The organism is Actinoplanes flavus (assembly GCF_017592555.1).
Classification (GTDB): Bacteria; Actinomycetota; Actinomycetes; order Mycobacteriales; family Micromonosporaceae; genus Actinoplanes; species Actinoplanes flavus.
Genome location: NZ_JAGFNS010000013.1, coordinates 166,989 through 224,659, shown reverse-complemented (window position 1 = coordinate 224,659; position 57,671 = coordinate 166,989). Strand labels below are relative to the sequence as shown.

Genomic DNA, 57,671 nt, shown 5'->3' with positions numbered 1-57,671 from the left:
GAACGACTCGGCGTCGGTCTGCTCCTCGGTCGCGTCGGTACGACCCGGGGTGAACGGCACCTCGATGTCGAAACCGCCGTCCTTGGCGGCCTTCTCCACGGCCGCGGAACCGGCCAGCACGATCAGGTCGGCCAGCGAGATCCTGGTGGCGCCACCGGCCGCGTTGAACTCGTCCCGGATGCCCTCGAGCACGCCCAGCACCTTGCTCAGCTGCGCCGGGTCGTTGGCCTCCCACTGGTTCTGCGGGGCCAGCCGGATCCGGGCGCCGTTCGCGCCACCGCGCTTGTCGGTGCCACGGAACGTCGACGCCGACGCCCACGCGGTCGCGACCAGTTCGGAGACCGACAGGCCGGAGGCGAGCACGGTGGCCTTCAGCGAGGCGATCTCCGCCGCGCCGACCAGCTCGTGGTCCACGGCCGGCAGCGGGTCCTGCCAGATCAGCGGCTCGGACGGGACCTCCGGGCCGAGGTAGCGGGAGATCGGGCCCATGTCACGGTGGGTCAGCTTGAACCATGCCTTGGCGAAGGCCTTGCCGAACTCCTCCGGGTTGTCGTGGAACCGCTTCGAGATCGGCCCGTAGATCGGGTCGAACCGCAGCGCCAGGTCGGAGGTCAGCATCCGCGGCTCCTGCCGCTTCGCCGGGTCGAACGCGTGCGGCACCAGGTCGGAGCCGGCGCCGTTCTTCGGGCGCCACTGGTGCGCGCCGGCCGGCGACTGGGTGAGCTCCCACTCGTACGCGAAGAGGATGTGGAAGAACTCGTTGTCCCAGCGGGTCGGGTGGTAGGTCCAGGTGACCTCCAGACCGCTGGTGATCGCGTCGGCGCCCACACCGGTGCCGAAGGTGCTCTTCCAGCCCGTGCCCTGTGCCTCGATCGGGGCGGCCTCGGGCTCCGGGCCGACGTGCTCGGCCGGGCCGGCGCCGTGGGTCTTGCCGAAGGTGTGACCGCCGGCGATGAGCGCCACGGTCTCCTCGTCGTTCATGCCCATCCGGCCGAACGTGTCGCGGATGTCGCGGGCCGAGGCCAGCGGGTCCGGGTTGCCGTTCGGGCCCTCCGGGTTGACGTAGATCAGGCCCATCTGGACGGCGCCGAGCGGCTTGGCCAGCTCACGGTCGCCGCTGTACCGGTTGTCGCCGAGCCAGGTGTCCTCGGAACCCCAGTTGACGTCCTCCGGCTCCCAGACGTCCGCGCGGCCGCCGCCGAAGCCGTAGGTCTCGAAGCCCATGCTCTCCAGGGCCACGTTGCCGGCCAGGATCATCAGGTCGGCCCACGAGATGTTCTTGCCGTACTTCTTCTTGACCGGCCAGAGCAGCAGCCGGGCCTTGTCCAGGTTGCCGTTGTCCGGCCAGCTGTTGAGCGGGGCGAAGCGCTGCTCGCCGCCGCCCGCGCCGCCGCGGCCGTCGAACGTCCGGTAGGTGCCGGCGCTGTGCCAGGCCATCCGGATCATGAGCGGGCCGTAGTGACCGAAGTCGGCCGGCCACCAGTCCTGCGACTCGGTCATGATCGCGGCGATGTCCGCCTTCACGGCCGCCAGGTCGAGGCTCTTGAACGCCGCGGCGTAGTCGAAGTCACCACCCAGCGGGTTGTGCGCCGGCGGGTTGTGATGCAGGACGCTCAGGTCGAGCTGGTTGGGCCACCAGTCGCGGTTCGTCCGGCCGCCGTGGGAGCCGGAGCCGCCGTGCGCGACCGGGCAGCCTCCCTGGGCGGCCTTGTTCTCGAGTCGTTCCTGGGCGGCGAGTTCGTCTGCCACGAAATCCTCCGGGTAGCGAGCGGTGAGTCGCGACGAGTCTGCCCTGCTTTTCTGGAACGAGTCAAGAAAAGGACGCCGCGTTCCATCTCTCGCGGTGAAGTTCTCAGGTCACGCTCAGTCATCGAACGATGACGGAAAGTCCCGATTCGCATGCCGGCTTTGCCGACGCGTGACAGTGGATCTACGTTTCGATGACCGTACAAAAGCGAACAATGAACGCCTCGCAAATCCTTGTCCAGGTCCACGTTGTCATGCCCTACCGTTACCTTCCTGAGAATCTTTCGTCACCAGCGGTACCTACGCTGCGGGCGATCAACTTCCTTCGGAGGGTCAACCTCGATGCGTTCCTACATACGCAGCGTGGGTGACGCCGGATGGTCTCTCCCAGCGCCGAAGACCCCTGCGGGGTTCCGTGCGCTGGGTGCCGCCGTCCTGGCGACCACGCTCGGTCTCAGCCTTACCGGCCCGGTCTCCGCCGCGACGGACACGCCGTTCATCAGTGAGATCCACTACGACAACGCGAGCACCGACAGCGGTGAAGCCGTCGAGATCGAGGCCCCGGTCGGATTCGACCTGAGTGGCTGGAAGCTCTACCTCTACAACGGCAACGACGGCACCACCTACAACCCGACCGTCACCCTCAGCGGTGTCGTCCCGGCGTCCGGCGTGGTCGTGCAGACCTACGCCGTCAACGGCCTGCAGAACGGCGCGCCCGACGGTCTCGCGCTGGTCGAGCCGGACGGCACGGTCGCCGAGTTCCTCAGCTACGAGGGCGTTCTCACCGCGACCAACGGCCCGGCCGCCGGTCAGACGAGCATCGACATCGGAGTGTCCGAACCGGGCACCGATCCCGCCGGGCAGTCGCTGCAGAAGGTCGACGGCGTCTGGAAGGCGCCGGCCGCCGGCACCTTCGGCACCCGCAACACGGCCGCCCCCGAGGAGCCGGAAGAGCCGGAGGAGCCCGGGACCGGCTGTGCCGTCCCGGTCACCCACACGATCGCCGAGGTGCAGGGCACCGGCGCCGCCACCGGCCTGGCCGGCTCGACCGTCACCGTCGAGGGCGTCGTCACGGCCGACCACCGGACCGGCGGCTACAACGGTGTCTACGTGCAGACGGCCGGCAGCGGCGGGGACCGTCCGGTCGCCGCGGGCACCGCGTCCGACGGCATCTTCGTCTACCTGACCTCGAACGCCGCGAACCACCCGTCGGTGGCCGTCGGCGACCGGGTCCGGGTCACCGGCGCGGTGAGCGAGTACAACGGGCTCACCCAGATCAGCATCGCCGCGAAGACCGACGTGCAGCTCTGCGCCACCGGCGCGACCCTGCCCACCCCGGTCCCGCTGGCCCTGCCGCTGGACGACGCGGCCCGCGAGTCCGCCGAGGGCATGCTGGTCGCCCCGGTCGGCGCCTACACGGTCTCGGACGTCTACAACACCAACCGGTACGGCGAGATCGTCCTCGCCGCCGGTGACGCCCCGGCCCGGATCCCGACCGACGTGGCCCGGCCCGGCAGCGACGCCGCGGCCCGGCAGAAGGCCGCCAACAAGGCCGGCCGTGTGCTGCTCGACGACGGCCGCACCACCAACCTGTCCACGGCCGGCCTGGCCCCGCCGTACTTCTCGGCCACCGAGCCGCTGCGGGTCGGCGACACCGTGGAGAAGTTCGGCGCGAGCGTGCTGAGCTACGGCTTCAGCGAGTGGCGTTTCCAGCCCGCCACCCCGGTCGACGCGAGCACCCCGGCCACCGCCCGGACCACGTTCAAGGCCACCAACCCGCGGACCGCCGCCCCGGCGAACGTCGGCGGTGACATCCGGGTCGCCAGCTTCAACGTGCTGAACTACTTCGTCCACTTCGGTGGCGAGGCGCGTGGCGCGACCGACGAGGCGGCGTTCGCCAAGCAGGAGGCGAAGATCGTCAAGGCGATCACCGCCCTGGACGCCGACGTGGTCGCCCTCATGGAGATCGAGAACTCGGTCCGCTTCGAGGCGACCGAGACCCAGCTGGCGCTGAAGACGCTGGTCGCCGCCCTGAACGAGGCCGACGGCGCGGGCACCTGGGACTACGTCCGGTCGCCGGCCGAGCTGCCGGCCGCGGCCCAGCAGGACTACATCACCAGCGCGATCATCTTCAAGCCCGGTTCGGTGACGCCGAAGGGCGCCTCCAAGTCGGTCAACGACGAGACGGTGTGGGGCAACGCCCGCGAGCCGATCGCGCAGACCTTCACCGCGGGCGCCATCGACTTCACCGTGGTCGCGAACCACTTCAAGTCGAAGAGCGCCTCGGTCACCCCGACCGGTGACAACGTCGACACCGGTGACGGGCAGGGCGCCTACAACGGCGACCGGAAGCGGCAGGCGCAGGCGCTGGCGACCTTCGTCGAGGGTCTCGGCACCGACAAGGTGATCCTGCTGGGCGACTTCAACTCGTACGGCCAGGAGGACCCCCTCCAGGTCCTGTACGACAAGGGCTTCACCGACGCGCACCCCGCGGACAAGTTCTCCTACGTCTTCGGCGGCGAGTCCGGCTCGCTCGACCACGCCCTGGTCACCGACGCGCTGAAGAGCCGCGTCACCGGCGTCGACATCTGGAACATCAACTCCGTCGAGTCGTTCGCCTTCGAGTACGACGGCTACGCGCCGTTCTACGCGGAGAACCCGTACCGGTCCAGCGACCACGACCCGGTGGTCGTCGGCGTGGAGACCGGCGTGACCGGTCCGGTCGACCTGCAGCTGCTGAGCATCAACGACTTCCACGGCCGGCTCGAGTCTCCGTCTACCGTCAACGGCCAGGCCGTCGGTGGCGCCGCTCAGCTCGTCGGGCTGGTCGACCAGTTGCGGGCCGCGAACCCGAACACCGCGTGGATCTCCAACGGTGACAACATCGGCGCGTCGACCTTCATCTCCGCGATCGACAACGACAACCCGACCATCGACGTCCTGAACGCCGGTGGCCTGGCCGTCTCCGCGGTCGGCAACCACGAGTTCGACAAGGGCCTCGGCGACCTCGTCGGCCGGGTCCAGGACCGGGCCGACTTCCCGCTGCTGGGCGCGAACGTCTACAAGGACGGCAAGCGGGTCCTGCCCGCCTACGACGTGCAGAACCTGGGCGGCGTGAAGGTCGGCTACATCGGCGTCGTCACCGAGCAGACCGCCTCGCTGGTCAGCCCGGCCGGCATCGCCGGCGTCGAGTTCCGCGACCCGGTCGCCGAGGCGAACGCCCTCGCCGCGGAGCTCTCCGACGGCGACGAGGCCAACGGCGAGGCCGACGTGCTCGTCCTGCTGGCCCACGAGGGCGCGCCGACCGAGCACATCGGCTCGGCCGAGGCCCTGGCGGCGGACCCGGTGTTCGGCCCGTTCACCCGGGTGAGCGCCGAGATCGACGCCATCTTCAGCGGCCACACCCATCAGGCGTACGCCTTCCAGATCCCGGTTCCGGGCGTGCCCGGCAAGACCCGCCCGGTCGTCCAGGCCGAGGACTACGGCGAAAAGCTGGGTAAGGTCGTGCTGACCTACGACCCGGCCACCGGTGAGGTCACCGCCTCCACCTCCGAGCTGGTCACGGTGGCCGGCTACCCGTCGAACACCGCGATCGCGGGCCTCGTCGCCGCGGCCAAGACGAACGCCACCGAGCTGGGCAAGAAGCCGCTCGGCAAGATCTCCGGCGACATCAAGCGGGCCTACACGGCCGCGGGCGCCGAGGACCGAGGCGCCGAGTCGGTGCTCGGCAACCTGATCGCCGACGTCCAGCTGGACCAGACCAGGGACGCCGGACGTGGCGGCGCGCAGATCGCCTTCATGAACCCGGGTGGCCTGCGGGCCGACCTGCTGTACGGCGCCGACGGCACGATCACCTACTCGCAGGCGTTCGCGGTTCAGCCGTTCGCCAACGACGTGGTGACCCAGACGCTCACCGGCGCCCAGATCAAGCAGGTGCTGGAGGAGCAGTGGCAGCCCGCCGGGGCCTCCCGTCCGGTGCTGCACCTCGGCTCGTCGAAGGGGCTCACCTACTCCTACGACGTCGACCAGCCGCGCGGCTCGAAGATCATCGCGTCGACCCTCCGGCTGAACGGGGTCGCCCTCGACCCGAACGGCTCCTACCGGGTCACGTCGAACTCGTTCCTCGCCTCCGGCGGTGACAACTTCACCACCCTGGGCAAGGGCGCCGACAAGGTGACGACCGGCGACAACGACCTCACCATGCTGGTCAACTACTTCGCCGCGCACACGCCGATCACCGCGGACACCACGCCGCGCAGCACGGCCGGCGTGCTGGACGCCACCGCCCCGACGGGCACCTACGCCCTGAACACGGCGGCGCTCTGGCCGGGTCAGACGGTGACGCTGACCGAGACCGCGCTGGACGACGACGTCAGCGACAACGCGACGATCACCCGGGTGGTGAACTGGGGCGACGGCAGCGCGGCCGAGACCCTGGCCGCCGGCACGACCACGGCGACCCACCGGTACGCCGCGGCGGGCAGCCACCAGGTGACCGTGACCCTCACCGACGAGGCCGGCAACAGCGGCCCGGCGACCTTCACCGGCGGGTCCACCGTCACCGTGGCGGCGCAGGCCGGCGGGTACACGCTGAACCCGAAGGCGATCTGGGCGTCGCAGTCGGCCACCCTGGCCCTCAGCGGCGTCACCGGCGCCACCGAGATCTCGGTCGACTGGGGCGACGGCACCACCACCCGCTCCCCGGCGAACAACGCGACCGTGTCGCACGCGTACGCCAAGGCCGGTCTGTTCACGGTCACGGCCACGCCGGCCAACCCGGCGGGCAACGGCACCACGGTGACCGTCGGCAGGATCCTGGTCGTCCAGGACTTCCTCGCCCCGGAGATCCGCCTGAACGAGCCGCGCAACGAGGAGCGGATCTCGTCCTGGCAGACCCTCACCGGTTCGGCGTACGACCTGGGCACCGGTGTCGCGACCGCGAACGCCAAGCTGGTCCAGGAGCGGTCCGGCAAGTGGTACTACTACGCCGCCGGCACGTGGACCCGGGCGTCCTCGGAGCGGGACGCCCAGGCCAAGGCCGCGGTGGTCAGCGCCGTCCCGGACGCCAAGGGCGGCTGGAGCATCGCGCTCACCGGCGTCGACAGGGGCAAGCTGGTGATCAGCTACTGGGCTGAGGACCGGGTCGGCAACGACTCGAAGGTCCGTGTCCACACCGCCCGCATCACCAGGTAGCACCACCCGAGGAAAGGCCCCCGCCGTACGGCGGGGGCCTTTTCGCATCTATTCCAATCAATACGAACCGGTGGCGTTCGTTGACGCGGCCGTCCGGGACTCGCGAGGCTTTATTCTAGATCTCCGATAGAGCTGAGGGGTTTAGCGATGTTCGTCAACAGAGCCGGTGCGGTGCTGCTCAGCGCCGTCACCGTGACCGCCATCGGCACTGCCGCGCCCGCGGCCGCCGCACCCGCCACCGACTCGGTGCTGACCTGGTATGACGCCACCACGGCGGCGATCACCGCCGGTGGCGCCACCACGCAGGTGACCAACGGGCGCACCTGGGCGATCGGCTGGCTCGCCGCGGCCCGGGCACAGAACGGTTCCCACCCGAAGGCCTACCAGCGCGCGGCCCTGGCCGGAGCGGTCCACCAGACCCTGATCACGCTGACCCCGACCCAGGCCGCCGCGGCCGACGCCGTGCTCGCCGCCGACCTCGCCACCATCCCGGACGGGCCGGCCAGGGACCGCGGCCTCGCCGCCGGCCGGGACGAGGCCGCCGACCTGATCGCCGAACGGGCCGGGGACGGGCTCGACCCGGCCTCGGTGAACACGGCGTACCCGGTGCCGGCCGCCGCGCCCGGGATCTGGCAGCCCACCCCGCCGGCCTACGCCCCGGCCACCCAGTACGGCAACCGGGTGGCCCGCCCGTTCGCCCTGCGCGGCGCCGGCCAGTACCGTCCGGCCCCGCCCCCGGCGCTCGACTCGGCCCGGTACCGGCGGGACATCGCCGAGGTGAAGGCGTACGGCGCGGCGAACAGCACGGTCCGCACCCCGGCGCAGACCGACACCGCCACCTTCTGGCTCGGCTCGTCGTACGTGCTCTACACCCCGATCCTGCGGGCCGCCGTCGAGCAGTCCCGGGGCGGGGTCGCCGAGCGCACCCGGCTCGTCGCCCTGTTCCACGTCGCCTCGGTCGACACCCAGATCGCCACGTCCGACGCCAAGTACGCCTACCAGTTGTGGCGCCCGGTCAGCGCGATCCGGGCCGGCGGCGACGCGGAGTGGCTGCCGCTGCACGCCACCCCGGCGCACCCGGACTACCCGAGTGGGCACAACACGTACTCCGGCTCGGCCGAGCAGATCCTGACCGTGCTGGTCGGCCCGAAGGCGCGCCGCCCGTACACCGTCCCGAGCCCGTCGGCGCCCGGTGTGACCCGCACCTACACCGACTGGAGGGTGCCGAGTCTGGAGAACGTGGACGCCCGCGTCTGGTCCGGCATCCACACCCGCTCGGCCGACGAGGCCGGCATCGAACTCGGCAAGGACGTGGCCGCGCACACCATCCGCAACGCGCGGGCGCTCCTGGCCGGATAACTCTTCCGCTACGGATACGGCCGGCGCCCGGGCGCCGGCCGTATCACGTCAGGTAGCCGGTATTTTGATCACCGGCGAAATGGGAGGGCCGGATGAGCGTCCGAGCGAGTCGATACTCGTGGATCGTTCTTGCTGTAGGGCTGGTGATTCTGGCTCTCGGCGTCGTCCTTCTGATGAACGGCACGGCCGGGTGCGGTCCGGCCGAAACGCGTGTCGGCAACCAATGTGTCACCGTGGGTGACGAGACCGGTCTGGCCCGCCCGCTGGAGCACTCGGTCGGCCGGCTCGCCGGGATGCTCACCATCGGCCTCGGCGTCCTGGTCGGTGCGGCCGGGGTCTACCTCACCTTCTTCGCCGACCGGTCGGTCAGCCCGGCCACCGGCGTGGGCGACCGGATCGAGCTGGCCCGCCGCGAGGGCTGGCGCTTCCTCGACGTCGACCCCGACCTGCTGGCGGACTGGAGCGACACCCCCGACTTCGGCGAGGACCAGCCGGCGTACGCGGTCCTGCGCGGAGTTCACGACGACCTCGAGTTCGTGGTCTTCGACTACCGCAAGCCGGACACCGGCGAACTGGCCACCGCGTGGATCGTCTACCTGCCGGAGCCGTCGCGGTCCTTCGTCAAGTGGGCGACCAGTCAGGAGCCGCTCTACCGGCGCCCGCTCAACATGGTGGGGGTCCGGGCGGACGCGATCGTCGACATCGGCCGCCAGGTGCACCGGTCCACCGAACCGGAGAGTGTCCTGCGTCAGGTCCGGGCGCTGGCCGAGATCATCCGTCGGTTCGAGGGGCAGGCCGCTGCCAGCTCCTGACCTCCCGTCGCCGGCGCAGCCGGTGAGCCGCGGAGCCCGTGGTGACGGCCGCCCAGGCGGTCGTGATGGACGCCGCGATCCACCAGCCCACCACGGCCAGCACGACGGCGACGGCGGTGATGAGCGCGGACAGGATGAACAGTGGAAGCGGAGGGACACCGGTCGGTGACACGCTGAAGTTTCCGCCGCCCATGCGGGCACAGAAGTCGGGATCGTCGCGTCGGAGCTGGCGTTCCAGCTGTGCCAGCCGCCGACTGTCCTCTTTGCTGAGCATGTCCGCTACCTTCCGGTCCGCCGAGCCGGTGAAGCATGGATCGAGATGGGGCGATCCCGATCAGAGCCCATTGTTACCTCTGAGTTGCCTCTGTGATACGGCTGCGTGTGCCGAATTTTGGTCCCGATCCGTTCCGGACAGTGGGACCTACCGGACTCTTGCCGCATCGGGTACAACGCCCCGCCGCCCCGGGGATGACGGCCGGTCCAGGTGAGACCGGTGGACGGCCCACGGCCCAGCGGGACCGGGAGCCGCCATGACGGGAAGCCGCAGGGCCGCGAATGGCCGTCGGGCGACCCTGTGATTAGCTATCGTGAGCTTGCTGGGCCGGGTTATCAGGTGGAGGGCGGCATGGGTGGCGCCGGCCAGGACGATCCGGGCGCGTCTCGGTTGATCGACGTCACCGATCTGCCGGTGGACCGTCTCATCGCGGACGGCGATTCCGCGCTCGCCAACGCCATCCGGCGCTTGTTGATCGAATTCGACGGTGCTCAGGAAGTTCTTTCCGCCTTCGACAACTACGCCGGCGATCCACCGGACGCCCCGGGCGCAGGATCCGTTCCATAGCCCTGTTCTCGGCCTTCGCCCGGCGCCAGGGTCCGGCGGTGGCCGCCAGGCACGCGATCGCCTGGAGAGTCGATTCCCCGCTGAGCCCTCCGGTGAGGATCAGAATCAGGATCGTCACCACGACGGCCACGAAGGCCAGCTCGTTCGTGACCCGGTCGATGCCGGGCCGTTTATGATCACGCATTCGGCGCCCCTCCGCGGCGAACTCTTTCCATGGATCAATCGTCGATCCCCCGGAATGCGCGAGAACGGATCCTGGCATTCATCGCCATAAGTTGACGGTTGGCGTACGCCCGATGCTCGTGAAATCCTGTCTGACACAACTTGACGATTCTTGTCAGCGTCAGGAGCGTGACTCGTGGCGGTACAGATGCCCGGACCAGATCAATTGCCACCGGGCCCACTGAGGGATCTGGTCCTCGCCCTGCACGAGCTCTATCGCAGTGCCGGAAAACCGGGCGTCCGAATGATCAGCAACGATGTCAGAATCCGTGGCGATCTCGCGGACACCGTCAGTCACGAAACGGTGAGCGCCATGCTGCGCGGCGACGGCCTGCCCAAATGGGTGAAGCTGGACTGCGTGGTCCGTGTGCTGGCCGTCCGCTCGGTGGACCGCCGGGACCCGCACGAGGTGGTCCGGCAGTTCCTGCAACTCTGGCTGGCGGCCTCGGACGACTCGACCCGGCCGGCCGTGGCGCCGCCGAGTGAGGACTTCATCGTGCCCGAGCCGGTCGAGAAGACGGCCGGGGAACCGGGCGGCGATCCGGCGACCGTCACCGTCCGGCCGCGTGACCTGCCGGAACGCAACAGCGCCTTCACCGGCCGGGATCTGATCCTCGACGAGGTCCGGCGGCGGCTGCGCGCGGGCCGGTCGCTGCCGGTCATCCTGCACGGGCTGGGCGGGGCCGGGAAGACACAGGTGGCGGTGGAGTACCTGTACCGCTGGGCGGTTCCGGAGAACGGCCTGGTCTGGTGGGTGCCCGCGCACGACCCGATGCCGGCCCGCCGGGCCCTCGCGGACCTGGGGGAGCGGTTGAACCTGCCGGCGAACCGGGACCTCCAGCAGACCGTACGGTCGGTGATCAGCGAGTTGGAGCGGGGCCGGGTCGCCTGGCATCTGGTCTTCGACAACGCCGAGCTCTCCGACGACCTGCTGGCGCTGCTGCCCTCCTCGGCGCGCGGCCAGGTGCTGGTCACCTCCCGCGACCCGAACTGGGCGAACGTCGGCACGGCCATCGAGGTGCCGCCGTTCGACCGGGCCGAGAGCATCCAGTTCCTGCGCCGGCGGGGCCGGGAGATCAGCGGCGCCGACGCGGACCGCCTCGCCGACCGGCTCGGCGACCTGCCGCTCGCCCTGGAACAGGTGGCCGCCGTGCAGGCCGCGACCCTGATGCCGGTCGGCGAGCTGATGCAGCTCTTCAACGAGCACATGCAGGAACTGCTGGCCACCGGACGACCACAGCACTACACCGACACGGTCGTCGCGTTCGTCCGGATCGCGGTCGACGGCCTGCGTCACGAGGCGCCGAGCGCCGCCCAGCTGCTCGAGGTCTTCGCCTACCTCGGCACCGAGCCGGTCTCGGTCACCCTGCTGCGCAGCGGGCAGGACGCCCCGGTCACCGCACCGCTGGCGCGGGCGCTCAGCGATCCGATCCAGATGGCCCGAACGATACGGACCCTGCGCCGGTACGGGCTGGCGACCGTCGAGCAGCAGACCCGGCGGATCACCGTGCACCGGCTGGTCCAGGTGGCGCTCCGGGAGGCGCTCGACCAGCCCGCCCGGAAGCGCGGCCGGACCAACGCCGAACTGCTGCTGGCCGCCGCGAACCCGGGCGCCCCGGAGGACATGCGGGCCTGGGACCTGTACGCGGAGATCGCCCCGCACGTGATCCCGGCCGGGCTGATCGGCTCCGCCCACCTGCCCGCCCGCCGGCTGGTCGTCGACCAGATCCGCTACCAGAACCGGGCCGGCGACTACGCGGGCAGTCTGCGCCTGGCCGACCTGGCCATCGCCGCGTGGACCCCGGCCGACGCGGACGACGCCACCGAGCCGGTCGAGGAACTGGCCATGCGGGCCACCTTCGAGCGCGCCGAGACGTTGCGGGCGCTGGGCCGCTATGACGAGTCCCGGGAGCTGAGCATCGTCTCCTGGAACCGGCTGCGGGAGAGCACGGGATACGGCGACCGGCACCGGTTCACGCTGCGGGCCGCGCGGACGGTGGCGGCACACCACCGGATCAACGGGGCCTATCCGCAGGCGCTGGAGGTCGACGAGGAGACGCTCGCGCACTGCCGGGCCGCCGACCCGGCGGACGAGGAACGCATCCTGCATCAGATGAACAACGTCGGGGTCAACCGGCGCCTGCTGGGGGACTACCGGAGCGCCTTCGCGATCGACGAGGAGGTGCTGCGCCGGCGGCGGGACCTGTTCGGCGACCGGGACGCCCGAACCCTGCTGTCGATCGGCAACCTGGCCCGCGACCATCTCGGGCTGGGGGACTACCAGCAGGCGTACGACCTGCAGCAGGAGGTGCTGCCGGCGTTGCGGGCCCGGATGGGGCCCCGGCACCAGCAGGTGTTGATGAGCGTCCGTACGGTCGTCGTGGCGCTGCGCAAACTCGGCCGGTACGCCGACGCCATGCGCCTGGCCCGGGAGAACTACGAGGCCGGCCTGACCCAGCTGGGCACCGATCACGAGCACACGCTGGCCGCCATGATGAGCCTCGCCAACGTCGGCTGCGCCCTGGCGGTCGCCGAGCACCGGCCGCCGGACGACGCCCTGGAGTTGGCCAAGCTCGCCGTGGCGCGGTACCGGCGGGTCTTCGGCCGGTTCAACCCGGTCACCCTGGCGGCCGAGGTGAACCATGCGATCATCCTGCGCGCGCTGGGCGATCCGCGTGCCCTGGAGATGGATCGGATGACCCTGACCGAGTTACAGGAGCGATTGGGTGACGAGCACCCGTACACCCTTTGTGCGGCGGCGAACTATGCCACCGATCTCTCTCTCGATCAACAATTCGACGATGCCCGTGACCTGCTTCGACGTACCCTCGAAGTGTCTCAGAGAGTGCGCGGAAAGGATCATCCGGATTCGCTCGCCTGCGCTGTCGATCTCGTGTTGGAAATGAGAAACGCAGGCGAGTCGGGCAGCGCTCAAGTGTTGCTGGACACTACACTTGGCAGCCTCCGCCGCGTGCTCGGACCGCACCATCCGAGCACGGTAAACGCCGCTCTCGGGGTGCGCGCGGAGTGTGACATCGAGCCGCCGCCGACCTGATCGCGGCGGCGGGCGAGGAGGCGAGGATGGCCGCAGATCCCGGGGTGGCCGGGAGTGGCGACGCACTGCCCACGACCTTGATCGATGTCACTGGCATACCGCTGGATCAGCTGCTCCCCTCGACCGATTCGGTGCTGGCGCATTCGCTGTCGGCGCTGGTCGCCGAGATGAGCGGGAACCGGGAGATCCTGGCCGCTTTCGGCAATTTCGCGCCCGATGAGCCAAGACCTCTCTGAGGCGCCGATCCCCGATTGGCCGCACCGGGCACTGGACGTCCCGCGACTGATCGCGGAGGGCTGGTCGCCACGTCCCTTTCGGGATTACGTGCTGAAGGTTCATCAGCGCTGCAATCTGGCCTGCGACTACTGCTACATGTACACGATGTCCGACCAGAGCTGGCGGACCCGGCCCGCGGTCATGTCCACCGAGGTGGCGTCGGCCGCCGCCGACCGGATCCGTGCGCACGCCCGGGCCCACCGGCTGGACACGGTGCGCCTCATCCTGCACGGTGGCGAGCCGCTGATGGCCGGCCGCGACGGGCTCCGGTCGATCGTCGGCACGATGCGTGCGGCGCTCACCGGCACCTGTGCCGTCGACTTCGGGTTGCAGACCAACGGCGTGCTGCTCGACGAGGCGATGCTCGCCGAGCTGCGGTCGCTCGGCGTGACGGTCGGGGTCAGCCTGGACGGGCCGCCCGCCGACAACGACCGCCACCGGCGCCGGGCCGACGGCCGCGGCAGCTTCGCCGCGGTGCACCGGGCGCTCACCCTGCTCGACCGGGCGGACAATCGTTCCGCGTACGCCGGACTGCTCTGCACCATCGATCCGGACACCGACCCGCTCGCCTGCTACCGGACCCTGCTCGGCTATCACCCACCGGCGATCGACCTCCTGTTCCCGCACGCCAACTGGGCGGAGCCGCCCCCACGGGCGCGGGCCGGCGAGACCCCGTACGCCGACTGGCTCATCGCGATCTTCGACGAGTGGTACGGGGCGGAACACCAGGCCACCCGGATCCGCCTGTTCGAGTCGGTGATCAACCTGGTGCTGGGCGGCGGCAGCCGCAGCGAGCAGGTGGGACTCAGCCCGGTCGCGGTCGCGGTGATCGAGACGGACGGGGCGGTGGAGCAGGAGGACTCCCTCAAATCCGCGTACGACGGGGCATGCGCCACCGGGACCAATGTGCTGACGCACGACCTGGACGCGGCTCTCCTCCATCCCGGGATCGTCGCCCGGCAGATCGGGGAGCGGGCGCTCGCCGACTCCTGCCGACCGTGCGAGTGGCGCCGGATCTGCGGCGCCGGCCACTACGCGCACCGCTACCGCCGGTCGAAGGGATTCCGGAACCCGTCGGTCTACTGCGCCGATCTGACCCGGCTCATCACGCACGTCCACCGCCGGGTCGCCGACGACCTGGCCCGACTCACCGGGGCACGGCCGTGACGATCAGGTGGCATCAGCTCACGTCCGCCCAGTTCGCCGGGCTGGCCGGCGGGTACGGCGGGGCCGGCGCGGTCGCCGCCCTGGCACACGCCCAGCTCAGCAAGCACCTGCTGCTCATCAAGTTCATCGCCACCGCCTGGAGCGGCGACCGCACCCACCGGGACCGGGCCGTCGATGTCCTCACCCGGGCGCAGGCCGCCGATCCGGAGCGTTTCGCCCGGCTGCTGACCGACCCGCTGGTCGGCGCCTGGGCGGCGCGGACCACCCGGCGGCTGCGCGGCGCGGCCCGGTCCGAGATGCCGCTCGACGTCGACTGCAACCACCTGTCCTCGGTCGCGGCCGCCGCGGCCGCGCTCACCGGGGTGGACGCCGACCTGGTGGTGCATGCGTCGCCCGGCGGGGTGACACTGCCGGGCCTGGGCCGGGCGCTGACCGCCGAACCGGGGCACACCCCGCTCGCCGCGACCGTCCGGCGGGGCCGGGTGACCGTCGCGCGGCAGACCGGCTGGCATCCTCTGCGGGAGCTGACCGGCTCGGCGGAGCGGCGAGAGCTGGTGGTGACCCTGGACGATCTGGGCGCCTACCGGGGCGGGCACCACGCGCCGCCGGCCGACCGGCTGAGCGACGCGGAACTGCGGCGCTGGCAGGACACCTTCGCCGGCGGGTGGTCACTGATCGCCCGGTACGACCGGGAGCGGGCCGGTGAGCTGGCGGCGGGTCTGCGCACCCTGGTCCCGCTGGCGAGACTCGACGCACACTCGGCCCGCAGCGCCACCATCCGTGACGCGTTCGGTGCGTTCGGGCTGACCCGCCCGTCCACCCCGGCCGAGTTCGCGGTGATGCTGGTCCACGAGTTCCAGCACTCGAAGCTCTCCGGCGTGCTCGACATCCAGCCGCTCACCGATCCGGCCTCGACCGAACTCCACTTCGCGCCGTGGCGCACCGATCCGCGACCGGTCGGCGGCCTGCTCCAGGGGCTGTACGCCTTCCTCGGGATCGGCCAGCTCTGGGACCGGCTGCGGGGCGCGCCGGGACTCGCCGAGACGGCCACCCGGGAACTCGCGCTCGCCCGTGAGCAGGTGCGCTGGGGTCTGCGCAGCCTGGACGGCTCAGCCGCGCTGCTGCCGGCCGGCGAGCGGTTCGCCGCCGGTGTACGGGCCGCCTTCGCGACGCTGGCCGCCCGGGAGCTGCCCGGCCGGGTGGTACGCCGCGCCGAGCAGGACCTGCACGGCGCCCACCAGGCCTGGCAGCGGCGCAACGCGGAGGCGCTACGTCGGTGAGGGCTCCAGGTCGCATTCGGCCCGCCGCCCCCGCCCCCGGTCGAGGGTGTCCGGATGGTCCGGCCCGAGGACCACGGCCATCAGGTTGAGGGTGCGCTCCAGCAGCCGCCGGCCGGACTCCGCGTCGCCGGTGGCCATCCGGTCGAACGCCACGTTTCCGGCGCACGCCAGGGTGTGCGGATGCTCGTCGCCCCGATGACCGGTGAGCTCGGCCAGGGTGCTCTCGGACAGCTCGCGGGCGCCGGGCGCGTTGCCCCGCAGCGCCAGGTCGTTGGAGAGGTTGCTGATCGTCCGCAACGTGTAGGTGTGATGCGGCCCGAACACCTCCCGGAAGCCGGCGGCCGCGTCCTCGTCCAGTTCCTGCGCCGACTCGTAGTCGCCCAGCGCCCGCAGCAGCAGCGCCATGTTCACCTCGGCGGCCAGCGTGAACGGGTGCTGGCCGCCGAAGTCCCGCCGGTACGCGTCGAGCGCCGTGCTCGCCAGATCGTGCGCCTGGCCGATCTCGCCGACCGTACGTAGGGCGTTGGCCAGGGTCATCGCGGCGGCGAGACTGTGCTCGTGGTTCGGGCCGAGCCGGGCCCGGGTGCCGTCGTGGCAGGTCCGGGCGCTGATCACGGCCTCCGCGAACCGGCCCAGCCGGAGCAGGGCGATGGCTTGGGTACGCGAGGCCAGCAGCACATAGGTGTGCCGGGGGCCGAACTCCGCCCGCAGGTCCGGCACCACCTGGCTGATCATGTCCAGCGCCTCCTGGTGCCGGCCCATCGCCAGCAGGTCCCGCGCCACGTTGGCCCGGCACTGGAGGGTCTGGTAGCGGTTCGGGCCGGTCCGGCTCCACTGCTGGACCAGGTCGGTGTCGATCCGGTGTGCCTGCTCGACGTCACCGAGCATGCGCAGGTTCACCGCCACGTTCTGCAACACCCGCAGCGTGTACAGGTCGTCCTCGCCGAACACCCGCTGGTGCCGTTCCAGGTTCTCCTGGTCGATCGCGAGCGCGGCCCGGTAGTCGCCGAGGATCCGCTGGTCGAGCGCCAGACTGTTCGCCGTCACCAGGGTGTACTCGTGGTCGACGCCGAAGTCGGGACTGCCGCTCAGCACGCCGTACACCTCCTCGGTGAGCTCACGCGCCCGCCTGCTCTCGCCGAGCGACCGCAGCGCGTTCGCCAGATGCCGCATGGCGAGCATGGTCAGCGCGCCCTGCGGGCCGATGTCCGGACCGTCGCCGGCCCGCCACACCGGGAGCGCGGTCTCGGCGAGCCGGCGGCTGTTCTCGTAGTCGCCGACCAGGTAGAGGTAGCGCATCTGGTCCTGCACCACCGCCCGGGCCTGCGGGAAGTCGGCGCTGACCAGGTTCGCCGGGACGATGTGCGGGCCGATCTCGGCGTGCATGGCCCAGCCCTGCTGACCGTCCGGGTCGCCCGGGTTGGCGTGCGCCAGGATGAGCTGCACGTTGCGCCGGCTGCGTTCGCGCTGCTCCTCGTCCAGGCTCTCGCGCAGCACCAGCTGCATCAGCCGGTGCACCTGGATCTTCTTGTCCAGGTCCACCCGGGCGAGGCCGAGACGCCGGACCGCACGGATCGCCCGGCCCATCTCGATCGGCTCGCGCAGGGTGGTGCGCAGCGGCTCGGACAACGGCGCTTCCCGCCCGGTCCGCAGCAGTTCCTGGGAGAGCGGCTCGGCGCCGAGGAAGGCGAACAGCTCGAACAGTTGCGCGGTGCCGGGGCTGGACGCCCGCAGCCGCTCCACGGCCAGGGCCAGGAACGCCGCCACCGTGGTCGGGTAATAGGTGGGCTTGCCCTCGGACAGCAACTCCCGGACGTGCGCGTCGAACAGTTCCAGGTACTCGGACACCGGCATGCTGGTCTCGGCGTGCCAGGTGGCCGCCTGCTCCAGGGCCAGCGGCAGGTCGCCCAGCTTGTCGGCGAGACGGTCCGCGTCCTCGACGGAGATGTCCCTGGCCCGTTTCCGGATCAGCTCGATGCTCTCCGGCCGGTCGAAGACGTCCACCTCCACGGCGTCGCCGAGCCGGCCCCACTCCTGGTTGCGGGAGGTGACGATGACGTGCCCGCCGGTCACCGGGACGAAGCGGGCCAGCTCGTCCGGCTGGTCGGCGTTGTCGTAGACCAGCAGCCAGCGCAGCGGCGTGGAGGCCAGCGCGTCCAGCACGGTCGCCGCGGTCTGCTGGAGACTGTCGCTCTCCGGCAGCCGCAGCCGCCTGCTCAGCTCGGCCAGCGAGGAGAGGACCATCGTCGGCTGCTCGGCGGGGATCCACCAGATCAGGTCGTAACCGCTGACGTAGCGATAGACGTACTCCACCGCGAGCTGGGTCTTGCCGACACCGCCGAAGCCGTGCAGCGCCTGCGGGAGCACCGAGATCTGCGACTTCGTGACCAGGGACTCGTTCAGAGCCCGGAGCATCGCCTCACGGCCGGTGAAGTCCGGGTTCTGGGCGGGCACGCTGCCCCAGATGGGCCGGCGGTCCGGCGGCTCGTCACCGGCGTCCTCCGGTGGTGGCGGCAGGATCGCCCGGTTCGGCTCCGGCTCGGTCTCGGCGGCCCGGTCCGGCGGCGACGGCTCGGCCGGTTCCGGCGCGAGGTCGGCGCTCTCCTGATCCCGGCGGCTCGCGATGCACAGCCCGCGGACGGTGGCCTGGGTCAGCCCGCTGCCACCGGCCACCAGATCGATCCAGCGGTGCAGGTTCAGCGCCTGCACCGGCTCGACCAGGTGGGCAAGGCGATCCACGAACGCCAGCAGCAGGGGCGCCCCGCCGACCTGGGTGGTCGCGGTCTCCAGCCGGCGCACCAGAGCCGCCGGGTCGCCGGCCAGCGCGGTGATCTCGCGGGCCCGGTGCCCGGCGACCGCGGCCGCCGTGGCCAGATGCGGCGAGCCCACCCCGGCGAGCAGGTTCAGCAGGGCCTCCCGGTCGGCCGGCGCGAGCAGGACCTCCCGCTCCAGCTCCTCGGCCAGGCGCTCCAGCTCGCGGACCGCGGGGCCCTCGCCGTGCAGGTCGTAGACCACCCGGACGAAGGTGCGCAGGCCGCCGGAGCGGGCCAGCATCGCGCCGAGCAGGGACCACACATCGTGCCGGGCGTCCGGATAGCGGGACGCCTGCAACGGCCGGCCGAGCCGGGCCTCGAGTTCCGCGGCGTAGCGATTCCGCTCATTCGGATCACGCATGCTCGGAATGTCGAGCAGAGCGTCGAGCAGTCGTTGCCGGTCGTCCAAGGTGAATTGCCGATCAAGCACGTCACGGCCCTCATTCGCGGTCGGCGAGGCTTAATCGTACGACGACGCGAGAGGCCCGAAAATGCCGCTTTTACATTGACGTCCATGATCGCAATTCAGTGGCGCCGCCGACCTTCCACACCGGAATGATCGGCGGCCACCCGGTCAGAGCCCGCGGCGCTTGGCCGACGCCTCGGCCAGCCGCTCCAGGACCGCCACCGTGGCGTCCCAGCCCATGCAGGCGTCGGTCACCGACTGGCCGTAGGTCAGCTCGCCGCCCAGGTCCTGCCGGCCCGGCTCCAGGAAGCTCTCCAGCATCACGCCGCTGATCGCGCGCTGGCCGGACTCCATCTGCCGCGCGATGTCCTCGGCCACGATCGGCTGCCGCCGGTGGTCCTTGTTGCTGTTGCCGTGCGAGCAGTCGATCACCAGGCGCTCCGGCAGGCCCGCCTTGCGCAGCAGCGCGAGTGACGACTCGACGTCCTCGGCGCTGTAGTTCGGCTTGCCGCCACCGCCGCGCAGCACCAGGTGGCAGTCCGGGTTGCCGGTGGTGTGCAGGATCGCCGGGGTGCCCGAGTAGTCGATGCCCGGGAAGACGTGCGACGCCTCGGCGGCCTGGATCGCGTCGACCGCCGTGGAGACGCTGCCGTCGGGGCGGTTCTTCATGCCGATCGGCATCGACAGGCCGGACGACAGCTGCCGGTGCACCTGCGACTCGACGGTCCGGGCGCCGATCGCACCCCAGGCCACGGTGTCCGCGATGTACTGCGGGGTGATCGGGTCGAGGAATTCGACGGCCACCGGCAGGCCCCGCCGCACGACCTCGAGCAGCAGCTTGCGGGCGATCCGCAGGCCGGTGCCGACGTCACCCGAGCCGTCCAGGCCCGGGTCCATGATCAGGCCCTTCCAGCCGACCGTGGAACGCGGCTTCTCGAAGTACACCCGCATCACGATCAGCAGGTCCTGGCTGAGCCGTTCCGCCTCCTTCTGCAGAAGAGAGGCGTACTCGCCGGCGGCGACCGGGTCGTGCACCGAACACGGGCCGACGACCACGATCAGGCGCTGATCTCGGCCGTTGAGCACGTCCTCCACCTGCTTGCGGCCGGCCAGCACGGTGTCGTGCAGCTCGGACGTCAGCGGCAGCTCGTGGTGGAGCAGCGCCGGGCTCATCAGCGGGACGACCTTCTCGATCCGCTGGTCTCGGACGCGCTGCACCTCTGGGGCGGTCATGGTGATCTCTCTCCTTCGACCGGCCCTGGGTCAGAGCCGGTTTGCTCGGGGCAAACAAAAAGGCAGCGACGTCGTCGCTGCCTTGCCGGCTCTGGCGGGTGTCTCAGGTCATGCGGTCATGGCCGAGGCACCGGCTTGAGCCGGCCTCGTAAACCAATAGAACGACCACATCCGAGACATGCCCGCCAGCATAGCCACCTCAGCGCGCCGGTTGCAGCATCTCCGGTCTCTGTTCAGCTGTTGGGACGACAGGAGGTGGGCCGAGCGGCAGCATCACGGTGAAGACGGTCTGGCCGGGACGGCTCTGCACCCCCACCTTGCCCCGGTGCGAGGTGACCACGGCGTGCACGATCGACAGGCCGAGACCGGTGCTGCCGGCCGCGCGGGACCGGGAGCTGTCGCCCCGGGCGAACCGTTCGAAGATGCGTGGCACCACGTCCGGCTGGATGCCCGGGCCGTTGTCGATGACCTGGATCACCGCGGCGTCTCGTACCGAGCCCACCTTGACCGTCACGGTCGAGCCCTCCGGCGTGTGGGTCCGGGCGTTGGCCAGCAGGTTCGCGACCACCTGGTGCAGGCGGGCGCCGTCGCCGATCACGGTGACCGGCTCGTCCGGCAGGTCCAGCTGCCAGTAGTGGCCGGGCCCGGCGGCGTGCGCGTCACTCGTGGCGTCGACGGCCAGCATGGTGAGGTCCACCGCATCCTGGGCGAGCGGGCGGCCGGCGTCCAGGCGGGCCAGCAGCAGCAGGTCCTCGACCAGGGCGGTCATCCGCTTGGCCTCCGACTCCACCCGGTTCAGCACGTGCGCGATCTCGTCCGGCACGACCTGCCGGCTGCGGCGGGACAGTTCGGCGTACCCGCGGATCGCGGCCAGCGGGGTGCGCAGCTCGTGACTGGCGTCCGCGACGAACTGCCGAACCTGCATCTCGGAGGCGTGCCGCGCCTCCAGGGCGTTGCCGACGTGGTCGAGCATGCGGTTGAGCGCGGCGCCGACCTGGCCGACCTCGGTGCGCGGGTCGGTGTCCTGCTCGGGCACCCGCTGCGCGAGTCGCACCTCGCCGGCGTCGAGCTTCAGCTCGGAGACGCGGGTCGCGGTCGCTGCCACGCGATCCAGAGGCTTGAGGGTACGGCGGACGATGAGCGCCCCACCCCACCCGGCGATCAGCAGCGAACCGAGGATCACGCACCCGGTGAACCCCGCGACGGTGAGCAGGGTGGAGTTGGTGTCCGCGAGGGACAGCCCGGTGTACAGGGTCACCGCCTGGCCGTCGTACTGCGCCGGGCTGGCGACCACCCGGTATTGGGAGAGGTTGCCGCCAAGATCGACATCCGCGGCCCCCTCGCCAGAGCGGACCTCGTCGATCAGCGTGGCCACCGCGGCATCGCCGAGTTTGTCGAAGTCGACCTCCGGCCCCCGGCTGCCCGGCTCGACCCGCACCAGGCCGCCGTCGATCACCTTGCCGTCAGCTCCGACCCACAGCGTGATCGAATCCTCCACGCTGCCGCCGAACGGCTTTTTCGGCCCGCTCGATGATCGGGGTCCGTCCGGCGGGCCGTCGAAGGTGCTCCCGCCGTCGTTGTTCTTGATCACCTTGAGCCGGCCCTCGATCGACCTGAGCTCGGAGTCGAGTTGGTCGTGCAGAGACTTGTGGAGGTAGAGCTCGGCGGTGCCGCCGACGACCAGCCCCAGCACCGAGAGCAGCGCGATCATGATGGCGACGATGCGGGTGCGCAGCGGCCAGCCCGCGGGATCGCGCCAGCGGGACGGCCGGGAGTGGGTCGGGGCGGCGGAGCGCATGGGTCAGTCGGCCGGCTTGAGCACGTAGCCGGCACCGCGCATGGTGTGGATCATCGGCGCGCGGCCGGCGTCGATCTTCTTCCGCAGGTACGAGATGTAGAGCTCGACCACGTTCGCCTGCCCGCCGAAGTCGTAGTTCCAGACCCGGTCCAGGATCTGCGGCTTGCTCAGCACCCGCCGCGGGTTACGCATGAGGTAGCGCAGCAGCTCGAACTCGGTGGCGGTGAGCGTGACCAGATCACCACCCCGGCGGACCTCGTGCGAGTCCTCGTCCAGGGTGAGGTCGCCGACGACGAGCTGCGACTCCGTACGCATGGGGGCGTGTCCCATCCGCCGCATCAGACCGCGCAGCCGGGCCACCACCTCCTCCAGGCTGAACGGCTTGGTGACGTAGTCGTCGCCGCCCGCGGTGAGGCCGGTGATCCGGTCCTCGACCGAGTCCTTGGCGGTGAGGAACAGCACCGGCACCTCGGGGGTCTCGCCGCGCAGCCGGCGCAGCACCTCGAGCCCGTCGATGTCGGGGAGCATCATGTCCAACACGACGGCGTCCGGGCGGAAGTCGCGCGCGGTGCGGACGGCGGTCATGCCGTCGCCGGCGCTGCGCACCTCCCAGCCCTCGTAGCGCAGCGCCATCGAGAGCAGCTCGGCCAGCGTCGGTTCGTCGTCCACCACGAGCACCCGGACCGGGGTCCCGTCGGGCCGCCGGAGTTCGGTGCCGGGTTCTGCGTTCGCCATCGTCATGCCCCTACTGTGGGTGCCCACGCTCGGTGCCGCCTTTTCGTTTCCTGTGAAGCGCCTGTGCCTCTGCCATCTTCGGCACGGGGGTTCGGGCGGATGAGGATCCTGGCGAGCGGAGTGGCGAAACCGGCCTGAGGGGCAACCGTCACATAATGGACTAATGGGACTAGTTGGTCGGATAGCGGCTGGGCTCTCCGCGATCCTCTTCCTGCTCCTCTGCCTCGCTCCGTCGGCCCGTGCCGAGCTGCCCGAGCAGCGCCGGCCGGAGGCCTCCGGATCGATGCCCGAACTGCCCGGCGGAGGGGTCAGCCCGATGCTGCTCGCCGCGCTCGGTGGCTACCTGCTCACCGGCGGCCTGGCTCTGCTGCTGCTCCGGCGTTGATCAATTCACGGTCCCCCACCTGGGCATTCCCGGTTGTCAGGGAGCCGTCGCCCGGGGAACACTCGATGTTGGCGCGATGTTGTGCGAGCGTGGGTCAAAGCGGCGGCGCGAGTGTGGGGAGCGTTCACGTGGATCTTCTCGAGGACTACCGCAGGGCCACCTTCTTCTTCGAGTCCGGCGACCCGCTCGGCGCCGCCCGGCTGCTCGAGCCGATCGTCGAGGCCGAGCCGCACAACACCGCGGTCCGGCTGCTGCTGGCCCGGGCGTACTTCAACTCGGCCCAGCTGAACGGGGCGGAGGCTCAGCTACGGGTGCTGATCGAGCATGATCCCTCCGACCACTACGCGCACCACGTGCTCGGCCGGACCCTGGAGCGGTCCGGCCGTTTTCGTGAGGCGCTACCACACCTGCGGCTGGCCTCCGCCATGAAGACGCAGACCGACTACCAGGAGGCGCTGCGCCGGGTCGAGACCTGGCTCGGCAAGAACAGCGCGGCGTAGGGTCTCGATCGTGAAGCTGAAGCTGGACCTGCACGACATCTTCAACAAGGGGCACGAGATCGACCGCGCGCTGCGGGGGATCATCGACGAGGCCATCCAGAAGAAGGCCACTCTCGTCGAGATCATCCCGGGCAAGGGCAGCGGGGCCCTGAAGAAGAAGGTCATCCGCTTCCTCGACCAGAAAGAGATCAAGCAGCTCTACCACCGGGTCGAGAAGGACGGCGACAACTGGGGGCGTCTCTTCGTGCACTTCCGATTCGACGCCCCCACCGGCCGCAGGGGCCGGGGCCGCTAGAGCGTGTAGGTCTTCGCCACGGCGACCATCTCGCTGCTGTGTGAGCCGAGCACCCCGACGTCCGCCGGGCGCGGCCGGAAGCCGGGCATCGCGGCGAGGTCGTCGCTGGCGTCCATCGCCCGGAAGGTGACCGGGCCACTCGCCCGTACCGTCAGGCTGATCTCGACCCCGTTCTCCGGCGGCGCGTGAAAGACGAAGCCCGGCGTGGGGTCGATCGGCCGGCCACCCACCGTGATCGCGGTGACCTCGGCGCCGACCACGTGGAGGGTGGCGAACCGGACCGCCCGCTGCGGATCGAGCAGCAACGTCATGGTGCGCAGGCCGCCTGAGGCGCTCTCCGAGAGCAGCGTGAGCGCCGGCGCCGGCAGGGTCGCCGCCGGAGCCGGACCGCTGCGCAGCTTCTCGTCGCCGAAAGCCGGCAGGGTGGCGGACACCTCGGCGGGCTCACCGGTCACGTACCGGGACGTCCACTCCTGCGGCTCGGCTTCCTCGGTGAGCCAGCGAGCGGTGCCGTTGTCGGCGTCCAGGGCGTACATCAGATGGGTGAGCGATGGGTGCTCCTCGTCGAAGCGGTCCACCGCCAGGCCGGTCGCCGTGCAGCCGATCGCCGCCACGACCGCGATCAGCGACGGTACGGCGCCGAGCCGGCGAGCCTTCAGCGCGTCCAGGCCACGGGCGCCCGCCTCCACCGGGTGCAGCAGGTCCAGCACCGGCAGCAGGGCCAGACCCAGCAGCACGGTCAGGAACGCGCCCACCCCGGCCATCGGCATGCCGAGCGCCGGGAACAGCATCAGCACCGTCGGCAGCAGGATGACCACCGGGACCAGCGCGCCGACGATCAGGACGGTGACCGCGAGCCATCGGCGGGCGCGCATCGCGAGCAGGGCGGACCCCGCGACGGCCAGGGCCGGCAGCGCGGCCAGGTAGGAGCCGCCCGGGGTGAACGCGGCCAGCACCGTCCCGAGGACGGCGAGCCAGGTCAGGCCACCGACGGCCAGTGCCGCCGGGCCGACACGGCGGCGCAGCAGGGCGTACCAGATCAGGACGGTGGCGGCGGCCAGGGCGATCACCGCGAGGCGGTACCACATCGGACGGTACGGGTCGATCGGCAGGCCGCCGTACTCGGGCCGGACCGCCTTCAGCAGCGCCCACAGGCCCTGGGCCAGCACCGGCGCCACGATGATCGGCAGCACGGCGAGCGGAATCGCGACGAGCACCCGGCGGCGGACGAACCAGCCCAGCGCGGCCACCGCGATCAGGGCCGCCCCGGCCAGCGGCCACACCAGCGCGCCCGGGTAGCGGATCAGCAGGCCCGGCACCGGGAAGTAGGTGGCGTCCCCGGCGTTGCTCACCGTGGTCAGGTCCTGGGCGCCGAACTCCCGTACCAGAGCCAGCGCGTTGTCCCCGTGGTGCTGAAGGCTGTCCCGGTTCATCGCCGACGGCTTGTCGGTCGGCGCGTGGTAGACCGCGGCGCCGTCGATGTAGGCGGTGTTGAGGCCCAGGAAGTCCGACTCGCGGAACGGGGTGAAGTCGGTGTCGTTCGGCAGCAGCCGGTAGATCTCCACGGCGAAGGACGTGCCGACCGGGTACGGCACCCGGGCGTACGTCTCCACGAGCCGCGCGTTGCCCGCCGACGTCTCGAACATGATCGCCGGGCCGCTGCCGCCCCGCGCCTCCAGGTTCAGCGCCACCCCGCCGTCCCGGGCCAGCGGGTGCTGGTCGACGAACGCCTTGGCCCCGCAAAGACAGGCCTCCTCGGCGTCGGTGAGCACCAGCACCACGTCGTTGCGCAGCTGGTTCCCGCTGGTCAGCGCCCGTGCCGTCTCCAGGATCGTGGCGGTGCCCGCGCCGTCGTCGTTCGCGCCCGGGGCGATCTGCGCCGAGTCGTAGTGCGCGATCAGGAAGATCCGCCCGGTCGAGGCGGACCCGGGAATCAGGGTGACCACGTTCCGCACCCGGGCCAGGCCGGTCCCGCCCGCCGACGAGGAGAGGCCGGCGCCCTGCACCGACACCACGTCCTGCACCTCGGGCGCGAGGCCCAGACCACGCAGCCTGTCGATCAGGTGCTCGCGTACCCGGTCGTTGGCGGCACTGCCGGCCGGGTGCGGTGTGGAGGCGATCGCGCGTACCTCCTCGAAGGCCCTCGCCGCGCTGAAGTCGCTCGCCGGCGCCGACGTCGCCCGCTCCGCGGGCGGTTGAACGGAACGAACCGCGGCCAGGCCGGCCAGCCCGAGAACGGCCAGGACGGCGGCGGCGGCGAGACCGCGTCGCGCCGGCCGGCTGAGAGCTGTGTCACTCATGGGGACATCTGACCATCCGGGTACGCCTGACGGGTACCCCGAAGATCCATTGGCGCGTGCAATAGCGTGTGCCGGGTGACTACGCCGCTTGACCCAGCCGCCGTCATCGCGCAGTTCATCGACCGGGTGTCGCCCTACAATCCGACACCGGACGCTGACCCCGTCGCCGTTCTCGGCGTGCGCACGGCCTTCGGTGAGGACGTCTTCACCGTCAGTGACCACGTGATCCGGGCGATGTGCCGGGCCCTGGAGTCCTATCGGGATCCCGAGGACCGGGGCGACTGCGTCAAATGCGGAGGCGTCCACCTGGACGAGAACCTGCACTGCCGGGACTGCGGACAACTGCACGGCATCCTCGGGCAGGTGATCGCCGAACACGCCCGGCGGGTCGCCGCCGACTCCGCCGGCGACCCACGCTGATGACCCGAGTTGTGCGGGGCGGCCGGTTGGTACACGATTTGCGGGTCACCTATGCGTCGAGTGGGGAATCGGAATGACGGAGCGGTCGCTCGCGTCCCGCAGGTACGCGGCGGACCAGCTGGAACGGCTACGGATCCTGCTCGTCGAGGACGACGAGGGTGATGCCTTCCTGGTCCGTGAGCTACTCACCGAAGCCGAGGCCCCGTTCGAACTGACCGTCGCCAGCAGCCTGCGCGAGGCCCGCGATCGGCTGGCCGGAGTCGAGTGCGTCCTGCTCGACCTGGGCCTGCCCGACGCCGAGGGCATCGACGGCCTGCGCAAACTGCTCGCCGTCGCCGGAGGCGCCGCGGTCTGCGTGCTCACCGGCCGCTCCGACGAGCACCTCGGGGTGCAGGCGGTCGCCGAGGGCGCCCAGGACTACCTGGTCAAAGGCCAGGTCGACGGGGTGCTGCTGATCCGGTCGCTGCGCTACGCGGTGGAGCGGAAACGCGCCGACGAGAACGCCCGGCGACTGCGCGAGGCAGAGCTGCGCGAAGCCGAGTCGGCCCGGCTGGAACGCGGTCTGCTGCCCAAGCCGCTCAAACGGGACGACTTCGGCATCGGGGTCGAGCCGTTCTACCGGTCCGGGCGGGCCATGGGCCTGCTCGGTGGCGACTTCTACGACGTGGTGCAGGTCGGCGACGACCGGCTGCACGTGATCGTCGGCGACGTCTGCGGGCACGGCGTCGACGAGGCGGCGCTCGGCGTCGAACTGCGGGTCGCCTGGCGGGCCCTGGTCCTCGCCGGAGTGCCCGAGGAACAGGTGCTGCCCTCACTCGAACAGGTGCTGATGTCCGAACGGCGGGCCCGCGAGGTGTTCGCCACGGTCGCGTCGGCGGTCATCGACCTTCCCGGGAACAGGGCAACGGTACGGGTGGCCGGCCACCCGCCGCCCATCGTGCTCTCCGGAGGACGGGCCGCGCCGGTCGCCGTGCGTACCGGGATCGTCCTCGGGGTACGTCCCACTCCCACCCCCGCGACCGAGCTGGAGTTCGACGGCCATGACTGGTCCCTGCTGATGTACACCGACGGCCTGATCGAGGGGCGTAGCGGCGACGAGCGACTCGACGTCGACGGCCTGTGCCAACTGCTGGCCGAGCCGGAGGCGCGTGCCAAACCGCTGCCCGAGCTGCCCGAATGGCTGGTCGCGCGGGCCGACCGGGACAACGGCGGCCCGCTCACCGACGACGTCGCGATGCTGCTGATCTCCCGGGGCGGCGGCAGATGAGGAACCGGATGCGAGCCTGGACGCTGCGGGTTCGGATCGTGGCGCTCTGCGGCGCCGCCGGGGTGCTGCTCGGCGGGCTCGGCGTGGTCGCCGCGATCACGGCGGCCGCCAACAACCAGCAGGTCGACGACATCCTCGACCGGGTCAACCCGATGCGGGCCGCCGGCGAGACCCTGAACACCGCGCTCGTCGACCAGGAGACCGGCGTCCGGGGCTACGCCATCACCGGGCAGGAACACAACCTCGAGCCGTACCGGAACGGGCTGGCGCAGGAGAGCCTGCAGATCAGCCGGATCGAGAGCTACCTGGAGCCGGGGGACAGCGAGATCCGCGCCGCTCTCGACGTGGTCCGGGAACGCGCCGTCGCCTGGCGCGTCAAGGTGGCCGAACCGCTCATCCAGACCGTTCGCGGCGACGGAACCGAGGCGGCCCAGCAGCGGATCGAAGCGTCCGGCACCCGCGAGTTCGACGAGGTCCGCGCCGCCGTCCAGGTGATGCAGGACCGCATCCTGGAACTGCGGGCCCGCTCGGCGGACGCCGCCCGCGACTCCAGCCAGGCGATGGTGGCCATCGAGATCGCCGCCGCGGTGATCATCCTGTTCACCGGAGCCTTCCTGCTGCTCCTGCTGGACCGCCTGGTCAGCCGGCCGATCCTGGACCTCGCCGGACAGGTGCGGCAGGTCGCGGCCGGCGACTACGACCGGCACATCGAAGGCCGCTACGGCTCACCCGACCTGGCCGGCCTCGCCGCCGACATCGACCGGATGCGGCAGCAGATCGCCAGCGAACTGAGCGAGGTCCGGGAGGCGCGCCAGCAGGTCGAATGGATCAACCAGCAGTTGCAGTCGCAGGCCGAGGAGCTGACCCGGTCCAACCGCGACCTGGAGCAGTTCGCCTACGTGGCCTCGCACGACCTCCAGGAGCCGCTGCGCAAGGTGGCCAGCTTCTGCCAGCTCCTCCAGCGACGGTACGCGGGACAAATGGACGAGCGCGCCGACCAGTACATCGCCTTCGCCGTCGACGGGGCGCAGCGCATGCAGCGGCTCATCAACGACCTGCTCGCCTTCTCCCGGATCGGCCGGCTCACCACCGGATTCACCGACGTCGACCTGAACAAGGTGCTCGCCGAAGTCAAGTCGCAGCTGGAGACGCGCGCCGGCGAGGGCGCGGAGATCAGCTGGAGCGGACTGCCCACCGTGGAGGGTGAGGAGCCGCTGCTCACCACCCTCTTCGTCAACCTGATCGGCAACTCGCTCAAGTTCCGCCGGCCCGATGTGCCGCCGGTCGTGCGGATCACCGCCGAGCTCCAGGGCCGTGAGTGGCATGTCAACGTGCGGGACAACGGCATCGGCATCGAGGCCGAGTTCGCCGACAAGGTCTTCGTGATCTTCCAGCGGTTGCACGCCCGGGACGCGTACGAGGGGACCGGCATCGGATTGGCGATCGTCAAGAAGATCGTCGAATACCATGGCGGGCGGGTCTGGCTGGACGTCGACGTCCCCGAGGGTGCGTCGATCAACTTCACGCTCCCGGCACTGCCAGGCGCCGAGGCGCTCGAGAGCGCGGAAGAGGTGGTCGAAACATGAGCACGGAGAGAGAACCGGGCACGCCGATCGAGGTGTTGCTCGTCGAGGACGACCCCGGTGACGTGCTGATGACACAGGAGGCGTTCGAGGAGCACAAGGTCCGCAACCGGCTGACCGTGGTCTCCGACGGGGCCGAGGCGCTCGCCTACCTGCGGCAGGAGGGCCCGTTCGCCGACGCGGTGCGGCCCGACCTCATCCTGCTCGACCTCAACCTGCCGAAGCGGGACGGCCGTGAGGTGCTCGCCGAGATCAAGAAGGACGGCGACCTGGGCCGTATTCCGGTCGTCGTGCTCACCACCTCCTCCGCCGACGAGGACATCCTGCGCAGCTACCAGCTCCACGCGAACGCGTACGTCACCAAGCCGGTCGACTTCGAGCGGTTCATCGCGGTGATCCGGCAGATCGACGAGTTCTTCGTCAGCGTCGTGAAGTTGCCGCCACGTGCCTGATCAGGTTCTCGATCAGGTCGCTGAGCTGATTCGTGAGGTCGCGCACGCCGTCGTCCTGCCGCGTTTCCGGCGCCTGGCCGACGACGAGGTGCAGCAGAAAGCGCCCGGTGATCTGGTCACCATCGCCGACCAGGAGTCCGAGCGGGCGCTGACCCGCGGGCTCACCGCGCTGCTGCCCGGTTCGGTGGTGGTCGGCGAGGAGGCCGTGGCGGCCGACCCCACGGTCCGGGACCGGCTCGGCGGCAGCGGCGCCGTGTGGATCGTCGATCCGGTCGACGGCACCAACAACTTCGCCGCCGGGAAGACGCCGTTCTGCGTGATGGTCGCCCTGCTGCGGGACGGGGAGACCTGCGCGGCGTGGATCCTCGACGTGATCGGTGATCACCTGACGGTGGCCGAGGCGGGTTCCGGCGCCTACCGCGACGGCGTACGCGTGAAGACCCGCGCCGACGACCCGGGCGCGACCGGGCTGCAGGGCGTGATCGCCCACAAGTACCTGCCGGACGATCTGCGGGAACGGGTCCGTGCCAACGCCGCCGGCCTCGGCGGCCACACCGCCGGCCGGCACTGCGCCGGGTACGAGTACCCGGCCGTCGCCACCGACGAACAGCAGTTCGCGATGTTCTGGCGGATCCTCCCGTGGGATCACGTGCCCGGCACCCTGATCGTCCACGAGGCCGGCGGCGTGGCCCGCCACCTGGACGGTGCCGACTACCGCCCCACCGACCGCCGGCGCGGCCTGCTGGTCGCCGCCAACGAGGACATCTGGCGCACCGTCCACGGCACCCTCTTCCCGGACGGCCCCCCACCGACCGACCCCACCTGACGGATCCCACCTCCCCGGGTCGCTTCCTTGGGCGGCGTCTGCGGGTCGCGTCTTCGGGCGGCTTCCCCAGTCCGCGTCCCCGGTCCGCCTCCTCAGTCCGCGTTCCCGGGCCTCGCTCGGCGGGTCGCCTCTTTCGGGTGAGGGGACGGTCACATTCGGCGGGCGCCCGTGGGCGGGGTTGTGGATCTAGGGTGCGGGCATGTCCTCGTACCTCGATGAGCTTTTCGGGTTGAGCGGGCGGACCGCGGTGGTGACCGGCGGCAGCTCCGGGATCGGGCGCGCGATGGCCCTCGCCCTGGGCCGTGCCGGCGCGCGGATCGTGCTGGTGGCCCGGCGCGAAGCCCCGATGGCCGAGGTGGTCGCCGAGTTGCGTGGCCACGGTGCCGACGCCCACGCGATCTCCGCGGATCTCGCCGACCGGGCCGCCGTCAAGGCCGTCATCAGCAGGATCAACGACGGGTACGGCGAGCCGGACATCCTGGTCAATTCGGCCGGGATCAACCTGCGACCGCCGCTCGACGAACTCACCGACGACGTCTGGGACGTCACTCTCGCCGCCAACCTGACCGCGCCGTTTCTCCTGAGCCAGGCGTTCGGCCCGGCGATGGCCCGGCGAGGCTGGGGCCGGATCATCAACGTCGTCTCGCAGCAGGCTTTCCGGGCGTACGGCAACAGCGGCGCCTACGGAGCGGCGAAAGCCGGGCTCGTCGGCCTTACCCGTTCGCAGGCCGAGGCGTGGTCGCGGCACGGCGTCTGCTGCAACGCCATCGCCCCCGGAGTGGTCCACACGCCACTCACCGACATCGTTTTCGCCGATCCCACGAAAGTGGCGGCACACGCCCGCCGTACGATGATCGGTCGCAACGGAGTTCCGGAAGATTTCGCCGGGTGTGTCGTATTTCTGGCGAGTGAGGCCGGTCAGGCGGTAACCGGTCAGACGCTCTTCGTCGACGGTGGATACTCGGCTACCTGATCGATCTCCCTTTCGCCTGCTCCGACACGGTAAAGTACCGGCGCTTACGACTTGGAGGTTCCTGTGGCGGTCAGTCTCCCGCGCCGGTGTACCGCCCTGCTCGCGATCATCGCCGCCGCGTTCGCGGTGGTCATCGCGTTGCCAGCGGCTCCGGCGTCGGCCGACCCCGAGGGCGGCACCAAGAAGCTGCGGGCGGCGCTCGAGGCCGCGGCCAAGGGCTACGACCAGGCGAAGACGAAGCTGGCCGGCTCCAAGAAGCGGCAGAAGCAGCTCACCGAGGCGCTCAAGCGTTCCGAGGAGAACGCGGAGACCCTCACCGGCCAGGTCAACGCGGTCGCCAACCGCGCCTACCAGATGGGCCGGATCAACACGGTCACCCTCCTGCTCAACAGCTCCGATTCGGGCAGCTTCATCGAGCGGGTGCAAAGCCTCGACATGCTCGCCCAGATGGACGGCGCCACCCTGGCCGGCTACCGGACCGAGATCGACAACTCGAAGCGCGCCAAGGCCGCCCTCGAAGCCGAGATCAAGGAGCAGCAGCGCCAGGTCAACGTGATGGCCAAGCGGAAGCAGCAGGCCGAGGTCGCGCTGGCCGAGGTCGGCGGTGGGGCGGCCGGCGGTTTCGTCGACCCGAACTCCCCGGCCGCCGACCCGGCGCCGCGCAACTCCGACGGCTCCTGGCCGAAGGAGTCGTGCACGGTCGACGACCCGACCTCCGGCGGCTGCATCACGCCGCGGACGCTGCACGCCTACCAGCAGGCACAGGCGGCCGGGTTCAAGCGCTACACGGTGTGCTTCAGCGAGCGGTCGTCGGGTGAGCACCCCAAGGGCCGGGCCTGCGACCATTCGGCGGCCTCGGGCGGTTTCGAGAACGTGGCGGCCACCGGCGGCGACAAGTCGTACGGTGACCGGCTCGCCGCGTTCTACGTGAAGAACGCGGACGAGCTCGGCGTCATGTACGTGATCTGGTACCGCCAGATCTGGATGCCGAGCACCGGCTGGCGTGCCTACAGCGCGAGTGGTGGCCCCGCGGCGGTACACACCAACCACGTACACCTCTCCATGCTCTGAGACCCCGGTAGCATCGCGGCGGTGGAGAAGCAGCCGCGAGCCCTGCCCTCGGCCCTGGCCACCGCCCTCGCTTTCGGCGCGAGCGGAGCCGTCCTGGTCCTGGAGATCGTCGCCCTCCGCCTGGTCGGGCCCTATGTCGGCGTGACCCTGCAGGTCAGCAGCTCGGTCATCGGCGTCTCGCTGGCCGCCATCGCCTACGGCGCCTGGGTGGGCGGCCGCCTCGCCGACAGGTTCGACCCGCGGACCCTGCTCGCCCCGGCGCTGATCCTCGGTGCGATCGGGACGGCGCTCACCCTGCCGCTGGTCCGCTGGGGTGGCGAGCTGCTGCGCGGCGGCGCTGCCCCGGCCGTGCTGATGCTCGCCGCACTGGCCGTCTTCCCGCCCGCCCTGGTGCTCTCCGCGATCGCCCCCATGGTGGTGAAACTGCAACTCGGCGATCTGCGGCGGGCCGGTTCGGTGGTGGGCCGGCTGTCCAGCATCGGCACCCTCGGAGCGATCACCGCGACGTTGGTGACCGGCTTCGTCTTCGTCGCGGCCATGCCGAGCAGCGTGATCATCCTCAGCCTGGCGGTGCTGCTCGCGGTCAGCGGTGTGGCGCTCGGCTGGTGGCTGCGCCGCGACCTGCCCGGCAACCCACGGATCCGGGCGTCGCTGGCCGTGGTGGGGCTCGCCGGAGCCGGGCTCGGCGCGGTCTCGCCCACGCCCTGCGATGTGGAGACGGCCTATCACTGTGCGAGCGTGGTCCAGGATCCGGCGCGCGAGGGAGGACGGACCCTGATCCTCAATTCGGCCCGCCACTCGTACGTCGACCTGACCGACCCCACCCACCTCGAGTTCGACTACGTGCAGTGGATCGGCGCCGTCACCGACGTGCTCCAACCGCCCGGCGCCCCGATCGACGCGCTGCACCTGGGCGGTGGCGGATTCACCGTCCCGAACTATCTCCGCGCCACCCGGCCGGGCAGCGAGCAACTCGTCCTGGAACTCGACGGCGGGCTGGTCGGTCTGGACGAGCGGGAACTCGGCCTGACCACCGGCTCCGATCTGCGGGTCCGGGTCGGTGACGCGCGTGTCGGGCTCGCCGAGCGGCCGGACACCGCCTACGACCTGGTGGTCGGGGACGCCTTCGGGCACCTGGTGGTGCCGTGGCACCTGGCCACCCGGGAGATGGCCGACGACATCGCCCGGGTTCTGCGCCCCGGTGGCGTCTATGCCCAGAACGTGATCGACTACCCGCCGAACCGCTTCATCCGTGCCGAAGCGGCCACCGTGGCGGCCGCCTTCCCGCACGTCGCCCTGATCGCCCCACCGGACGCCATCGCCGGCAAGCGTGGCGACAACTTCGTCATCCTGGCCTCCCACGACCCGTTGCCGATCGACGCGCTCCGGGCTCCGCTCGCCCGGCTCGACGCGCCACCCGCCCTGCTGACCGGTGCCGAGCTGGCCGGCTTCGTCGGCGACGCCCACGTCCTCACCGACGACTACGCTCCGGTCGACCAGCTCCTCGCCGGCTGACCCGTCCGCCTCCCGGAATCGGCCGGCGAGCGTTTCCGAGCGGGTTTCGGTGTGCGGCACCGGACCGCCGGTAACTCGGGCGAGAATCGGCGCATGGGGCATACGGAGCGAAACGGTCACGATGGATCGCCCCGTCTCGCGGGCCGGTACCGCCTGATCGAGAAGCTCGGCACCGGCGGAATGTCGGTGGTCTGGCGTGGCTACGACGAGATCCTCGGTCGCGACGTCGCCGTGAAGGTCCTCGAACCCGGGCTGGCCGAGGACCGCACCTTCCGTGACCGCCTGCGCCAGGAGGCCCTGGCCGCGGCCCGGCTCTGTCACCCCCACATCACCGGCATCCATGACTTCGGCGAAGCCCCGATCTCGGACCGGCTGACCGTCCCCTACGTCGTCATGGAACTCAACGACGGCGAGTCCTTCGGCTCCCGGCTCGGCCGTCAGGGGGCGCTCGAGTGGCGGGAAGCCGTCATGATCGTCACCGAGGTGGCCTCCGCGCTGGCCACCGCCCACGCCCGCGGTGTCGTGCACCGGGACGTCACCCCGGCGAACGTGATGCTCACCGGAGCCGGCGCGAAGATCGTCGACTTCGGGATCTCCGCGGTGGTGGGCCAGCGGGACGCCGCCCCGGACGGCAGCCTGCTCGGCACTCCGGCCTACCTCGCCCCGGAACGTCTCGGTGGCTCCTCGGTCTCCCCGGCCACCGACGTCTACGCCCTCGGCCTGTTGCTCTATCGCGGGCTCACCGGCCGGATGCCGTGGCCCGCCGAGAACACCACCGAGGCCCTGCGCGCCCACCTCTACGCCGATCCCGAGCCGATCCCGGACCTTCCCGGGATGCCGGCCGTCGTCACCGAACTGTGCCTGCGCTGTCTGGCCAAGAGCCCCACCGATCGCCCCGCCGCCGCCGAGGTGGCCCGGGGTCTGGCCGCGACCGTCGGCCTGCGCCCGATCATTCCGCCGCTGCGCCGGGGCGAGCGGCCCGCGGCCCGGGCGGTGGCGACCGTGCCGGTGGCCCGCGACCGCTCCGGGATACGCCGTGGGGTCCGTGCCTGTCTCGGTTCGCCCGCCACCCTGCGCCTCCGGGCCGGTCTGCGCCTGGGGGCCGTCCTCCGGCTCGACTCGGTACGGCCTCTGGGTGCCGGTCTCTTCATCGGCAGCCGCCGCAGCCGTGCCCTGACGCCCCCGCACCGGCTGCGGGACCGCCGCTCGGCGATCGCCGCCCTGGCCACCGTGGTCCTGCTCGCCTCCGGGCTGCTCAACTGGTCCGCGCGACGGGAGATGGCGGAGCCCGCGAGCACCGCCGCCACCGGCACCGGCGGTTCCGCGGTGGACGGGCCGAGCCGGGTCCGCTGCACCGTCCGCTACCAGGTACGGCGTGACTCCGGCGGCTACTTCGAGGCGAGACTGAGCGTGATCACGACCGAGACGTCCAGTTGGCGAGTCGAGTTCTCCTACCCCGGCGGCCAGCGGCTCGCGGCCACACCGCAGGCGGTGACCCAGCAGGGCCGGCGGGTGGTGCTCACCGGTCGCGGTCGAAGCCGGGCGGTCACCCTGCACGGCGGTTACCGGCAGCGGAACCCGCTGCCGCTCTCCTTCGCGCTGAACGGGCAACCGTGCCGCGCCGAGGTCATGGGCGCGACCGGGCCGGACCCACCCGGCAGCGAATCGGTCAACACGACGATCGAGGAACGCGCACCCGAGCCGAAGACCAGCCAGCAGCGCAAACGCGTCCCGGCCAGGCGTGGCGGAGCGCCCCGGCCGGGCACCGGCGCCGCCCCGGCTCCGGCCGCCAAGCGCGCCAACGGCTTCTCCCTGGCGCTGTGACGGATCCCCGCTCCGTCGACACCCCGCCGATAGGGTCAAGGTCATGACAAGACTCGCAGTGGTCACCGGCGGCGGAACCGGGATCGGCAAGGCGACGGCCGGCATGCTCGCCGGTGAGGGATTCGACGTGATCATCGTCGGGCGCCGGGCCGAGGTGCTCGCCGACGCGGTGAAGTGGATCGGACCGCAGGCCACCGCCGTGACCGCGGACGTCTCGGACCCGGCCCAGGTGCCCGCGGTGGTCGAGGCGGTGGCCGGGCGTGCGGTGGACGTGCTGGTCAACAACGCGGGAGCGTACATCTCCGGTGACGAGGGAACCCTCGACGGCGTGGCGGCCCGCTGGCACGCCAACCTCGACTCGAACGTGCTCTCCGCGGTCCTCATGACCACCGCGCTCCTTCCGCATCTCCGCCGGCCGGGCGGGAAGATCATCCTCACCAGTTCGATCGCCGCCCAGCGAGGCGGCGGCGGGCCCTACTCCGCGGCCAAGGCCGCACTGCACGGGTACGGGCTGGATCTGGCCACCTCCCTCGGTGCCGAAGGCATCACGGCGAACGTCATCTCGCCGGGCTACGTCACCGACAGTGAATTCTTCGACGGCCGGATGACCCCGGAAGGACATCAGGCGCGCGTCGACGCCTCCCTGGTGAAGCGGGCCGGTGTCCCGGACGACATCGCCGAGGCGGTCCGCTGGCTGGTCGGCCCGGGTGGTGGGTTCGTCACCGGCCAGATCATCAACGTCAACGGAGGCACCGTCCTGGGGCGTTAGCGGACGGCGGCGGGCCGCTCACTCCGCACCACCGGTGAAGCGGCCCTCGCCGGGACGATTGGCCCGGAACCGCAGCGCCGACCAGCGCTCGTCGATCGCCACCTGCCCGCACGGCCGCATGTCGAAGTCGGCGACGATGGGCCAGAGCGAATCCCGGTTGATGTCGGCCTTGTTGCCCTTCGGATAGGCGATCCAGAACGCGGCCGGCTTGTCCAGGTCGGTGCGATGCTGGGCCAGCTGTCCCCGGACGCCTTCGGCATTCTCCGCGAACAGCACGGCCGTGCTCGCCGTCGCCAGCGTGCCGGTCTCGCGCACACCCTCCGGCATGGGGGTGAGCAGCGGAAGCCGGGCCGGTTCGTTGAGCCAGACGGTCGAATTCGGCTTGATCAGCAGCTTCTCGGCGATCGTTTTGGTCATGTCATCGAGACTTTCATCCGTACGGCGATGGGTCGCCGTCTTCTCCGAACCACCCCACGCGCGTGACCAGGGGCAGGAATCCGCCGACCACGGCCGGCCTCCACACCGGGCCGGCCGCAGCCGGCCCGGCCTGGTGGTGGCCGGGGCCCCGCCTCCGCCGGGCGGACCCCGCTCCGCGCCGGGACGGCCCGCTGCGCTCTCCCACATGACATCCGCATGGCGACCCCCGATCGATCCGCTTGAACGACCAGGAGCATGGCCCGGATCGGCGAGGCGCCGCTCGAATCGTGCCTTCGGGCTGTGGACAACTCCGTACTGTGGATAACTCGGGAATGGCCACGGCGGGCTGATAGACATGCCGGGTGACTGAGACGACGCGGATGGCGGCCGGCGAGGCCGAGCGGGCGGTCGTGCGAGAGCGCGCTGAGGAGGTGCTCCGCCGGCTCGCCGGGGAGCACGCGGTGCTGCGGGAGGACCAGTGGCGGGCGATCGAGGCGCTCACCGTGGACCGACGGCGGGTCCTGTGCGTGCAGCGCACCGGGTGGGGCAAATCGGCGGTCTACTTCGTGGCCACCGCCCTGCTCCGGTCGGGAGACAGCCCAGCCGGGCCGACGGTCATCGTCTCCCCGCTGCTCGCCCTGATGCGCAACCAGGTCGACTCGGCCGCTCGCGCCGGGATCCGGGCGCGCACCATCAACTCGGCGAACCTCGACGAGTGGAGCCTGATCGAGCACGAGATCCGTGCCGGTGAGGTGGATGTGCTGCTGATCAGCCCGGAGCGGCTCAACAATCCGGACTTCCGTGACAACGTCCTGCCCGGCCTGGCACGCAGCACCGGTCTCCTGGTGGTCGACGAGGCACACTGCGTCTCCGACTGGGGGCACGACTTCCGGCCCGACTACCGGCGACTCCGTACCTTCCTGGCCGGCCTGCCGACGCGGACGCCGGTGTTGGCCACCACGGCCACCGCCAACGCGCGGGTCACCGCCGACGTCGCCGACCAGCTCGGCGACGCGCTGGTGCTGCGTGGCACCCTGGAGCGAGACTCGCTGAGGCTCGCCGTGCTGCGCCTGGAGGATCCGGCACACCGCCTGGCCTGGCTCGCCGATCACCTGGAGCGCCTGCCGGGCTCCGGCATCGTCTACACGCTGACGGTCGCCGCGGCCACCGAGACCGCCGACTTCCTGCGGTCCCGTGGCTTCGAGGTGGCGTCCTACACCGGCCAGGTGGAGGACGCCGAGCGCCGGGCCGCTGAGCAGGACCTGCTGACCAACAAGATCAAGGCACTGGTCGCGACCTCGGCCCTCGGGATGGGCTTCGACAAACCCGACCTCGGATTCGTCGTCCACCTCGGCGCGCCACCCTCGCCGATCGCCTACTACCAGCAGGTCGGCCGGGCCGGCCGCGCGGTCGAGCACGCCGAGGTGGTGCTGCTGCCCGGTCCGGAGGACTCGGCGATCTGGCGCTATTTCGCCTCGCTGGCGTTCCCGCCGGAGGACCAGGTGCGAGCGGTGCTGGCGCGCCTCTCACCGGACCAGCCGATGTCCACACAGGCACTGGAGCCGCTGGTCGACCTCCGCCGCACCAGGCTGGAGCTGATGCTCAAGGTTCTCGACGTGGACGGCGCGGTGCGCCGCACGCGCGGAGGCTGGCTCACCACCGGAGAGCCGTGGACCTACGACGAGGCCAGGCTTCGAAGGGTCGCCGAGGCGCGCGAGGCCGAGCAGAAGACCATGATCGAGTACGCGGTGACGCCCACCTGCCGCATGGAGTTCCTCCGCCGCTGCCTGGACGACCCCGGCGCGGCGGCATGCGGCCGGTGCGACAACTGTGCCGGGCCGTTGTTCGACGCCGAGGTGTCCGCGCCGTCGCTCGCCGCGGCCGAGGCCTTCCTGGGCCGTCCCGGCACCGAGATCGCGCCGAAGAAGATGTGGCCCACCGGTCTGGCCGCCGTCGGCGTCAACCTGAAGGGCCGGATCGGTCCCGCCGAGCAGATCGAGCCGGGCCGTGCCGTGGGCCGCCTGTCGGACCTCGGCTGGGGTGGCCGGTTGCGGGCCGCGGTCTCACCCGAGTCGCCGGACGCGCCGATCACCTCCGACCTGGCCGGTGCCGTGGTCGAGGTCCTCAAGGCCTGGGCCAGGGGAGATGATGCCTGGCAGCAGCGCCCAGCCGCGGTCGTCTCCGTCTATTCACAGCGTCATCCACAACTTATCCACAGCCTCGCCGAGCACATCGCCACCGTCGGGCGCCTGCCGATGCTGGGCATGCTGGAGTCGACGACGCCCGGAGACGCCAGCGGTCATCGCGGCAACAGCGCCCAGCGGGTTCGTGCCCTGCACGACGCTTTCACCGTCCCACCAGAGATCGCCACTGACCTGGCCACTCTGTCCGGCCCGGTCCTCCTGGTCGACGATCTGGTCGATTCCGGCTGGACGATGGCTCTCGCCGGCCGTGCCCTCCGCAAGGCGGGCGCCCCAGGCGTCCTGCCCTTGGCCCTGGCCGTAGCCGGCTGACCGGCCGCACTTCGTCCGGAAGGCATGTCCGGACAACGGCTGATCTTGTTCAGGCGGACATCAGCGCTGTCTCAGCCCGGTTGAGACAGCGCTGAGGGTCAGCCGATCGGTTCCAGCTGGTCGTGGTGCTGTCTCAATCCGTTGAGACAGCGCTGATGTCCAGTCGCGCGGCCCGGGAGCCAGGTGGGTGGATGCCTTGCTGCCGAGTCGGTCCGGCAACCCGTGATCCGGCTGGTCGGGTGGCCTGGGAGCTGTGGCGTGGCTCGCGGGCCGGCTGGTCGGGGGTCAGGCTCTGCCGAGGATGGCTTTTGCGGTGGGGCGGCGGTCGATCTCCATGAAACGGTGCGCGCCCTCGATTTCGGCGAATCCGGAGCGGCGGTAGACCTCCTGAGCGTCCCTGGTGGCCAGAAGGAAACGCTGGACGCCGCGTTCGGAGAGGTCGGCCAGAATCGAGTCGATCAGCCATTTGCCCAGGCCGCGGCCCCGGTGAGTGCCGTCGATGAAGACGTCGCAGATCCAGGCGAAGGTGGCGCCGTCGGTGACGACCCGGGCGAAGCCCACCTGTTCAGTGCCGGCGAAGATCGAATACGGCAGGGAGCCGTCGATGGAGCGGGCCACCAGATCGTAGGAGCGGCCGGCCGCCCAGTAGGACTCTTCGGCAAGCCAACGGTGTACCCGGGTGAAGTCGACCCGTTTCGGGTCGGCGGTCAGTACATACCCACCCTGAATCAGATCTTCCATCGACTCCTCCTTTGTGACGTTTCCGCAAGGGGCCGGTCGCATGGTGTCACAGCGGCCGATGGGACGATCCGCCGATCCTGACTATTGGGCACCGGGGGCCGGCCGAAAGTCAGGGCTGGAGGATCAACCGGTCGACCGCGGTGGCCAGACGGGCCAGCCAGGGGCCGGGAGTGCCGCCGCCGGGTGGCGGGGTGTCGAGCACCCATGTCGGGATCTCGGAAGGGGCCAGCAGACGGGCCGCGCCCTCGGCGCTGAGCACCAGACGGCGCAGGCGGCGGGACAGGCACATCCCGGTCAGTTCGGCCAGGAGCACGGCGTCGTAGACGTCCTTCATCGCGGAGACGCCCTCGGTGGCCTGGTCGGCCGTCAGCCAGTGCAGCTTCCAGGCGAGGGAGAGCTCGCGGCTCGCCGTCCACGCCATGGTCGGTGGCTGCCCGTCGGCGCGCCGGATGGGTGTGCGGACCACCGCATCGGCCATCACCTCGTCGTAGGCCAGGTCGATCCGGGCGCTTCCGATCTCACCGCCCGGCGCCGTCCACGGGATCACCATGCGGGCGCGGCTGCCGGCGAACATGCGAATGTTCGAATACTCCGACCAGCTGACGGTGTAGTCCCAGGTCGCCTCGTGGACGATCCGGCTCGCGTCGAGGGTCACGCCGCCGGACGCCCGGGGGTGTGCGGCCAGCAGTCTCTGGAGCCGGTCGTGGACCGGATCGGGGACCTCGTCCGGTTGGGCTCCGGCCACCCAGCTCGCATGATCCGGAGCCGACGCGGACTGTGGGCCGTCGGTGTCGATCTCCTGGAACGTCCAGGGCAGGTGCCGGGCGGCCGCCGGCCAGTGCTGGGGGACGTCGGTGCGATCCAGAGCCGGGTACGGATCCAGATAGTCCACGGGCATCGCGTCGGGCGGCCACACCACCCAGTCGATGTCGCCCGGTGGCCGAGCCGCGTCACCCACCCACGAGGCCATGGTCATGCTGCCGCGCAGCACCAGGCACTCCGCCCACGGCTGCTCGGCGACCACCCCGATGATGTGATCGAGAGCGGCCCGGTGCGCGGTCACGCCGGGCTGCCCGACGGGTCGTCGAACCAGCCGCCGTCCAGACCCGGATTGTCGTCTACCAGCACATACTCCTCCTCGACCTCGGCCACCTCCAGGCCCGCTCCGGCGACGGCGGCCAGCAGCCCGGCCAGCGCCGCGGTCGCCTCCGGCCGGCCCGCCCGATAGCAGCGCTGAGTGACGAACCTCTCCTGCACGCCGTCGGGCCGTGTCCGCCGGGCATTGCGGGACAGGTGAGCGCCGTGCCGGACGGCCAGCTCACGGACCGGATCCAGCGGGGCTCCGGCGGGCAGCAGCACCTTGACGTGATGCTCGAAGTAGAGGCCGGGCCGTGCGTCGGCCGCGGTGCGGGGCGCCTCGCCGCCGGACGCGGCGGCTTCGACCTTGAGCCGGGTGACGGGGAAGCCGTCCGTTCGCAGGGTGGCCGCGACCCGGCGGGCGTCCGCCTCCGCCGAGACCGGTGTGCCGTCGGAGAGCCAGCTCAGCATCGGCTGGCTGGCATGGTCGCCCCGGTCGAGCAGGATGCGGGTGTATCGCACGCCCCGGGCCGTCGCCCACGATCGAAGCCGCTCATCGTCGGCATCGGCCACGACCGTCAGATGGATCTCGTATCGGCTCACGCCCGCACGCTAACCGTGGGGTATGACATCTCCGGGCCACGGAACCGGCGGACGGTAGGCTCACGGGGGAGCCGGCGGGGTTCCGGCGACGGGTGGAAGGGGTCCCATCATGGCTGTCACCAGCACCTACACCGTGAAAGGCATGACCTGCTCGCACTGCGTGCAGTCGGTGACCCAGGAGTTGTCCGCCCTGCCAGGCGTCACCAGCGTGCAGGTCGATCTCGCCTCCGGCGGGGTCACGGTCGCCAGCGAGACACCGCTCGCCGAGCAGGCGGTGCGGGAGGCGGTCGACGAAGCCGGCTACGAGCTCGCGGATGCCTGACGAGACGCAGGCCACTCCGGTCGGGCGCAGGCCGGCCGAACAGCGTCACTCATCCGAATCAATGCCCATAAAAGACGAGAATTCGGAAATCGAGGGTACGCGCGAGCCGCACCCCGACCGCACCCCGAAACCGAACACGGACGGCCCGGAAGCGGACTCCGGCGCGCCGCGTCTCGGGCTGATGGGTGGGGGAGACGGCGCACCCGCCACCCCCGGCTTCCGGTTCGCGGCCATCGGGGCTCTGCTGGTCGTCGTGCTCTTCGCGGGCTACGGGCTCGGCCGGCTCAACGGCGGCACGACGGACCCCCAGGCCGCGACCCCGGCCGGCACGCGGCAACCCACCCCGACGGCCTCCGCCTTCGACGAGAGCCAGCCGCACACCCACGGCACCACCGCACCGATCGGCTCGACCGGCCGGGGCGCCGCCGTCGGTGGCCTCTCGCTCAGCGGGGACGGCCTCACCCTCACCCCGCTGATCACGACGTTCCCGGGCGGCCGTCCGCAGCGGCTGGATTTCACGATCAACGGCCCGGGCGGCGCGCCGGTCACCACCTACGACGTGGTGCACGACAAGCCGCTGCATCTCATCGTGATCCGCCGTGATCTGACCGGCTTCCAGCATCTACACCCGGTGATGGCGGCCGACGGCACGTGGAGTGTCGATCTCACGCTGGCCGAACCCGGCGTCTACCGCATGATCGCCGACTTCACCGCGGTGGTCGGCGGTGAGCGGCTGGTTTCCACGCTGGGCAGCGACCTGACGGTCGCCGGCGACTACACGCCGGTCACCCTGCCCGATCCGGCGCGGGCCACCACCGTCGACGGCCTCCAGGTGGGGTACGAGGGCACGCCCGTCACCGAGTCCACCCAGCCGCTGCTGATGACCGTGACCGACTCGGCCGGCCGCCCGGTGACGGTCGAGCCGTACCTGGGCGCCTTCGGTCACCTGGTGGTGCTGCGCCAGGGTGACCTCGGCTACGTCCACGTGCACCCGGAGACTCAGCTGGTCGACGGCAAGGTCAAGTTCTGGCTGGCGGCGCCGAGTCCCGGCACCTACCGGATGTTCTTCGACTTCCAGGTCGCCGGGAAGGTCTCCACGGCGGCCTGGACCGTGGTCGTCAGCTGAGCATCCGGGAGAGGGCCGGCGTCACGCCCCACTGGGCGGTCAGCGAGTCGTACTCGGCCCGCTGCTCGGCGGTGGGTGCCGCGCCGGTCCGCCGGGCCCGCAGCATGAGGTTGCGCGGGGTGTGCGCCGAGTCGATGAACTCGACCACGTCCACCCGATAGCCACGCAACCGCAGCAGGGCGGCCCGCAGCGAGTCGGTCAGCACGTCGGCGAACCTCTCCCGCAGGATCGCGTGGCGGGTCACCTCCCCGTACGGCGAAGGGGTTGCACCGCCTTTGAGCTGGGCCGCGATGTCGTGGTGGCAGCACGGGGCGGCCAGCACCCACCGGGCCTCCCAGCCGACCGCCCGGGCCAGCGCCTGGTCGGTGGCCGTGTCGCAGGCGTGCAGCGCGAGCACCAGATCCGGCGGGAAGGGCAGCTCGGCGTCCTCGATGGTCCCGGCCACGAACGTCACCTCGGCGGAGCAGCCGAGTTCGGCGGCGACGGCGCTGTTGCGTACCCGTTGATCCTCGCGGACGTCGACCCCCACGACCTGGACGTGCGCGCCCCGGCCGGACAGATATCGATAGGCGGCGAAGGTGAGGTAGGCGTTGCCGCAGCCGAGGTCGACGACGCGCAGCGGGGTCGGCAGTTCGTCGGGCAGGGTCGCGGCGAGCGCGCGCAGGAAGGCGTCGATCTGGCGGCGTTTCGCCGCGGTGCCGCCGACCACCGAGAACAGCGGGTCGCCCGGATCGAGCAGCCACTGTTTGGCCCGGTCGTGGCCCTCGGCGGCACGTGGCGCGGCGACGGCTCCGGCCCGGTGCACCTGCGCGTCGCCCTTCTTGGTGATCCGCACCTGCACGGTGGCCGATTCGGTCTCCACGTGCCAGTTGCCGAACGGCTCGGCCAGCAGTTCGTCGACCGCCGCGGCGGCTTCCGGGCCGGGCGCGACGTTTCGCGTGTACGGCCGAGCCCCGTCATCGGTGACGATCTGTAGTTTCCGCCCGTGCTTGAGAGTGACCGGCCGCACCTGGGCCCGGGTCACCGACGGTATGTGCCCGCGGCGCCGGCCGGCCGCGACGGCCCGGGTGAGGCCCGGTGCGAGCAGGAGCTCCCGCACCTCGGCGAGGACTGATTCGAGCGGTTCTGGCATGGATTCCATTCTGCCCGGCGCCCGGGATGTCCCCACGGGGCTGTGGACGGCGTGCGGCGACGGTTAAGTTGATCGATGCCGAAGAAGAAGACGAGGTGCCCCGCACATGTCGTTCCTCGCCGATTCCTCCGCGCCCACGCTGCTCACCGCCCGCCTGCGGGAGGCCACCAGACAGGAGCACGCCGCGGCGCGGCGCAGCCCGTTCATCGACGGGATAGCCTCCGGGCGACTGCCGATGGCCGCGTACGCCGAACTGCTGGCCCAGTACTGGTTCATCTACGAGTCGCTGGAGCTGGCCGCCGACGCGATGGCCGCCGATCCGGTGGCCCGGCGGTTCGTCTACCCGGAGCTGTACCGGATGCCGTCGCTCGAGTCGGACCTGCGGTTCCTGTTCGGGCCGCGCTGGCAGAGCCGGATCACCGCGCTCCCGGCCACGACCACCTACTGCACGCGGATCCGCAGCGCCGCGTTCGACCGGGCCACCGGGTATGTGGCCCATCACTGCACCCGCTATCTGGGTGACCTCTCCGGCGGGCAGTGGCTGGGGCGGGCGGTCGTCGCGGCGTACGGGTTCCGCCGTCACGGTTACCGGTTCTTCGTGTTCGAGGGCGTCGACCCGGCGCTGTTCCGGGCCCGCTACCGGGAGCGGCTCAACGCCGTCCGGTGGAGCCCTGCCGAGCAGGACGCCTTCGTGAGTGAGGTGTCCGCCGCGTTCCGCCTGAACATCGACCTGCTGGGCGAGCTGTGGGAGGGCTGGACCTGACAGCGGATCCTGGACGATCGACCACCGGAAGGGGTGGGCGATCGTCCAGGATCCAGGCTGGGAAGGTCAGGCGTCAGCGTCCGACGGCGCGGCGGTGCGGGTGGTACGCCGACGGCGCCGCCGGGGAGCGGCCTCGTCCGAGGCATCCGACGAGTCCGGCGACTCCGGTGAGCCCGCTGCATCCGTGGCGGCGGGCTCGGCAGCCGGAGCGGACTCCGGAGCCGCCGCGTCGCCCTCGGAGAAGACCAGCGAGGTGGCGGCCGTCCGGCGGCGACGGGTCCGGGTGCGGGGAGCGGGCTCCTCCGAGACCGTGGACGGGGCCGTCTCCTGCGCTTCGGAGGCGCCGGACGGCGTACCGGGAAGGGTCTCGGCGTCCTCGACCACCCGCCGCCGGCGACGCTGCCGCTGGGGCCGCTCGCCTCCGTCGCGGGACGGCGAAGCCGAACCGGTGCTCTCGGACGACGGCCCGGAGTCGCCACCGCGGGAGCGCCCACGACCGCGGCCGCGGCCGTTACCGCGCCGCCCACCGCCGCCGAGATCCTCCTCGACCTCGGCCGACAACCCGGCCCGGCTGCGCTCGGCGGTCGGCAGCGTGCCCGAGACGTCGGCCGGGATCTCCAGGTCGGCGTAGAGCGCGGGCGACGTGTGGTACGTCTCCGGCGGCTCCGGCATGCTGAGGCCGAGCGACTTGTCGATCAGCACCCAGCGCGGCATGTCCTCCCAGTCCACGAAGGTGACCGCGACACCGGTGGCGCCCGCCCGGCCGGTGCGGCCGATGCGGTGCGTGTAGGTCTCCGGGTCCTCGGGGCAGTCGTAGTTGATCACGTGGGTGACACCCGAGACGTCCAGCCCGCGGGCCGCCACGTCGGTCGCCACCAGCACGTCGATCTTGCCGCTGCGGAACGCCCGCAGAGCCCGCTCGCGCGCGCCCTGGCCCAGGTCGCCGTGGACGGCGGCGACCGCGAACCCGCGGAAGTCGAGGTCCTCGGCCACCCGGTCGGCGGCCCGCTTGGTCCGGGTGAAGATCATCGTGAGGGACCGTTCGCGCGCCTGGAGGATGCGCGCCACCATCTCCAGCTTGTTCAGCGGGTGGGTGCGGTAGACGACCTGCTTGGTGAGCGGCGACGGGCCGCTCTCGGTGGTGTGCCCGGCGTGGATGGTGACCGGGTTGCGCAGGAACCGCCGGGACAGGGCGACGATCGGGTCCGGCATGGTGGCCGAGAACAGCATGGTCTGCCGCTGCTCCGGGATCATCGCCAGGATCTTCTCGACGTCCTCCAGGAAGCCCAGGTCGAGCATCCGGTCGGCCTCGTCGAGCACCAGGGCCTGGATCGAGCTCAGCTTCAGCTGCTTCTGCTTGCACAGGTCGAGCAGGCGGCCGGGGGTGCCGACCAGGATCTCGACGCCCTTCTTGAGCGCCTCGACCTGAGGCTCGTACGCCACCCCGCCGTAGATCGGCAGAACCCGGACACCCCGGGTGCTGCCCGCCGCGGCGAGGTCGCGGGCCACCTGGAGACCCAGCTCACGGGTGGGGACGACGATCAGGGCCTGGGGCTGCCCGGTGGCGCCCTCGGCCGGGGCGGTGACCCGCTCCAGCAGCGGCAGACCGAAGCCGAGGGTCTTGCCGGTGCCGGTGGGGGCCTGGCCGATCAGGTCGGTGCCGCGCAGTGCGATCGGAAGTGCGTACTCCTGGATCGCGAACGCGTGAGTGATGCCCGCCTTGGCGAGAGCCTCCACCGTCTCGGCGCGAACGCCCAGCTCAGCGAAGGTGGGGCTGTCGGGACGGACCGGCGCGCGGGTGGTGACGGGGACTAGAGCTTGCTCATTGTCGGTCATGAAGTTTTACGGGTGCCCTCTCGTGGTGCGCCCGTCGAAAAGCTCTGGGGCGCGGTCTCGTATAGGCGCGGGCCGCACGCTCGAAAGCGGGCCACACGCTGGCCGTCGACTCGACAGATCGACGGCGACTCAGGCCACTCTACCCGACCTGCTAGCAGACGCATCCAAGAGAGAGTTACGGGAGGGCACCCTGAGACCAGGGTGCCCTCCCGTGATGAAACTCAGCGAGTGGTGAAACCGAACGGGCGGTGCGACGCCTCGGCGATCTCCACGTAGGCCACCTTGGCGACCGGGATGATCACCTTGCGGCCCTTCTCGTCGGTGAGTGTCAGGACGCCGTCCTTGGCCAGAGCCTCCGTCACGGCCTGCTCGACCTCCGCCGGAGTCTGAGCGCTCTCCAGCACAAGCTCACGCGGCGACTGTTGCACGCCGATCTTGACCTCCACGGAGCCCTCCTCAAGAAATCCGTCTACCCGATCGAAAGGCTATCCGATTTCCGGGGCCGTACCGGCAGTTGAACCACCCTGCAGCGGGAAGCTGGCGATCCCACGCCAGATCAGTGCAGCTACGAGCGCTTCGGCTTCAGCTTTGGGCGTACGCCGGCCGTTGGCGAGCCAGAACTGTGCCGCCTGTCCGGCCGCCCCGGCGAGGCCGGAGGCGAGCAGTTCGGCCTGGTCCGGCCGGAGACCGGTGTCCGAGATGATGGTGTCGGTCACCGCCGCGATGCAGCCCTGCTCGACCCGCTCCACCCGCTGGCGGACCTGGGGGTCGTTGCGCAGGTCCGACTCGAAGACGAGCCGGAACGCCTCGCTCTCGTGGTCCATGAAGTCGAAGTACGCCCGGACGGCGCCCTTCACCCGGTCCTTGTTGTCCGGGGACGCCAGCATGGCTCCGCGCACCTTGGCGATTATCGCGTCGCAGTGCGTGTCCAGCAGGGCCAGGTAGAGCTCCAGCTTGCCGGGGAAGTGTTGGTAGAGAACGGGCTTCGAGACGCCGGCCCGTTCCGCGATGTCGTCCATCGCGGCGGCGTGGTAGCCGTGCGCGACGAAGATCTGCTGCGCGGCGGCGAGCAACTGCTTGCGTCGCGCCGATCGGGGCAGGCGGGTGGGTCGTGCGGTCTGTTGCCCGCCGGACGCAGCGGTCATTTCTGTGAACCTCCAGGGGGTCGGTCCCCGCGGTTTGGCTTCCTGGTTTGCCCGGATCGGCTCATGTCGCGGTCGTGCGGGCAATTGTCGCGACGCTGCAACTTATCGCCACTGCAACGACACGGTAGCCTCAGCGGGGGCGAGCGAGGAGCACGCGGTGGATGAATCAGGGCATTCCGGAGAAGCCGGAGCCTCAACGGGTGGCAACGGCGCCGACTCGCATGACCGCAACCGGGTGAACGGCTGGGCGAGCACCGACAGTCCGTGGTCCAACAATGGAGCCGCATTGGAGCAGGGAGTGGACACGCCACCATGGCGGCGTCCGTCGGACGGGCGAACCTTCGGCCGGCAGCAGTTCCCACCGGAACCACCCTTCGGGGCCGCGCCGTCGTCGGCTGTTCCGGCGTCCCAGCCGGGCTCCGAGATTCCCCCGTCGGGGGACACCGCTCCGTGGCCGGACCGCAACCGCCTCGCCGACATCCTCGGCCACCGGCGGCCACCCGCGCCGTCGTCCGCGGCGCCCGCCCCGAGCAGCGCGCCACCTTTTCCGTACGAGGGTGATCTCGACGACTCGTACCGCGATCCGGGACCGCAGCGCGCCTCGGCGCCACTGACCCGGCCGGACTGGGCTCCCGATTCGCCCGCGCCGGTCTCCACCGAGCCGGCCCGCTCCCGGCACGCCCTGGTCACCGACACGCTCGCCCAGGGTCTGCCCCAGTTCGACGCTCCGGCGACCGATGGGGAACCGCCGACGGCCCGTTCGGCGTACGATGCGTCGAGCTTCCCGCACCACCCGTCCTATGCACCGTCTCCCGCGTACCCGGGTCTCCCGGAGCCGGCCCCCACAGCCGGCGCCGAGGGCGAGCCGAGCGGGACACTGCCCCAGCGCGTCCCGGCCCAGCCGGACGTCCCGAGAGTTCCGGAGCCGCCCTCCGTGGAGCCATCGGCCGAAGCGCCCGCCCTGGCGCGCATCGCGACGCACCTGCGCCGCGGTGACGTCGTGCCGGCGCAGGAGCGTCAGGAGGGCTTCGACGTCCAGGACATCCTCGCCGCGGTCCGCGAGGTCGACGGCGTGCGTGACGCCTCGCTGCGGGCCACCCCGGCGGGGGCGCACAGCCTTCGGCTGGACCTGTCCGACGGCGCCGACCCGGCCGAGGTGAGCCGCCAGGTGGCCCGCCTCCTCCAGGACCGGATGGGCCTCGACGCGGCCATGCCCGGTGACCCCCCGGCCGCGCTGCGCCCGCCGTCGAACCCGTCCCGGACGCCGCTGCTGCCCACCCAGCCGACCCGGCCGGGCCGCGCCGCCGCCCCGGCTCCGGTGTCGTCGATGCCCGCGCCCGCGCCGGCGCCGATCCCGGTGGCGCCGGTGACCCCGGTGGCGCCGGTGTCCGCCATGCCGCGGATCCCGGTCGAGGAGCCCCGGCCGCAGATGGTGAACGCGGGCGCCTCGCTGGTGCCGGCCGACGCCTCGAAGCCACGTCCGCTGGACCCGGGTGACAATCCGGGCCCCCGCGTGATCATCGAGAACGTGCACGTCAACACGTTCGGCGCGGACGCCACCGTCGAGGTGCGGCTGCGCGCCGGCGGCCGGACCGCCTCCGGCGTGGCGACCGGCCCGGCCGTCGACGGCTACCTTCTGCGCCTGTGCGCGACGGCCACCGCCGGTGCGGTCGACGAGCTGCTCTCCACCTCCCAGCACCGGGACGGCCCGGCCCGCTGCTTCGTCGAGCACGCCTCCGCCGTCTCGTTCGGCCCGATGCAGGTCGCCGTGGTGGTGCTGCTGCTGTCCTGCGGCGGCGGCTGGGTCGAGCAGCTGGCCGGTTCCGCCGTGGTGACCGGCGACGACCGGCACGCCATGGTCCGCGCCACACTGGCGGCGGTCAATCGGCGTCTTGAGGCACTCTTGGCTTGATGAAGGGTGCGGTTCTGGCCGACGACAGCGCGCTGTTGCCGGCGGATGTGGTTCCGCCTCCGTGGCCCGCGCGCCGGGTCACGGTCGGCGGCGCGATGCTGCATGTCCGCGACACGCCGGCCCAGAGCCCCGGCGCCGAGCCCGCCGTCTACGTGCACGGGCTCGGCGGCTCCGCCCAGAACTTCACCGATCTCGCCGGTCTGCTCGCCGACCGGCTCGACGGCCAGGCGATCGACCTGCCCGGTTTCGGCTACAGCGACCCGAGCCCGCGCTACTCCATCGCGGCCTTCGCGGACACCGTGATCGACTATCTGGAGCACGCCGGCCGCGGCCCGGTCCACCTGATCGGCAACTCGCTCGGCGGCTCCATCTCGGTGCGGGTCGCGGCGCTGCGGCCCGACCTGGTGCGCACGCTCACGCTGATCTCCCCGGCCATGCCGTTCCTGGACCCACGACGGACCGCGCAGGGCCCGGTGCTGCCGCTGCTCGCGATGCCCGGCGCTGATCGCCTGATGGCCTGGGCGCTCACCCGGATCACCGCCGAGCAGATGGCCGAGCAGGTCCTGGCCGCCTGCTTCGGCGACACCACCAAGGTGCATCCGCAGCGCCGCGCCGAGGCGATGGAGGAGATCCAGCTCCGCTACACGGTCGCCCACTACCCGAAGGCCTATCTGGGCACGCTGCGCGGCCTGGTGAGCAGCTTCCTCCGGGCGTACCTCCCGGGTGCCGACTCGCAGTGGCGCCTCGCCGCCCGCGTCCAGGCGCCCACCCTGGTCATCGGCGGCCTCAACGACCGCCTGGTCGACCCTCGGGTGCCGGCCCAGGTCGCCAAGGCCATTCCGGACAGCCGCCTGCTGATCCTCCCCGGCGTCGGTCACGTCGCTCAGATGGAGGTCCCGCGGCTGGTCGCCCGAGGGATCGTCGGCCTGCTCGACGACGTTCGATGACCGTCCGGGCCGTCCTCCCGGCCCGCTGAGCGTGCCCCTCCTCTCCGCGACGATCATCCGGTACGGGCTACGCGCTCTCGATCGTGTATTTCCGGATCGTCTGCCCGGTCCGGGCCGCGGAGCGCCCGCCGGGCTGATCCGGTGGTCCGGGTCCTTTTCCGGCACCCGGACACGCACCCGGACGAACCAGGTTGCACGTTGTAACGAATGGCACAAGATCCCCGATGGGTGGGAAGCGGGCGCCCGGTGTGGGAATCTGAGAGCCCATGATGTCGACTGCCGCCCCACCCCGTGAGTCGCGGTCCGCGTCCGGCGTGGACCGTTGGCGGCAGTCCTGGCTGATCGTCCTGCTCGCCACCGCGGTCCTGTTCGGAGCCGTCGCGTTCGGCCGGCAACTCCTCGGTGGCGCGGCCCCGGTGGGTAACCCGGTGGCGGCGGCCTCGCCCGCCGAGGCGGCCGTTCCCGCGTCTTCCGAGGTTCCGTCGACCGCGCCGAACAGTCCGTCCCCGGCCGTCCCGGCCGATTCCACCGCGGCCGAGACGCCGGTCTTCCCGGCCGGTGGCGTGATGCGGATCGACGGCGCGGTCCCGGCCGAGGGGTCCGGCGATTTCCAGTACGCGGGCGGTCGCAGCCCCGTCTACGGCACGCGGGGCCCGGTGCGCCGTTTCCGGGTGGCCGTGGAGAAGGGCAGCGGCGAGGACGTGCCCGCCTTCGCCGCGCAGGTGGTCGCCACCCTCTCCGACGAGCGCGGCTGGACCGGTTCCGGCGGGCTGCGGATGCAGATGGTCGGTGGCGCCGAGAAGGCGGACTTCACGGTGTACCTCGCCACCCGGGAGACGGCGGGGCGGATGTGCGAGCGGGGCGGCACCAACATCCGGATCGGCGGGGTGCCGTTCACGTCGTGCCGGGCCACCGGGAAGGTGATCCTCAACCTGGACCGCTGGCGTAAGTCGGCCCGCCCCTACCTGGAGTCCGGCGCCGACCTGGCCGCGTACCGGCAGTACGTGATCAACCATGAGGTTGGGCACGAGCTGGGCCACCGGCACGAGGGCTGTCCCAAGGCGGGCGGCCCGGCCCCGGTGATGGTTCAGCAGACCCTCACCCTTCGGGGCTGCAAGCCGTACTCGTGGCCGCGCCGCAACGACGAGAACCTGACCGGCCCGTCACTCTGAAGCTGTTCCGGTACGGAAATCCGAAAGTCCTGTGACAGACGGTGAGTCGTGGCAGGCTGGCGCTTGCTATGGCAAACGCGACAAATGGCCCCATTGATCCGGACGCCGGCACCGGCCGGCGAGGCCGGGCCGAGCGTTCCCGCGCCGAGGCGGATCCCGCGGCGCCCCCGGCCATGCCCGCCGCCACCCCGACCCGCCGGGGCCGCTCCGTGCCCACCACGGCCCGCCGCGACCCGACGCCCCCCGCCATGCCGGAGCCGTCGGAACCCGGAGCGCCGGAACCACCGGCCATGACCCGCGGCATCGTCGAACTCGCGGCCGAACGTCTCGCCGCCGCGCAGGCGGCCCGCGAACCCGGGCCGGAGCCGGCCACCCCCGCCGACGGCGACCCGATGACGGCGCCCGGCGCCCACGTGAACGCGCGGGCGGCCGGAACCCGCCGATCGAGCCGGTCGGCCGGTCCCGCCATCCGTGCCGTTCCCGGCGGCACCCGCCCCGGCGCGGGCAACCGGCCATCGCCGGCGTTGCGCCCTCCCGCCGGCCCACCGGAAGCCGTCCGCCCGCAGCCCGGCCCGTTCGAGATCGTCCGCCCGCACGACGCCGACCCGGAGCGGTGGGACGGGGACGGCCGGCTCGAGACGCCCGGCGCCCCGGACGATCCCACGCTCGACACCACCGGCTACGGGCTGGAACCGTATGCCGGTCCGGCCGCTGTGGAGTCCCACACCGAGGCGAACCTCCGGTATCCGCGCACACGGAACCGCCCCGGGCTGCCGCCCAGTGTCCGCCTGCCCGCGGAGTTGCCGGACAACCTGTGGCCCCCGCCCGCCCTGATGGACCCGAGCCTCGCCGGGAACCTCCACGTGCCGGTGCTGGTGCCCCCACGGCCGGAGGAGCCCGCCCGGGTGGACGAGGAACCGTCCCCGGGCGAGCGACGCCGGCACCCGGCCGAGGCGGTCCGGGACGAGGAGCGGGAACCCGACTTCCTGCCGTCCGTGTTGGAGCGCGGCGGCCCCGACACCGCGTACGTGCCCGCGCACTCCCGGGACGACGACGTTCCGCCCCGGCACACGCCGCCCGTCCGCCGGATCCGCCGCCGCCGGAGGGCCGTGCTCGTCGCGTACCTCTTGATCGTGGTTTCGGTGTTCGTCGCCGGCCATCAGCTTCGCGACCGGGAGGAACCACTCGTTCCCGGGCGGGAGGCCGCGCAGCGCGCGGCCGAACCGGCGGGTATCGGCCCGGCGGCCGGTCCGGTGCCGCCGGAGACCAGGGCCGAGCCGGTCGAACCGGTCACCGAGCCGGTCGAACCGGTCACCGGGGCGGCCGAGCAGGCCATCGGGGAGGACGAGAAGCCGAAGGCGGAGGCGGGCGAATTCCGGTACGCGCGCGGCCGCGGCCCGATGCTGGGCACCGATGGCGAGCTGTACCGCTTCCGGGTGGCGGTCGAGAAGACCGTCGACGGCACGTCGGCCAAGGAGTTCGCCGAGGCCGTCGACACGACGCTCGGCGATGACCGGAGCTGGATCAACGACGGCCGGCTGCGGCTGCGCCGGGTGGCGGACGCCGGTGACGACGTGGACTTCACGATCTTCCTGGCCTCGGCGCCCACCTCGGAGAAGATGTGCGCCGACGGTGGCCTGTCCACCGAGGGCTACACCTCGTGCCGGATCCCCGGTCAGGTGATCATCAACGCGGACCGGTGGGCCGACGCGATCCCCGACTACGAGGGCCGGTTGGACCAGTACCGGCAGTACACGATCAACCATGAGGTCGGCCACGAGCTCGGGCACGGGCACGAGAAGTGCCCCGGCGACGGCGAGAAGGCCCCGGTGATGATGCAGCAGACCTTCGGCCTGCGGGGCTGCACCCCGAACTCCTGGCCCTACCTGCACGGCGAGCGGTACGCCGGTGAGCCGGTAGCCTGAGATATTCCGCGATCCCGCATGTCGGGCCCGTGTCCAACGTCATGGATCAGCGCCCGCGAATCGAGCAACAATGGGCGGCGATCCTTACCACCGAACCCGGGGAGTGAATTGTGGCTCTGCCCCCGCTCGTCGAGCCGGCCGCCGAGCTGAGCGTCGACGAGATCCGCCGCTATTCGCGTCACCTGATCATCCCCGACGTCGGGATGGACGGGCAGAAGCGGCTCAAGAACGCCAAGGTCCTCGCCGTCGGCGCGGGCGGCCTCGGCTCGCCGACGTTGCTCTACCTGGCCGCGGCCGGTGTGGGCACTCTCGGCATCATCGACTTCGACACCGTCGACGAGTCCAACCTCCAGCGCCAGATCATCCACGGCGTCTCCGACGTCGGCACGCCCAAGGCCGAGTCCGCGGCCCGCAGCATCGCCGAGGTCAACCCGCTGGTGAACGTGGTCATCCACAACACCGCGCTGGACCGCGACAACGTCAAGGAGATCTTTTCCCAGTACGACCTGATCGTCGACGGCACCGACAACTTCGCGACCCGTTACATGGTCAACGACGCCGCGGTGCTGCTCGGTAAGCCGTACGTCTGGGGTTCGATCTACCGTTTCGACGGCCAGGCCTCGGTGTTCTGGGAGGAGCACGGTCCCTGCTACCGCTGCCTCTACCCGGAGCCCCCGCCGCCCGGCATGGTGCCGAGCTGCGCCGAGGGCGGCGTCCTCGGCGTGCTGTGCGCGTCGATCGGCTCGATCCAGGTCAACGAGGCGATCAAGCTGATCACCGGCATCGGTGAGCCGCTCGTCGGCCGGCTGATGGTCTACGACGCCCTGGAGATGTCCTACCGCAAGATCAAGGTGCGGAAGGACCCGAACTGCGCGCTCTGCGGTGAGAACCCGACGGTCACCGACCTGCTGGAGGACTACGAGGACTTCTGCGGCGCGGTCTCCGAGGAGGCGCAGGAGGCGATCCACGGCTCCACGATCACCGTCCGCGAGCTCAAGGACTGGCAGGACAGCGGCAAGGACATCTTCCTGGTCGACGTCCGCGAGCCGGCCGAGTGGGAGATCAACCGCATTCCCGGCGCGGTGCTGATCCCGAAGGGCGAGATCCTCTCCGGCGAGTCGCTGGCGAGGTTCCCGCAGGACAAGCAGATCGTCCTGCACTGCAAGTCGGGCGTGCGCTCCGCCGAGGCCCTCGCCGCGCTCAAGGCGGCCGGCTTCAAGGACGCCGTGCACGTCCAGGGCGGCATCGTCTCCTGGGTCAACACGATCGACCCGTCGCTGCCGTCGTACTGATCGGAAACGCTTCACACTGAGGAGTCATGATCTTGGCTCCTCAGTGTGAGGCTGTCGTAACAGAACCGGACCATTGCGACAGATGGGCGATGGTGTCGGCGAATCACAGATTCGGCGGGTAGTTTCGTCACCGTGGTCGATATCGATGCCGCGATCGGTTACGTCATGGCCCATGGTGACCCGGTCGAGCGCGCGCGCCTCTCATATCTGCGGACCGGTCAGCCGGCTACCCCGGAGATCATTGACCGGCTGTCCGGCGGGCAGATGACGGAGGGCGGCTGGCCGGCGTCAGCCGACGGCCAGGTCCCCTCCATCGATGCCAGCTGCTTTCGTCTCAGCGAGCTCGACGACCTCGGCGGCCTGCGGGCCGGCCCGGTCGCGGAGCGTGCGTTGCACTGGCTCGCCGCCGCCCAGCGCCCCGACGGCACCTGGCAGGAGCACGAGTCGCTGGCCGGCGAGGCCCCGGCCTGGGCGATGCCCGGCGACCCGGAGGCCACCCTCTACCTGACCTCGGTGGCCGGCTTCTGGCTGACCGCTGCGGCGGTGGAGACCGACCCCTACCAGACCCGCGGGCACTACGGCGAGGTGCTCGCCCGCGCGGCCGGTTTCGTCGCCTCCCAGTTGCGGCCGGACGGCTCCTGGCCGTCGTTCCTGGCCGCCGGCTGGTATGCCGCCGGTCTGCTCCACCAGCAGCAGTATTTCTACGAGTCGTCCCGGGTGCAGATCGTCCTCGGCGAGCGGCTGCCCGACATGGCCCCGGCCGACGTCGCCGCGATGGCGGCCGCTCTGCGCCGGGTCAACCTGGGCGACGACTGGCTGCTGCGGAACGCCCGCAAGCGCCTGGGCGAGACCCAGCGGCCGGACGGCGGCTGGGACAGCAACGAGGGCCCGATCTTCGACGTGAACATCACCCTCACCGCCCTGCGCGCCTGCCGCTGACCCCCGCCGGCACGATCACCTCTGTCGACGGTTGGACGACTTCGACCGCTTGCTGGTGCTGGGAAGAGGCGTGGGCACGTTCCGCGCGTCGTACAGGCTCAGCGTGGCGCCCTGCTCGTTCAGTTCATGGGCGAACTGAACGAACATCGAGGTGTAGACCGACTGCGCCGGATTGCCGGCGGCCCAGTAGGACCAGTCGATACCCTCCGGGCGGTTCGTCTTGTTCTCGGCGAAGACGTTCACCAGGACCTCGTAGCCGTTCTTGCGGAGAGTCGTCACCTGATCGGTGATGCTTTGCAGCGTGGCCTGGCGCTCACCCGCGTCGACCGCGATCTCGCCACCGTTCCTGGTCAGCTTGTGCCGGTAGCTGCCGACGTTCAGCAGCACCTTCCGGGTACCGAGTGACTGTGCGACCTGCTCGGCCGCGGATGCCGACGCGAAGTCGGCGGCGGAGACGATGGCCCGCCGGCTGTCGCCCGGCTCCGACGGATGCCAGGGGAAACCCTGCACCCCCGCGACGTCGACGAGCGAATCGTCGATCAGGCGGGTGTAGGCGAGCAGCTTCGGTGTCTGATCGGTGCCGGCCTGGGTGCCCAGCAGCACACCGGTCTGGACCTCGGGGAAGACGGAACGCTGGAGCCCGAAGTACCGGTTCACGTTCTTGGCGAAGTCGTCCGGGTCGCCGTTGTTGTT

General features: G+C 71.2%; 47 protein-coding genes (2 of these 47 cut by a window edge). 31 read left to right on the top strand and 16 right to left on the bottom strand.

The window, feature by feature from the left end:
- Nucleotides 1-1,749, bottom strand: partial view of a catalase/peroxidase HPI gene (gene katG / locus J5X75_RS21520; RefSeq protein ID WP_208469243.1) — the 5' portion only. 474 nt of this gene lie to the left of the window's left edge; the window shows 1,749 of its 2,223 coding nt (coding positions 1-1,749); the start codon lies at nucleotides 1,747-1,749; the stop codon falls past the left edge of the window.
- Nucleotides 1,750-2,088: 339 nt separating this feature from the next.
- On the opposite strand from katG, the gene J5X75_RS21515 reads away from it, so the two are divergent.
- The 3 genes from J5X75_RS21515 (at nucleotide 2,089) to J5X75_RS21505 (ending at nucleotide 9,110) form a co-directional block, all read left to right on the top strand.
- On the top strand, nucleotides 2,089-6,939 hold the full coding sequence (locus J5X75_RS21515) for an ExeM/NucH family extracellular endonuclease (protein WP_208469242.1): 4,851 nt from the start codon (nucleotides 2,089-2,091) through the stop codon (nucleotides 6,937-6,939).
- A 147-nt stretch (nucleotides 6,940-7,086) separates the two neighbouring features.
- A complete protein-coding gene (locus tag J5X75_RS21510) occupies nucleotides 7,087-8,298 on the top strand; it encodes a vanadium-dependent haloperoxidase (protein WP_208469239.1) in 1,212 nt (403 codons plus the stop codon).
- Between the two features lie 233 nt (nucleotides 8,299-8,531).
- A complete protein-coding gene (locus tag J5X75_RS21505) occupies nucleotides 8,532-9,110 on the top strand; it encodes a hypothetical protein (protein ID WP_208469237.1) in 579 nt (192 codons plus the stop codon).
- Here J5X75_RS21505 and J5X75_RS21500 read toward each other — a convergent pair.
- Nucleotides 9,070-9,384: a DUF3040 domain-containing protein gene (locus tag J5X75_RS21500; protein ID WP_208469229.1), complete on the bottom strand. Its 315-nt coding sequence runs from the start codon at nucleotides 9,382-9,384 to the stop codon at nucleotides 9,070-9,072. The two genes, J5X75_RS21505 and J5X75_RS21500, sit on opposite strands and share 41 nt — an antisense overlap.
- A 300-nt stretch (nucleotides 9,385-9,684) precedes the next feature.
- Between J5X75_RS21500 and J5X75_RS21495 the strand changes: the two genes are divergently transcribed.
- From J5X75_RS21495 to J5X75_RS21475, 5 genes are all read left to right on the top strand, one after another.
- Nucleotides 9,685-9,951, top strand: a complete 267-nt coding sequence (locus J5X75_RS21495; protein ID WP_208469228.1) for an FxSxx-COOH-like cyclophane-containing RiPP peptide — start codon at nucleotides 9,685-9,687, stop codon at nucleotides 9,949-9,951.
- A 466-nt stretch (nucleotides 9,952-10,417) separates the two neighbouring features.
- The gene (gene fxsT / locus J5X75_RS21490; RefSeq protein ID WP_208469227.1) at nucleotides 10,418-13,228 is read left to right on the top strand and encodes an FxSxx-COOH system tetratricopeptide repeat protein; all 2,811 of its coding nucleotides are present in this window, start codon (nucleotides 10,418-10,420) and stop codon (nucleotides 13,226-13,228) included.
- A gap of 26 nt (nucleotides 13,229-13,254) precedes the next feature.
- On the top strand, nucleotides 13,255-13,464 hold the full coding sequence (locus tag J5X75_RS21485; protein WP_208469226.1) for an FxSxx-COOH-like cyclophane-containing RiPP peptide: 210 nt from the start codon (nucleotides 13,255-13,257) through the stop codon (nucleotides 13,462-13,464).
- A gap of 88 nt (nucleotides 13,465-13,552) precedes the next feature.
- On the top strand, nucleotides 13,553-14,671 hold the full coding sequence (locus J5X75_RS21480; RefSeq protein ID WP_307798184.1) for an FxsB family cyclophane-forming radical SAM/SPASM peptide maturase: 1,119 nt from the start codon (nucleotides 13,553-13,555) through the stop codon (nucleotides 14,669-14,671).
- The gene (locus J5X75_RS21475) at nucleotides 14,668-15,951 is read left to right on the top strand and encodes an HEXXH motif domain-containing protein (RefSeq protein ID WP_208469224.1); all 1,284 of its coding nucleotides are present in this window, start codon (nucleotides 14,668-14,670) and stop codon (nucleotides 15,949-15,951) included. Before J5X75_RS21480 ends, J5X75_RS21475 begins: the two co-directional genes overlap by 4 nt.
- On the opposite strand, the gene fxsT (J5X75_RS21470) is transcribed toward J5X75_RS21475, so the two are convergent.
- From fxsT (J5X75_RS21470) to J5X75_RS21455, 4 genes are all read right to left on the bottom strand, one after another.
- Entirely contained in the window at nucleotides 15,940-19,194 is a 3,255-nt protein-coding gene (gene fxsT / locus J5X75_RS21470) for an FxSxx-COOH system tetratricopeptide repeat protein (RefSeq protein ID WP_307798183.1), read from the bottom strand. The genes J5X75_RS21475 and fxsT (J5X75_RS21470) overlap by 12 nt on opposite strands.
- A gap of 144 nt (nucleotides 19,195-19,338) precedes the next feature.
- Complete coding sequence (locus tag J5X75_RS21465; protein ID WP_208469221.1) at nucleotides 19,339-20,403, bottom strand: 3-deoxy-7-phosphoheptulonate synthase; 1,065 nt, start codon at nucleotides 20,401-20,403, stop codon at nucleotides 19,339-19,341.
- Nucleotides 20,404-20,602: 199 nt separating this feature from the next.
- Nucleotides 20,603-22,201 carry a sensor histidine kinase gene (locus tag J5X75_RS21460; RefSeq protein ID WP_208469220.1) on the bottom strand — a complete coding sequence of 533 codons (1,599 nt, stop codon included), beginning with the start codon at nucleotides 22,199-22,201 and terminating at the stop codon, nucleotides 20,603-20,605.
- Nucleotides 22,202-22,204: 3 nt separating this feature from the next.
- On the bottom strand, nucleotides 22,205-22,942 hold the full coding sequence (locus J5X75_RS21455) for a response regulator transcription factor (RefSeq protein ID WP_208469219.1): 738 nt from the start codon (nucleotides 22,940-22,942) through the stop codon (nucleotides 22,205-22,207).
- A 157-nt stretch (nucleotides 22,943-23,099) separates the two neighbouring features.
- Here J5X75_RS21455 and J5X75_RS21450 point away from each other — a divergent pair, with 157 nt between their 5' ends.
- The 3 genes from J5X75_RS21450 to J5X75_RS21440 all read left to right on the top strand — a co-directional run bounded on the left by J5X75_RS21450 (nucleotide 23,100) and on the right by J5X75_RS21440 (nucleotide 24,116).
- The gene (locus J5X75_RS21450; protein ID WP_208469218.1) at nucleotides 23,100-23,321 is read left to right on the top strand and encodes a hypothetical protein; all 222 of its coding nucleotides are present in this window, start codon (nucleotides 23,100-23,102) and stop codon (nucleotides 23,319-23,321) included.
- A 128-nt stretch (nucleotides 23,322-23,449) separates the two neighbouring features.
- Nucleotides 23,450-23,821, top strand: a complete 372-nt coding sequence (locus J5X75_RS21445) for a tetratricopeptide repeat protein (protein ID WP_208469217.1) — start codon at nucleotides 23,450-23,452, stop codon at nucleotides 23,819-23,821.
- A 10-nt stretch (nucleotides 23,822-23,831) separates the two neighbouring features.
- Nucleotides 23,832-24,116, top strand: coding sequence for a Smr/MutS family protein (locus J5X75_RS21440; protein WP_183226951.1), 285 nt, complete (start codon nucleotides 23,832-23,834; stop codon nucleotides 24,114-24,116).
- Here J5X75_RS21440 and J5X75_RS21435 read toward each other — a convergent pair.
- Entirely contained in the window at nucleotides 24,113-26,416 is a 2,304-nt protein-coding gene (locus J5X75_RS21435; protein ID WP_208469216.1) for a M28 family peptidase, read from the bottom strand. The two genes, J5X75_RS21440 and J5X75_RS21435, sit on opposite strands and share 4 nt — an antisense overlap.
- A 75-nt stretch (nucleotides 26,417-26,491) precedes the next feature.
- On the opposite strand from J5X75_RS21435, the gene J5X75_RS21430 reads away from it, so the two are divergent.
- The 10 genes from J5X75_RS21430 to J5X75_RS21385 all read left to right on the top strand — a co-directional run bounded on the left by J5X75_RS21430 (nucleotide 26,492) and on the right by J5X75_RS21385 (nucleotide 37,116).
- On the top strand, nucleotides 26,492-26,836 hold the full coding sequence (locus J5X75_RS21430) for a hypothetical protein (protein ID WP_208469215.1): 345 nt from the start codon (nucleotides 26,492-26,494) through the stop codon (nucleotides 26,834-26,836).
- A gap of 73 nt (nucleotides 26,837-26,909) precedes the next feature.
- The gene (locus J5X75_RS21425; protein WP_208469214.1) at nucleotides 26,910-28,103 is read left to right on the top strand and encodes a PP2C family protein-serine/threonine phosphatase; all 1,194 of its coding nucleotides are present in this window, start codon (nucleotides 26,910-26,912) and stop codon (nucleotides 28,101-28,103) included.
- An 8-nt stretch (nucleotides 28,104-28,111) separates the two neighbouring features.
- Nucleotides 28,112-29,689: a sensor histidine kinase gene (locus tag J5X75_RS21420; protein WP_238488692.1), complete on the top strand. Its 1,578-nt coding sequence runs from the start codon at nucleotides 28,112-28,114 to the stop codon at nucleotides 29,687-29,689.
- Nucleotides 29,686-30,138: a response regulator gene (locus tag J5X75_RS21415; protein WP_208469212.1), complete on the top strand. Its 453-nt coding sequence runs from the start codon at nucleotides 29,686-29,688 to the stop codon at nucleotides 30,136-30,138. The genes J5X75_RS21420 and J5X75_RS21415 overlap by 4 nt, the downstream gene beginning before the upstream one ends.
- The gene (locus J5X75_RS21410; protein ID WP_208469211.1) at nucleotides 30,131-30,964 is read left to right on the top strand and encodes an inositol monophosphatase family protein; all 834 of its coding nucleotides are present in this window, start codon (nucleotides 30,131-30,133) and stop codon (nucleotides 30,962-30,964) included. Before J5X75_RS21415 ends, J5X75_RS21410 begins: the two co-directional genes overlap by 8 nt.
- Nucleotides 30,965-31,163: 199 nt before the next feature.
- Nucleotides 31,164-31,937 carry an SDR family NAD(P)-dependent oxidoreductase gene (locus J5X75_RS21405; protein ID WP_208469210.1) on the top strand — a complete coding sequence of 258 codons (774 nt, stop codon included), beginning with the start codon at nucleotides 31,164-31,166 and terminating at the stop codon, nucleotides 31,935-31,937.
- Between the two features lie 63 nt (nucleotides 31,938-32,000).
- Complete coding sequence (locus J5X75_RS21400; RefSeq protein ID WP_307798182.1) at nucleotides 32,001-33,008, top strand: coiled-coil domain-containing protein; 1,008 nt, start codon at nucleotides 32,001-32,003, stop codon at nucleotides 33,006-33,008.
- Nucleotides 33,009-33,029: 21 nt separating this feature from the next.
- Complete coding sequence (locus tag J5X75_RS21395; RefSeq protein ID WP_208469209.1) at nucleotides 33,030-34,523, top strand: fused MFS/spermidine synthase; 1,494 nt, start codon at nucleotides 33,030-33,032, stop codon at nucleotides 34,521-34,523.
- A gap of 93 nt (nucleotides 34,524-34,616) precedes the next feature.
- Nucleotides 34,617-36,347 (top strand): serine/threonine-protein kinase, encoded by a 1,731-nt coding sequence (locus tag J5X75_RS21390; RefSeq protein ID WP_208469208.1) that lies wholly within the window; start codon nucleotides 34,617-34,619, stop codon nucleotides 36,345-36,347.
- A 43-nt stretch (nucleotides 36,348-36,390) separates the two neighbouring features.
- Complete coding sequence (locus J5X75_RS21385) at nucleotides 36,391-37,116, top strand: SDR family NAD(P)-dependent oxidoreductase (protein WP_208469207.1); 726 nt, start codon at nucleotides 36,391-36,393, stop codon at nucleotides 37,114-37,116.
- A gap of 18 nt (nucleotides 37,117-37,134) precedes the next feature.
- On the opposite strand, the gene J5X75_RS21380 is transcribed toward J5X75_RS21385, so the two are convergent.
- Nucleotides 37,135-37,533, bottom strand: coding sequence for a hypothetical protein (locus tag J5X75_RS21380; RefSeq protein WP_208469206.1), 399 nt, complete (start codon nucleotides 37,531-37,533; stop codon nucleotides 37,135-37,137).
- A 380-nt stretch (nucleotides 37,534-37,913) separates the two neighbouring features.
- Between J5X75_RS21380 and J5X75_RS21375 the strand changes: the two genes are divergently transcribed.
- On the top strand, nucleotides 37,914-40,046 hold the full coding sequence (locus J5X75_RS21375) for a RecQ family ATP-dependent DNA helicase (RefSeq protein WP_208469298.1): 2,133 nt from the start codon (nucleotides 37,914-37,916) through the stop codon (nucleotides 40,044-40,046).
- Between the two features lie 285 nt (nucleotides 40,047-40,331).
- Here the strand turns inward: J5X75_RS21375 and J5X75_RS21370 are convergent, their stop codons facing one another.
- The 3 genes from J5X75_RS21370 to J5X75_RS21360 all read right to left on the bottom strand — a co-directional run bounded on the left by J5X75_RS21370 (nucleotide 40,332) and on the right by J5X75_RS21360 (nucleotide 42,467).
- A complete protein-coding gene (locus tag J5X75_RS21370; RefSeq protein WP_208469205.1) occupies nucleotides 40,332-40,787 on the bottom strand; it encodes a GNAT family N-acetyltransferase in 456 nt (151 codons plus the stop codon).
- A 109-nt stretch (nucleotides 40,788-40,896) separates the two neighbouring features.
- The gene (locus J5X75_RS21365) at nucleotides 40,897-41,850 is read right to left on the bottom strand and encodes a nucleotidyl transferase AbiEii/AbiGii toxin family protein (protein ID WP_208469204.1); all 954 of its coding nucleotides are present in this window, start codon (nucleotides 41,848-41,850) and stop codon (nucleotides 40,897-40,899) included.
- Nucleotides 41,847-42,467 (bottom strand): hypothetical protein, encoded by a 621-nt coding sequence (locus J5X75_RS21360; RefSeq protein ID WP_208469202.1) that lies wholly within the window; start codon nucleotides 42,465-42,467, stop codon nucleotides 41,847-41,849. The genes J5X75_RS21365 and J5X75_RS21360 overlap by 4 nt, the downstream gene beginning before the upstream one ends.
- A 109-nt stretch (nucleotides 42,468-42,576) precedes the next feature.
- Here J5X75_RS21360 and J5X75_RS21355 point away from each other — a divergent pair, with 109 nt between their 5' ends.
- On the top strand, nucleotides 42,577-42,789 hold the full coding sequence (locus J5X75_RS21355) for a heavy-metal-associated domain-containing protein (protein ID WP_208469201.1): 213 nt from the start codon (nucleotides 42,577-42,579) through the stop codon (nucleotides 42,787-42,789).
- Nucleotides 42,790-42,850: 61 nt separating this feature from the next.
- Complete coding sequence (locus J5X75_RS21350) at nucleotides 42,851-43,915, top strand: DUF8832 domain-containing protein (RefSeq protein ID WP_238488690.1); 1,065 nt, start codon at nucleotides 42,851-42,853, stop codon at nucleotides 43,913-43,915.
- Here the strand turns inward: J5X75_RS21350 and J5X75_RS21345 are convergent.
- Entirely contained in the window at nucleotides 43,908-45,047 is a 1,140-nt protein-coding gene (locus tag J5X75_RS21345) for a class I SAM-dependent methyltransferase (RefSeq protein WP_208469199.1), read from the bottom strand. The two genes, J5X75_RS21350 and J5X75_RS21345, sit on opposite strands and share 8 nt — an antisense overlap.
- Before the next feature lie 106 nt (nucleotides 45,048-45,153).
- Between J5X75_RS21345 and J5X75_RS21340 the strand changes: the two genes are divergently transcribed.
- On the top strand, nucleotides 45,154-45,810 hold the full coding sequence (locus tag J5X75_RS21340; protein WP_208469198.1) for a biliverdin-producing heme oxygenase: 657 nt from the start codon (nucleotides 45,154-45,156) through the stop codon (nucleotides 45,808-45,810).
- A 66-nt stretch (nucleotides 45,811-45,876) separates the two neighbouring features.
- Here J5X75_RS21340 and J5X75_RS21335 read toward each other — a convergent pair whose 3' ends face one another.
- The 3 genes from J5X75_RS21335 to J5X75_RS21325 form a co-directional block, all read right to left on the bottom strand.
- On the bottom strand, nucleotides 45,877-47,646 hold the full coding sequence (locus tag J5X75_RS21335; RefSeq protein ID WP_208469197.1) for a DEAD/DEAH box helicase: 1,770 nt from the start codon (nucleotides 47,644-47,646) through the stop codon (nucleotides 45,877-45,879).
- A 221-nt stretch (nucleotides 47,647-47,867) separates the two neighbouring features.
- Entirely contained in the window at nucleotides 47,868-48,092 is a 225-nt protein-coding gene (locus J5X75_RS21330; protein ID WP_208469196.1) for a DUF3107 domain-containing protein, read from the bottom strand.
- Between the two features lie 39 nt (nucleotides 48,093-48,131).
- The gene (locus J5X75_RS21325) at nucleotides 48,132-48,791 is read right to left on the bottom strand and encodes a TetR/AcrR family transcriptional regulator (protein WP_208469195.1); all 660 of its coding nucleotides are present in this window, start codon (nucleotides 48,789-48,791) and stop codon (nucleotides 48,132-48,134) included.
- A gap of 286 nt (nucleotides 48,792-49,077) precedes the next feature.
- On the opposite strand from J5X75_RS21325, the gene J5X75_RS21320 reads away from it, so the two are divergent.
- The 6 genes from J5X75_RS21320 to J5X75_RS21295 all read left to right on the top strand — a co-directional run bounded on the left by J5X75_RS21320 (nucleotide 49,078) and on the right by J5X75_RS21295 (nucleotide 56,978).
- On the top strand, nucleotides 49,078-50,703 hold the full coding sequence (locus J5X75_RS21320) for a Daple (protein WP_238488688.1): 1,626 nt from the start codon (nucleotides 49,078-49,080) through the stop codon (nucleotides 50,701-50,703).
- On the top strand, nucleotides 50,703-51,650 hold the full coding sequence (locus J5X75_RS21315; protein ID WP_208469193.1) for an alpha/beta fold hydrolase: 948 nt from the start codon (nucleotides 50,703-50,705) through the stop codon (nucleotides 51,648-51,650). Before J5X75_RS21320 ends, J5X75_RS21315 begins: the two co-directional genes overlap by 1 nt.
- Nucleotides 51,651-51,919: 269 nt before the next feature.
- Nucleotides 51,920-52,822 (top strand): DUF3152 domain-containing protein, encoded by a 903-nt coding sequence (locus tag J5X75_RS21310; RefSeq protein WP_238488686.1) that lies wholly within the window; start codon nucleotides 51,920-51,922, stop codon nucleotides 52,820-52,822.
- Between the two features lie 68 nt (nucleotides 52,823-52,890).
- The gene (locus J5X75_RS44480; RefSeq protein WP_238488685.1) at nucleotides 52,891-54,747 is read left to right on the top strand and encodes a DUF3152 domain-containing protein; all 1,857 of its coding nucleotides are present in this window, start codon (nucleotides 52,891-52,893) and stop codon (nucleotides 54,745-54,747) included.
- Nucleotides 54,748-54,857: 110 nt separating this feature from the next.
- On the top strand, nucleotides 54,858-56,039 hold the full coding sequence (gene moeZ / locus J5X75_RS21300) for an adenylyltransferase/sulfurtransferase MoeZ (RefSeq protein WP_208469190.1): 1,182 nt from the start codon (nucleotides 54,858-54,860) through the stop codon (nucleotides 56,037-56,039).
- Nucleotides 56,040-56,171: 132 nt separating this feature from the next.
- On the top strand, nucleotides 56,172-56,978 hold the full coding sequence (locus J5X75_RS21295; RefSeq protein ID WP_208469188.1) for a prenyltransferase/squalene oxidase repeat-containing protein: 807 nt from the start codon (nucleotides 56,172-56,174) through the stop codon (nucleotides 56,976-56,978).
- Between the two features lie 15 nt (nucleotides 56,979-56,993).
- Here J5X75_RS21295 and J5X75_RS21290 read toward each other — a convergent pair whose 3' ends face one another.
- A protein-coding gene (locus J5X75_RS21290; RefSeq protein ID WP_208469186.1) for a hypothetical protein crosses the window boundary here: on the bottom strand, nucleotides 56,994-57,671 show its 3' portion. Its footprint extends 528 nt past the window's final position; the window shows 678 of its 1,206 coding nt (coding positions 529-1,206); its start codon lies beyond the right edge, outside the window; its stop codon occupies nucleotides 56,994-56,996.

Coding starts and splice junctions, on each gene's coding strand:
- J5X75_RS21435 (WP_208469216.1), bottom strand. CDS start 26,416: ATGAGTGACACAGCTCTCAGCCGGCCGGCGCGACGCGGTCTCGCCGCC.
- J5X75_RS21455 (WP_208469219.1), bottom strand. CDS start 22,942: ATGACGATGGCGAACGCAGAACCCGGCACCGAACTCCGGCGGCCCGAC.
- J5X75_RS21325 (WP_208469195.1), bottom strand. CDS start 48,791: ATGACCGCTGCGTCCGGCGGGCAACAGACCGCACGACCCACCCGCCTG.
- J5X75_RS21380 (WP_208469206.1), bottom strand. CDS start 37,533: ATGACCAAAACGATCGCCGAGAAGCTGCTGATCAAGCCGAATTCGACC.
- J5X75_RS21375 (WP_208469298.1), top strand. CDS start 37,914: ATGGCGGCCGGCGAGGCCGAGCGGGCGGTCGTGCGAGAGCGCGCTGAG.
- J5X75_RS21315 (WP_208469193.1), top strand. CDS start 50,703: ATGAAGGGTGCGGTTCTGGCCGACGACAGCGCGCTGTTGCCGGCGGAT.
- fxsT (WP_208469227.1), top strand. CDS start 10,418: ATGATCAGCAACGATGTCAGAATCCGTGGCGATCTCGCGGACACCGTC.
- J5X75_RS21415 (WP_208469212.1), top strand. CDS start 29,686: ATGAGCACGGAGAGAGAACCGGGCACGCCGATCGAGGTGTTGCTCGTC.
- J5X75_RS21500 (WP_208469229.1), bottom strand. CDS start 9,384: ATGCTCAGCAAAGAGGACAGTCGGCGGCTGGCACAGCTGGAACGCCAG.
- J5X75_RS21515 (WP_208469242.1), top strand. CDS start 2,089: ATGCGTTCCTACATACGCAGCGTGGGTGACGCCGGATGGTCTCTCCCA.
- J5X75_RS21370 (WP_208469205.1), bottom strand. CDS start 40,787: ATGGAAGATCTGATTCAGGGTGGGTATGTACTGACCGCCGACCCGAAA.
- J5X75_RS21405 (WP_208469210.1), top strand. CDS start 31,164: ATGTCCTCGTACCTCGATGAGCTTTTCGGGTTGAGCGGGCGGACCGCG.
- J5X75_RS21485 (WP_208469226.1), top strand. CDS start 13,255: ATGGCCGCAGATCCCGGGGTGGCCGGGAGTGGCGACGCACTGCCCACG.
- J5X75_RS21350 (WP_238488690.1), top strand. CDS start 42,851: ATGCCCATAAAAGACGAGAATTCGGAAATCGAGGGTACGCGCGAGCCG.
- J5X75_RS21510 (WP_208469239.1), top strand. CDS start 7,087: ATGTTCGTCAACAGAGCCGGTGCGGTGCTGCTCAGCGCCGTCACCGTG.
- J5X75_RS21355 (WP_208469201.1), top strand. CDS start 42,577: ATGGCTGTCACCAGCACCTACACCGTGAAAGGCATGACCTGCTCGCAC.
- J5X75_RS21460 (WP_208469220.1), bottom strand. CDS start 22,201: ATGCGCTCCGCCGCCCCGACCCACTCCCGGCCGTCCCGCTGGCGCGAT.
- J5X75_RS21345 (WP_208469199.1), bottom strand. CDS start 45,047: ATGCCAGAACCGCTCGAATCAGTCCTCGCCGAGGTGCGGGAGCTCCTG.
- J5X75_RS21385 (WP_208469207.1), top strand. CDS start 36,391: ATGACAAGACTCGCAGTGGTCACCGGCGGCGGAACCGGGATCGGCAAG.
- J5X75_RS21310 (WP_238488686.1), top strand. CDS start 51,920: ATGTCGACTGCCGCCCCACCCCGTGAGTCGCGGTCCGCGTCCGGCGTG.
- J5X75_RS21425 (WP_208469214.1), top strand. CDS start 26,910: ATGACGGAGCGGTCGCTCGCGTCCCGCAGGTACGCGGCGGACCAGCTG.
- J5X75_RS21420 (WP_238488692.1), top strand. CDS start 28,112: ATGCGAGCCTGGACGCTGCGGGTTCGGATCGTGGCGCTCTGCGGCGCC.
- J5X75_RS21465 (WP_208469221.1), bottom strand. CDS start 20,403: ATGACCGCCCCAGAGGTGCAGCGCGTCCGAGACCAGCGGATCGAGAAG.
- J5X75_RS44480 (WP_238488685.1), top strand. CDS start 52,891: ATGGCAAACGCGACAAATGGCCCCATTGATCCGGACGCCGGCACCGGC.
- J5X75_RS21450 (WP_208469218.1), top strand. CDS start 23,100: ATGGGACTAGTTGGTCGGATAGCGGCTGGGCTCTCCGCGATCCTCTTC.
- J5X75_RS21390 (WP_208469208.1), top strand. CDS start 34,617: ATGGGGCATACGGAGCGAAACGGTCACGATGGATCGCCCCGTCTCGCG.
- J5X75_RS21340 (WP_208469198.1), top strand. CDS start 45,154: ATGTCGTTCCTCGCCGATTCCTCCGCGCCCACGCTGCTCACCGCCCGC.
- J5X75_RS21335 (WP_208469197.1), bottom strand. CDS start 47,646: ATGACCGACAATGAGCAAGCTCTAGTCCCCGTCACCACCCGCGCGCCG.